General features: G+C 69.6%; 48 protein-coding genes, 1 tRNA gene and 2 pseudogenes (2 of these 51 only partly in view). 29 read left to right on the top strand and 22 right to left on the bottom strand.

Features of this window, described 5'->3' with window-relative positions; genetic code table 11:
• Positions 1-2,524 carry the 5' portion of a Fe/S-dependent 2-methylisocitrate dehydratase AcnD gene (gene acnD, locus WCE37_RS11940; RefSeq protein WP_343279560.1) on the bottom strand. Its footprint begins 92 nt before the window's first position, so the window shows 2,524 of its 2,616 coding nt (coding positions 1-2,524); its start codon is at positions 2,522-2,524; the stop codon falls past the left edge of the window.
• Positions 2,525-2,605: 81 nt separating this feature from the next.
• Positions 2,606-3,331 carry a glycosyltransferase gene (locus tag WCE37_RS11935; protein ID WP_343279559.1) on the bottom strand — a complete coding sequence of 242 codons (726 nt, stop codon included), beginning with the start codon at positions 3,329-3,331 and terminating at the stop codon, positions 2,606-2,608.
• A 189-nt stretch (positions 3,332-3,520) separates the two neighbouring features.
• Between WCE37_RS11935 and WCE37_RS11930 the strand changes: the two genes are divergently transcribed.
• The 12 genes from WCE37_RS11930 to WCE37_RS11875 all read left to right on the top strand — a co-directional run bounded on the left by WCE37_RS11930 (position 3,521) and on the right by WCE37_RS11875 (position 13,985).
• Positions 3,521-3,979 (top strand): helix-turn-helix transcriptional regulator, encoded by a 459-nt coding sequence (locus tag WCE37_RS11930; RefSeq protein ID WP_343279558.1) that lies wholly within the window; start codon positions 3,521-3,523, stop codon positions 3,977-3,979.
• Positions 3,980-4,030: 51 nt separating this feature from the next.
• Positions 4,031-4,999, top strand: a complete 969-nt coding sequence (locus WCE37_RS11925) for a bifunctional enoyl-CoA hydratase/phosphate acetyltransferase (protein WP_343279557.1) — start codon at positions 4,031-4,033, stop codon at positions 4,997-4,999.
• Positions 4,996-6,225 carry an acetate/propionate family kinase gene (locus WCE37_RS11920; protein WP_343279556.1) on the top strand — a complete coding sequence of 410 codons (1,230 nt, stop codon included), beginning with the start codon at positions 4,996-4,998 and terminating at the stop codon, positions 6,223-6,225. Before WCE37_RS11925 ends, WCE37_RS11920 begins: the two co-directional genes overlap by 4 nt.
• 43 nt (positions 6,226-6,268) lie before the next feature.
• Entirely contained in the window at positions 6,269-6,616 is a 348-nt protein-coding gene (locus tag WCE37_RS11915; RefSeq protein ID WP_343279555.1) for a BolA family protein, read from the top strand.
• A 169-nt stretch (positions 6,617-6,785) separates the two neighbouring features.
• Positions 6,786-6,911 (top strand): hypothetical protein, encoded by a 126-nt coding sequence (locus WCE37_RS11910; RefSeq protein ID WP_343255777.1) that lies wholly within the window; start codon positions 6,786-6,788, stop codon positions 6,909-6,911.
• A 10-nt stretch (positions 6,912-6,921) separates the two neighbouring features.
• Positions 6,922-7,764, top strand: a complete 843-nt coding sequence (locus WCE37_RS11905) for a c-type cytochrome (RefSeq protein ID WP_343255778.1) — start codon at positions 6,922-6,924, stop codon at positions 7,762-7,764.
• A gap of 39 nt (positions 7,765-7,803) precedes the next feature.
• Positions 7,804-9,171, top strand: coding sequence for a cbb3-type cytochrome c oxidase subunit I (locus WCE37_RS11900; protein ID WP_343255779.1), 1,368 nt, complete (start codon positions 7,804-7,806; stop codon positions 9,169-9,171).
• A 15-nt stretch (positions 9,172-9,186) separates the two neighbouring features.
• Positions 9,187-9,975 carry a CbbQ/NirQ/NorQ/GpvN family protein gene (locus WCE37_RS11895; RefSeq protein ID WP_343279554.1) on the top strand — a complete coding sequence of 263 codons (789 nt, stop codon included), beginning with the start codon at positions 9,187-9,189 and terminating at the stop codon, positions 9,973-9,975.
• 12 nt (positions 9,976-9,987) lie between these two features.
• Entirely contained in the window at positions 9,988-12,129 is a 2,142-nt protein-coding gene (locus tag WCE37_RS11890) for a hypothetical protein (RefSeq protein ID WP_343279553.1), read from the top strand.
• Positions 12,130-12,236: 107 nt separating this feature from the next.
• On the top strand, positions 12,237-12,776 hold the full coding sequence (locus WCE37_RS11885) for a PAAR domain-containing protein (protein ID WP_343279552.1): 540 nt from the start codon (positions 12,237-12,239) through the stop codon (positions 12,774-12,776).
• Entirely contained in the window at positions 12,773-13,471 is a 699-nt protein-coding gene (locus WCE37_RS11880; protein ID WP_343279551.1) for an N-acetylmuramoyl-L-alanine amidase, read from the top strand. The genes WCE37_RS11885 and WCE37_RS11880 overlap by 4 nt, the downstream gene beginning before the upstream one ends.
• A gap of 25 nt (positions 13,472-13,496) precedes the next feature.
• Positions 13,497-13,985, top strand: a complete 489-nt coding sequence (locus tag WCE37_RS11875) for a hypothetical protein (RefSeq protein ID WP_343279550.1) — start codon at positions 13,497-13,499, stop codon at positions 13,983-13,985.
• 267 nt (positions 13,986-14,252) lie between these two features.
• Here the strand turns inward: WCE37_RS11875 and WCE37_RS11870 are convergent.
• Positions 14,253-14,329, bottom strand: a tRNA-Met gene (locus WCE37_RS11870).
• Positions 14,330-14,482: 153 nt separating this feature from the next.
• Between WCE37_RS11870 and WCE37_RS11865 the strand changes: the two are divergent.
• The 3 genes and pseudogenes from WCE37_RS11865 to bfr form a co-directional block, all read left to right on the top strand.
• Positions 14,483-14,995: pseudogene (locus tag WCE37_RS11865) on the top strand (RNA pyrophosphohydrolase); the annotation flags it as partial.
• A 112-nt stretch (positions 14,996-15,107) separates the two neighbouring features.
• On the top strand, positions 15,108-15,314 hold the full coding sequence (locus WCE37_RS11860; RefSeq protein WP_343279660.1) for a (2Fe-2S)-binding protein: 207 nt from the start codon (positions 15,108-15,110) through the stop codon (positions 15,312-15,314).
• A 122-nt stretch (positions 15,315-15,436) separates the two neighbouring features.
• Positions 15,437-15,907 (top strand): bacterioferritin, encoded by a 471-nt coding sequence (gene bfr, locus WCE37_RS11855; RefSeq protein ID WP_343279549.1) that lies wholly within the window; start codon positions 15,437-15,439, stop codon positions 15,905-15,907.
• Between the two features lie 25 nt (positions 15,908-15,932).
• Here bfr and WCE37_RS11850 read toward each other — a convergent pair whose 3' ends face one another.
• The 3 genes from WCE37_RS11850 to WCE37_RS11840 all read right to left on the bottom strand — a co-directional run bounded on the left by WCE37_RS11850 (position 15,933) and on the right by WCE37_RS11840 (position 21,055).
• A complete protein-coding gene (locus WCE37_RS11850) occupies positions 15,933-18,305 on the bottom strand; it encodes an ATP-binding protein (protein ID WP_343279659.1) in 2,373 nt (790 codons plus the stop codon).
• Between the two features lie 199 nt (positions 18,306-18,504).
• Positions 18,505-20,367 (bottom strand): EAL domain-containing protein, encoded by a 1,863-nt coding sequence (locus WCE37_RS11845; protein WP_343279548.1) that lies wholly within the window; start codon positions 20,365-20,367, stop codon positions 18,505-18,507.
• A 106-nt stretch (positions 20,368-20,473) separates the two neighbouring features.
• Positions 20,474-21,055 carry a DUF4126 domain-containing protein gene (locus WCE37_RS11840; RefSeq protein WP_343279547.1) on the bottom strand — a complete coding sequence of 194 codons (582 nt, stop codon included), beginning with the start codon at positions 21,053-21,055 and terminating at the stop codon, positions 20,474-20,476.
• On the opposite strand from WCE37_RS11840, the gene WCE37_RS11835 reads away from it, so the two are divergent.
• Genes WCE37_RS11835 through WCE37_RS11820 form a run of 4 tightly spaced genes read left to right on the top strand, consistent with a single transcriptional unit; the run spans position 21,054 to position 24,155 of the window.
• On the top strand, positions 21,054-21,848 hold the full coding sequence (locus WCE37_RS11835; RefSeq protein WP_343279546.1) for a DUF6776 family protein: 795 nt from the start codon (positions 21,054-21,056) through the stop codon (positions 21,846-21,848). The two genes, WCE37_RS11840 and WCE37_RS11835, sit on opposite strands and share 2 nt — an antisense overlap.
• Before the next feature lie 32 nt (positions 21,849-21,880).
• Positions 21,881-22,255 (top strand): iron-sulfur cluster insertion protein ErpA, encoded by a 375-nt coding sequence (gene erpA, locus WCE37_RS11830; RefSeq protein ID WP_343255788.1) that lies wholly within the window; start codon positions 21,881-21,883, stop codon positions 22,253-22,255.
• Positions 22,252-23,169, top strand: a complete 918-nt coding sequence (gene nudC, locus WCE37_RS11825; RefSeq protein WP_343279545.1) for an NAD(+) diphosphatase — start codon at positions 22,252-22,254, stop codon at positions 23,167-23,169. Before erpA ends, nudC begins: the two co-directional genes overlap by 4 nt.
• 38 nt (positions 23,170-23,207) lie before the next feature.
• Positions 23,208-24,155 carry a hypothetical protein gene (locus tag WCE37_RS11820; protein ID WP_343279544.1) on the top strand — a complete coding sequence of 316 codons (948 nt, stop codon included), beginning with the start codon at positions 23,208-23,210 and terminating at the stop codon, positions 24,153-24,155.
• Positions 24,156-24,197: 42 nt separating this feature from the next.
• Here WCE37_RS11820 and WCE37_RS11815 read toward each other — a convergent pair whose 3' ends face one another.
• The 13 genes from WCE37_RS11815 to WCE37_RS11755 all read right to left on the bottom strand — a co-directional run bounded on the left by WCE37_RS11815 (position 24,198) and on the right by WCE37_RS11755 (position 40,399).
• On the bottom strand, positions 24,198-26,108 hold the full coding sequence (locus tag WCE37_RS11815) for an MFS transporter (RefSeq protein ID WP_343279543.1): 1,911 nt from the start codon (positions 26,106-26,108) through the stop codon (positions 24,198-24,200).
• A gap of 114 nt (positions 26,109-26,222) precedes the next feature.
• Positions 26,223-27,209: an LLM class flavin-dependent oxidoreductase gene (locus WCE37_RS11810; RefSeq protein WP_343279658.1), complete on the bottom strand. Its 987-nt coding sequence runs from the start codon at positions 27,207-27,209 to the stop codon at positions 26,223-26,225.
• Between the two features lie 28 nt (positions 27,210-27,237).
• A complete protein-coding gene (gene purD, locus WCE37_RS11805) occupies positions 27,238-28,539 on the bottom strand; it encodes a phosphoribosylamine--glycine ligase (protein ID WP_343279542.1) in 1,302 nt (433 codons plus the stop codon).
• Between the two features lie 2 nt (positions 28,540-28,541).
• Positions 28,542-30,125: a bifunctional phosphoribosylaminoimidazolecarboxamide formyltransferase/IMP cyclohydrolase gene (gene purH, locus WCE37_RS11800; RefSeq protein ID WP_343279541.1), complete on the bottom strand. Its 1,584-nt coding sequence runs from the start codon at positions 30,123-30,125 to the stop codon at positions 28,542-28,544.
• A gap of 69 nt (positions 30,126-30,194) precedes the next feature.
• A complete protein-coding gene (fis, locus tag WCE37_RS11795) occupies positions 30,195-30,467 on the bottom strand; it encodes a DNA-binding transcriptional regulator Fis (protein ID WP_343255794.1) in 273 nt (90 codons plus the stop codon).
• A gap of 46 nt (positions 30,468-30,513) precedes the next feature.
• Positions 30,514-31,653, bottom strand: coding sequence for a DUF3426 domain-containing protein (locus WCE37_RS11790; RefSeq protein WP_343279540.1), 1,140 nt, complete (start codon positions 31,651-31,653; stop codon positions 30,514-30,516).
• A gap of 40 nt (positions 31,654-31,693) precedes the next feature.
• Entirely contained in the window at positions 31,694-32,614 is a 921-nt protein-coding gene (gene prmA / locus WCE37_RS11785) for a 50S ribosomal protein L11 methyltransferase (protein ID WP_343279539.1), read from the bottom strand.
• A gap of 88 nt (positions 32,615-32,702) precedes the next feature.
• Positions 32,703-34,697, bottom strand: coding sequence for a hypothetical protein (locus WCE37_RS11780; RefSeq protein ID WP_343279538.1), 1,995 nt, complete (start codon positions 34,695-34,697; stop codon positions 32,703-32,705).
• 141 nt (positions 34,698-34,838) lie between these two features.
• Positions 34,839-36,209, bottom strand: coding sequence for an acetyl-CoA carboxylase biotin carboxylase subunit (accC, locus tag WCE37_RS11775; protein WP_343279537.1), 1,371 nt, complete (start codon positions 36,207-36,209; stop codon positions 34,839-34,841).
• An 11-nt stretch (positions 36,210-36,220) separates the two neighbouring features.
• Positions 36,221-36,700: an acetyl-CoA carboxylase biotin carboxyl carrier protein gene (gene accB / locus WCE37_RS11770; RefSeq protein WP_343255799.1), complete on the bottom strand. Its 480-nt coding sequence runs from the start codon at positions 36,698-36,700 to the stop codon at positions 36,221-36,223.
• Between the two features lie 64 nt (positions 36,701-36,764).
• On the bottom strand, positions 36,765-37,211 hold the full coding sequence (aroQ, locus tag WCE37_RS11765) for a type II 3-dehydroquinate dehydratase (protein ID WP_343279536.1): 447 nt from the start codon (positions 37,209-37,211) through the stop codon (positions 36,765-36,767).
• A 114-nt stretch (positions 37,212-37,325) separates the two neighbouring features.
• Entirely contained in the window at positions 37,326-37,925 is a 600-nt protein-coding gene (locus tag WCE37_RS11760) for a TlpA disulfide reductase family protein (RefSeq protein ID WP_343279535.1), read from the bottom strand.
• Positions 37,925-40,399, bottom strand: coding sequence for a protein-disulfide reductase DsbD (locus tag WCE37_RS11755; RefSeq protein WP_343279534.1), 2,475 nt, complete (start codon positions 40,397-40,399; stop codon positions 37,925-37,927). Before WCE37_RS11755 ends, WCE37_RS11760 begins: the two co-directional genes overlap by 1 nt.
• Positions 40,400-40,603: 204 nt before the next feature.
• Between WCE37_RS11755 and WCE37_RS11750 the strand changes: the two genes are divergently transcribed.
• The 3 genes from WCE37_RS11750 (at position 40,604) to WCE37_RS11740 (ending at position 42,214) form a co-directional block, all read left to right on the top strand.
• Positions 40,604-40,825, top strand: coding sequence for a hypothetical protein (locus WCE37_RS11750; protein ID WP_343279533.1), 222 nt, complete (start codon positions 40,604-40,606; stop codon positions 40,823-40,825).
• Positions 40,822-41,538, top strand: coding sequence for a hypothetical protein (locus WCE37_RS11745; protein WP_343279532.1), 717 nt, complete (start codon positions 40,822-40,824; stop codon positions 41,536-41,538). The genes WCE37_RS11750 and WCE37_RS11745 overlap by 4 nt, the downstream gene beginning before the upstream one ends.
• 175 nt (positions 41,539-41,713) lie before the next feature.
• Complete coding sequence (locus tag WCE37_RS11740) at positions 41,714-42,214, top strand: hypothetical protein (protein ID WP_343279531.1); 501 nt, start codon at positions 41,714-41,716, stop codon at positions 42,212-42,214.
• Between the two features lie 209 nt (positions 42,215-42,423).
• Here the strand turns inward: WCE37_RS11740 and WCE37_RS11735 are convergent.
• Positions 42,424-44,190, bottom strand: a pseudogene (locus WCE37_RS11735) (endonuclease); the annotation flags it as partial.
• A 151-nt stretch (positions 44,191-44,341) separates the two neighbouring features.
• Here WCE37_RS11735 and WCE37_RS11730 point away from each other — a divergent pair.
• The 3 genes from WCE37_RS11730 (at position 44,342) to groL (ending at position 47,006) form a co-directional block, all read left to right on the top strand.
• The gene (locus tag WCE37_RS11730; protein WP_343255804.1) at positions 44,342-44,842 is read left to right on the top strand and encodes an acyloxyacyl hydrolase; all 501 of its coding nucleotides are present in this window, start codon (positions 44,342-44,344) and stop codon (positions 44,840-44,842) included.
• Between the two features lie 178 nt (positions 44,843-45,020).
• Entirely contained in the window at positions 45,021-45,308 is a 288-nt protein-coding gene (gene groES, locus WCE37_RS11725) for a co-chaperone GroES (protein WP_343255805.1), read from the top strand.
• A 57-nt stretch (positions 45,309-45,365) separates the two neighbouring features.
• A complete protein-coding gene (groL, locus tag WCE37_RS11720) occupies positions 45,366-47,006 on the top strand; it encodes a chaperonin GroEL (RefSeq protein WP_343255806.1) in 1,641 nt (546 codons plus the stop codon).
• Positions 47,007-47,154: 148 nt separating this feature from the next.
• Here groL and WCE37_RS11715 read toward each other — a convergent pair whose 3' ends face one another.
• Entirely contained in the window at positions 47,155-49,776 is a 2,622-nt protein-coding gene (locus WCE37_RS11715) for a serine/threonine-protein kinase (RefSeq protein ID WP_343279530.1), read from the bottom strand.
• Positions 49,766-50,338 (bottom strand): ECF-type sigma factor, encoded by a 573-nt coding sequence (locus WCE37_RS11710; protein ID WP_343255808.1) that lies wholly within the window; start codon positions 50,336-50,338, stop codon positions 49,766-49,768. Before WCE37_RS11710 ends, WCE37_RS11715 begins: the two co-directional genes overlap by 11 nt.
• A 181-nt stretch (positions 50,339-50,519) precedes the next feature.
• Between WCE37_RS11710 and WCE37_RS11705 the strand changes: the two genes are divergently transcribed.
• The 4 genes from WCE37_RS11705 to glnE form a co-directional block, all read left to right on the top strand.
• Positions 50,520-51,434 carry a DUF808 domain-containing protein gene (locus tag WCE37_RS11705; protein ID WP_343279529.1) on the top strand — a complete coding sequence of 305 codons (915 nt, stop codon included), beginning with the start codon at positions 50,520-50,522 and terminating at the stop codon, positions 51,432-51,434.
• 9 nt (positions 51,435-51,443) lie between these two features.
• The gene (locus WCE37_RS11700) at positions 51,444-52,595 is read left to right on the top strand and encodes a UDP-N-acetylglucosamine--N-acetylmuramyl-(pentapeptide) pyrophosphoryl-undecaprenol N-acetylglucosamine transferase (protein ID WP_343279528.1); all 1,152 of its coding nucleotides are present in this window, start codon (positions 51,444-51,446) and stop codon (positions 52,593-52,595) included.
• Between the two features lie 7 nt (positions 52,596-52,602).
• Entirely contained in the window at positions 52,603-54,234 is a 1,632-nt protein-coding gene (locus WCE37_RS11695; protein WP_343279527.1) for an NAD(P)/FAD-dependent oxidoreductase, read from the top strand.
• A 347-nt stretch (positions 54,235-54,581) separates the two neighbouring features.
• On the top strand, positions 54,582-56,958 hold the 5' portion of the coding sequence (glnE, locus tag WCE37_RS11690; protein WP_343279526.1) for a bifunctional [glutamate--ammonia ligase]-adenylyl-L-tyrosine phosphorylase/[glutamate--ammonia-ligase] adenylyltransferase. Its footprint extends 416 nt past the window's final position; the window shows 2,377 of its 2,793 coding nt (coding positions 1-2,377); its start codon is at positions 54,582-54,584; its stop codon lies beyond the right edge, outside the window.

The following is a 56,958-nucleotide window of genomic DNA, read 5'->3' as shown; positions in this document are numbered from 1 at the left end:
GGCGGCAGGTCACAGGCACGCCGGTACTGCTGCCATCGGTGCGATTGATCACCAGCGTCAGCGCGGCGCCCGGCGAACGGATGCCGGTGACGTCGAAGGTCTCGGTGCCGTCGATGCCCAGGGTTTCGCGGGTGGTGCCGGCGGTGAACTCCAGCGGCAGCACACCCATGCCGATCAGGTTGGTGCGGTGGATGCGCTCGAAACCCTCCGCCGCAATCGCCTCGACGCCGGCCAGGCGCACGCCCTTGGCGGCCCAGTCGCGGCTGGAGCCCTGGCCGTAGTCGGCGCCGGCGATGATGATCAGCGGCTGCTTGCGCTCCATGTAGGTTTCAATCGCTTCCCACATGCGGGTGACCTTGCCTTCGGGCTCGATGCGCGCCAGCGATCCCTGGCGCACGCTGCCGTCGGCGTTGCGCACCATTTCGTTGAGCAGCTTCGGGTTCGCGAAAGTCGCGCGCTGCGCGGTCAGGTGGTCGCCGCGATGGGTGGCGTAGGAATTGAAGTCCTCCTCGGGCAGGCCCATCTTCGACAGGTATTCGCCGGCGGCGCTGGACGCCATGATCGCGTTGGACGGCGACAGATGGTCGGTGGTGATGTTGTCGCCGAGCACCGCAAGCGGGCGCATGCCCTTCATGCTGCGCTCGCCGGCCAGCGCGCCCTCCCAGTAGGGTGGGCGGCGGATGTAGGTCGACATCGGGCGCCAGTCGTACAGCGGCTCCACGCGCGTGCCGTCGTCCACGGCGATGCGGAACATCGGTTCGTACACGCGGCGGAACTGCTCCGGCTTGACGCTGGCCTTGACCACCGCGTCGATCTCCTCGTCGCTGGGCCAGAGGTCCTTGAGCGTGACCGGCTGGCCGTCGGCGTCGATGCCGAGCACGTCCTTCTCGATATCGAAGCGCACCGTGCCGGCGATGGCATAGGCGATCACCAGCGGCGGCGAGGCCAGGAAAGCCTGCTTGGCATAGGGATGGATGCGGCCGTCGAAGTTGCGGTTGCCCGACAGCACCGCCACCGCGTACAGGTCGCGGTCGATGACTTCCTGCTGGATCACCGGGTCGAGCGCGCCGGACATGCCGTTGCAGGTGGTGCAGGCGAAGCCGACGATGCCGAAGCCGAGCTGTTCGAGTTCGGGCAGCAGCCTGGCCTCTTCCAGGTACAGCTGCACCGCGCGCGAGCCCGGCGCCAGCGAGGTCTTCACCCAGGGCTTGCGGGTGAGCCCGCGCGCGTTGGCATTGCGCGCCAGCAGCGCGGCGGCGATCACGTTGCGCGGGTTGGATGTATTGGTGCAGCTGGTGATGGCGGCGATGATCACTGCGCCGTCGGGCAGCAGGCCTTCGGCTTCCTGCGCGCGCGCCCCGGCCAGGTCGCCGGCGACGCCGCGCTCGGCCAGGTCGCTGGTCGCCAGGCGGCGATGCGGATTGGACGGGCCGGCCATGTTGCGGACCACGCTGGACAGGTCGAAGTGCAGCGTCCGTGGGTATTGCGCGTTGGCGAGATCCGAAGCCCACAGGCCGGCGGCCTTGGCGTAGGTCTCGACCAGGGCCACCTGTTCGTCTTCGCGGCCGGTGAGGCGCAGGTAGTCGAGAGTGTTGTTGTCGATGAAGAACATCGCCGCGGTCGCGCCATATTCCGGCGCCATGTTTGAAATCGTCGCGCGGTCGCCGATGGTCAGCGCCGCGGCGCCTTCACCACGGAATTCCAGATAGGCGCCGACCACCTTCTGCTGGCGCAGGAATTCGGTCAGCGCCAGCACCACGTCGGTGGCGGTGATGCCGGGCTGCGGCTTTCCTGAAAGCTCCACGCCGATCATTTCCGGCGTGCGCATCCACGAGGCGCGGCCGAGCATCACGCTCTCGGCCTCCAGGCCGCCGACGCCGATCGCGATCACGCCCAGGGCGTCCACGTGCGGGGTATGGCTGTCGGTGCCGACGCAGGTATCCGGGAATGCGACGCCGTCGTCGACATAAACCACCGGCGACATTTTCTCCAGATTGATCTGGTGCATGATCCCGTTGCCCGGCGGAATCACGTCGACGTTGCGGAAGGCCTTTTTTGTCCAGTCGATGAAATGGAAGCGGTCGGCGTTGCGCCGGTCCTCGATTTCACGGTTGCGGGTGAATGCGTCGGGGTCGAAGCCGCCGCATTCCACCGCCAGGGAGTGGTCGACGATCAGCTGCACCGGCACCACCGGATTCACCTGCGCCGGGTCGCCGCCGGCATCGGCAATGGCGTCGCGCAGGCCGGCAAGGTCGACCAGCGCGGTCTGGCCGAGGATGTCGTGGCAGACCACGCGCGCGGGGAACCACGGGAAGTCCAGGTCGCGGCGGCGCTCGATCAGCTGGCCGAGATAATCCGCGATCAACGCGGGATCGGCGCGGCGGACGATATTCTCGGCGTGCACGCGTGCGGTATAGGGCAGGGTGTCCCAGGCGCCGGACTGCAGCGCCTCCACGGCTTCGCGGGCGTCGAACCAGTCGAGCGAGGTTCCGGGGAGGGGCTTGCGGTGCTTGCTGTTGGTCATCTGGAATGCGGGCGCTGGCGGGAGTCGGGCCATTGTATCGCTGCGCCGCTCCCCGGCCGCGGGCCGCTGCCCGGCGCCGGCTCACTCTGCCGTAGGCGTCCCGGGCTTTTGGTGCCGCCGCGGCCCGTACCAGAGGGGCAGGGCATCGCGGGTCCGCGCGATGCGCCGCGGCGACACCAGGAAGCGCAGCGTGAATCCGAGTTTTTCGGCCAGTGAATAGGTGTGCATCTTGCGCGCCGAAGTAACGACCGGCGTGCGCAGGATCACCAGCCGCCCCTGCCTGGCCAGGGCGCGCCCAAGGGCGATGTCCTCGGCAACGTACAGCCCCTCGTCGAAGCCGCCCGCGGCGTCGAAGGCCTCGCGGCTGCAGAAGATGAAGCAGCCCGGGGTGATGCGGAACAGGCGAAACAGCAGGATCGAGGCTGATTCGAACAGGCGGACGTGGAGCGGCAGCGGGCGCATGAAGCGCACGGCGGTGCCGCCACCCGCCGCGCCGGCATCGAGCGCCTGCATCGCGGCATCCAGCGCGGGGCGGTTGACCAGCGTGTCGGCATCGACAAACAGCAGGCGGTCGCCGCTCGCCGCGGCGGCGCCGGCGTTGCGCGCGCCGGCGATATGGCGCACGTCGACCTGCACCACGCGGGCGCCCTGTGCACGGGCGATCGCGGCGGTCGCATCGGTGGAGGCGTCATCGACGACGATCACCTCCACGCTCTCGCCAAGTCCGCCAGTGGCGCGCGCCACTGCCTCGAGCGTCGCGGCGATGACGGGCGCCTCGTCGTGCGCGGGGATGACGATCGAAAGCACATCGGCTCCTGTGGTTGTTTCAACGTGGCGTCGCGGGTCGGCCACCAGTCTGCACGGGGCCGTGCATGCGGGCGTGTGACGGGCTCCTGATAATCCGGTTGAAAGCAGTGATGATAATTTTTCGAAAACAAGTATTAGACGCCGGAAGCATTCAAAACTAGACTCGCCCACTATTCCCCCGATTGAAATATGGAGTCGTACCTGGTGGCCAATCTTGCAACCGTCCTGAAAGCCGAAATCGCGCGCCTTGCCCGCAAGGAAGCCAAAACCCAGCTCGAGCCCCTGCGCAAGGCGAATGCCGGTTACCGGCGCGATATCGCGGCGCTCAAGCGCGAGGTGGCGGCCCTGGCGCGGCAGGTGAAATCCGGGGCGCGGCCGTCGCGCGCGGACAAGGCGGCGGCGCCTGCGGCTGACGGCGATGCCCCGCGCGTCCGTTTCCAGGCCAAGGGCCTGAAGTCGCACCGCGAGAAGCTTGGCCTGTCCGCGGCGGAATACGGCCAGCTTGCCGGCGTGAGCGGGCAGTCGATCTACAACTGGGAAGCCGGCAAGACCGTCCCGCGCCAGGCGCAGGTGCAGGCCCTGGCCGCGCTCCGCGGCATGGGCAAGCGCGAAGCGGCGAAGCGGCTCGAAGCGGGCACGGGCGAGTAAGCCGCAGCCCTGAACCGACCTGCGGAAGTGCCACGCCAGCCAAGGACACCGATGACGACAGACCATCCGGCGCAGCCGGCGCATCGCAAGGACGCCAACGGCAACGACGGCCTGGCGCGCCTGCTCGACCACGTCGCCAACCTGCCCCCCGTGCGCGCCGCCATCGTGCATCCCTGCGATGCGCTGAGCCTGGCCGCGGCGCTGGACGTGCGCGATGCAGGCCTGGTCGAGCCTGTGCTGGTGGCGCCGCGCGCGCGGCTGGAGGCGGCGGCGGAGGAGGCGGGGCTCGACATTTCCGGCCTCCCGGTCGAGGACGTGCCGCACAGCCACGCCGCGGCCGTACGCGCGGCCGGGCTGGCCCGCGATGGCGAGGTCGAGGTCATCATCAAGGGCAGCCTGCACAGCGACGAACTGATGTCGGCCGTGGTGGCCTCGGCCTCGGGCCTGCGCACCAAGCGCCGCGTCAGCCATTGCTTCGTGATCCAGACGCCGCACTATCCGCGGCCGTTCCTGGTCACCGATGCCGCCGTCAACCTGGCGCCGGACCTGCTGCAGAAGGCGGACATCGTCCAGAACGCCATCGACCTGGCCCGGGTGCTCGGGATCGCCCTGCCCAAGGTGGCGATCCTGGCCGCGGTGGAGACCGTGAACCCGTCGATGCAGGCCACGCTCGACGCCGCGGCGCTGTGCAAGATGGCCGACCGTGGCCAGATCACCGGTGGTGTCCTCGACGGCCCCTTGGCCTTCGACAACGCGGTGTCGATGGAGGCCGCGAAGACAAAGGGCATCTCGTCGCCGGTGGCGGGGCAGGCCGACATCCTGGTGGTCCCGGACCTCGAGAGCGGCAACATGCTGGCCAAGCAGCTGATCTTCATGGGCCAGGCCGCCAGCGCCGGCATCGTGCTGGGCGCGAAGGTGCCGGTGGTGCTGACCAGCCGCGCCGATCCGCGCGAGTCGCGCATGGCCTCGTGCGCGATCGCGCTCATGCTCGCACACCACTATCGCCAGAGCCCACCATGAGTGGACATCCCGCGGCGCCGGCGGTGGAGTCCTCCGGCGCCGACCTGGTGGTGGTGCTCAACTGTGGCTCGTCGAGCATCAAGTTCGCGGTCTACGACAGCGGCGTCGATCCACTGCCGCGCAGGGCGCTGTGGAACGGCAAGGTGCAGGGCATCGGTGGCCCCGCGCCCGACTTCGGCGAGAGCGGGATCGCGCCGTTCGCGATCGGGCTCGACGCCGACGCGCCCTATCGCAGCGCGCTGGCCCTGATCCGCGACCGCATCCTCGAACGCCTCGCCGGGCGTCGCGTCGGCGCCGTCGCGCACCGGGTGGTGCACGGTGGCAGCAAGTACTTCGAACCGGTGCGCGTGGACCACGGCGTACTCGAGGACCTGCGCGGCTTCATTCCGCTGGCGCCGCTGCACCAGCCCTTCGCGCTCGAGGCGGTCTCGATCCTGCTGCGCGAGTATCCGCGGCTGCCGCAGGTGGCCTGCTTCGACACCGGCTTCCACCACACCATCCCGATGGTCGAGCAGCTCCTGCCGCTGCCCTGGGATGCCTGGGAGCGCGGCGTGCGGCGCTACGGCTTCCACGGCCTGTCGTATGCCTACATGGCCACCGCGCTGCCTGAGCGCCACGGCGAGGTCGCGCGCGGTCGCACCATCGTCGCCCACCTCGGCAGCGGCGCCAGCCTGTGCGCGATGCATGACCTGCAGAGCGTAGCGACGACAATGGGCTTCTCCGCGCTCGACGGCCTGATGATGGGCACGCGCACCGGCGCACTGGATCCCGGGGCCGTGCTGTACCTGATGGAGATCGAGAAGCTCAGCCTGGAGGAAGTCGGGCAGCTGCTGTACCACCGCTCGGGACTGCTGGGCGTGTCCGGCATCTCGCCGGAGCCGCGCGTGATCGTCAGGCACGAAGGCGACGAGGGTCTGGCCGGCGAGCGCGCGCGCGCCGCGCTGGACCTGTACGTGCGCCGGATCGTGCGTGAGATCGGCGCGATGGTCGCGGTGCTGGGCGGACTGGACCTGCTGGTGTTCACCGCCGGCGTCGGCGAGCACAACGCCTTCATCCGCGAACGCGTGTGCGCGGGCCTTGGTTTCCTGGGCCTGGTCCTGGACGACGCGGCGAACGAGGCCAACGCGGCCACGGTCTCCGCGCCGGCAAGCCGCGTGCCGGTGTGCGTGGAGCCGACCAATGAGGAATGGATCGCCGCGCGGCAGGCACTCGGGTGCCTGGCCTAGCGCCAGTCAGGCCCGCCGCTTCGATACCGGCGATAATGCCGCCATGAGCACGAAGATCGATCGCATCCAGGCCGCCCTGCAGGCACTGTCTCCCAGCCACCTCGAAGTGCTGGACGAAAGCCACATGCACAGCCGCGGGCTGGAGACCCACTACAAGGCGGTGATCGCCAGCGACGCTTTCGAAGGCAAGTCGCCGGTCCGGCGCCACCAGTCCGTGTACGCAGCGATGGGCGCACTGATGGGCGAGATCCACGCGCTCGCGCTGCACACCTACACCGCCGCGGAGTGGTCCGGCGAGGGCAGCGCGCCCGATTCGCCGCGCTGCATGGGCGGGAGCAGGCACGATGCTCCGGCCAGGAACCCTGCCATCGCGCGATCGCGCAAGGCCTGAGTTCCGCCGCGCGGGAACTGCCCGCCACGGCGGCTTGACACGCATGCTTTGTCGCTGGCCGGCGGCGCGTGCCGCTGCGCCGCACAATGCAAGACGCGGCAAGCAATGCCACAGTAGGTTCCGCGCGGGCCGGCACTGTCCTGGCACCGCCCGATCCGGGAGCAGTCGAATGAAAGCGACAAGTCTGGTGTCACCCGTCCGCTGGGTCGGAATCCTGGTGCTGCTGCTGATGGCGGTGGCCGTGGTCTACGCCGGATACACCGCGATTTCCTACTGGCCGTCGATCGCCGTCTGAGGAAGGACCTATGAACAAGCGGCAGTCACGGATCTTCGCCATCGTCGCAACAGGCCTTGCCGCCGTTGCGTTCCTCGGCCTGACTTTCTACAGCCACATGCGTTTCGGCGAGCTCACCAACGCCGACGACATCACGCCGGAGATCACCCACGGCAAGGACGTCTGGCACAAGTACAACTGCATCAACTGCCACACCCTGTTCGGCGAAGGCGCCTATTACGCGCCCGACCTGACCAAGATCGCGCAGCACCGCGGCGAGGCCTACCTCAAGGCCTATATGCGCGACCCGTCCCAGTTCTATGACGAACAGCGCCATCGCCGCCTGATGCCGACCCAGGACCTCAGCGAGGTCGAGATCGCCAACCTGGTCAAGTTCCTCGACTGGGTGTCGAAGGTCGACAACCAGGGCTGGCCGCCGCGTCCGATCCTGGTGTCCGGCGGGTCGGTCGTCGTGGCCGCGCAGGGCACGGCCGAGGGCGCGGCGGAGGCACAGGACGTCAGGCCCGTGCGCGCCGACAGCGACCCGCGCGCGATCGGCGAGAACCTGTTCGGGACCGCGGTGCCGGTCTGCACGGCCTGCCACTCGCTGCAGCCCGGCGTCCAGCTCGCGGGGCCATCGATGGCCGGCATGTCGGAGCGCGCGGCGCAGACGATCGCATCGCCGGACTACACCGGCAGCGCGACCGATGTCGAGGGCTACATCCGCGAATCCATCGTGACGCCCAGCGCGCACCTCGTGCCAGGCGCGATGTTCTCGGCCGAAGGCACGTCCTTCATGCCCAACACCTATGCGGACAGCCTGACCGAAGAGCAAGTCGACCAGCTCGTGGCCTTCCTTGGATCGATGAAATAAGACTGGCGGGCGTCCTGCGCCGGCACCGGGAGATTTTCTATGCGCTACAAGTCCCAATCAGTGGCCTACTGGTACTTCGCCGTGGCCATGGTGCTGTTCGGTCTGCAGATCGTGTTCGGACTGCTGTCGGCCGCGAAGTACCTCGGGCCGGACCCGCTGCTGTACATCCTTCCGTTCGACGTCACCAAGACGATCCACACCAACCTGCTGATCGTCTGGGTGCTGACGGGTTTCATGGGCGCCACCTACTGGATGGTGCCCGACGAATCCCGCACCGAGCTGCACAGCACGAAGCTGGCCTACTGGCAGCTGGGACTGTGGACGCTGATGGGCGTGACCGCGGTCATCGGCTACCTGTTCCGCTACGGCACCGGCAACAAGCTGCTCGAGCAGCCCTTGCCGCACAAGATCGTGATCGTGATCTGCATGCTGATGTTCCTCTACAACATCGGCATGACCATCAAGAAGTCCGGGCGGTTCACGACCACCGAGGGCGTGCTGCTGGGCGGCCTTGCGCTGTCGGCGATCCTCTACATCCCGGCGCTGCTGCACTACGAGAACTACACCGTCTCGATCTTCTACCGCTGGTGGACCATCCACCTGTGGGTCGAGGGCGTGTGGATGATGATCATGGCCGGCTTCCTCGCCTACCTGCTGATCCGCCTCTCCGGCATCGACCGCGAGGTGATGGAGAAGTGGCTGTACGTGATCGTGGGCCTGGTGTTCTTCGCCGGCATCCTCGGCACTGCGCATCACTATTACTGGGTGGGCGTGCCGCATATCTGGCTGCCGATCGGCGGCTTCTTCAGCGCGCTTGAGCCACTGGCGCTGGCTGCGATGGCGATCTACGCCTATGCGGCGATGCGCCGCGGCGGCGTGAGCCATCCCAACAGCCTGGCCCTGCACTGGACCATCGGCAGCGCCATCTTCGCCCTGTTCGGCGCCGGCCTGCTCGGCCTCGCCCACACCTGGCCCAGCGTCAACAAGTGGACCCACGGCACCCTGGTCACGGCAATGCACGCGCATTCGGCGTTCTATGGCGCCTACGCGATGATCACCATGGCGATGATCACCTACGCGCTGCCGGGCCTGACCAACCGACCCCAGAACAACTACTCGCCGCTCGGCTACTGGGCGTTCTGGCTGCAGGTGACGGGCATGTTCGGGATGACGCTGTCGTTCGGCACTGCGGGCATCGCCCAGGTCTATCTCGAGCGGATCATGGGCATGGGCTACCTCGATGCCCAGCTGAAGATCCAGGTGCATTTCCTGATGCTGATCCTGACGGCGACGATCTTCGCCACCGGCGTCGCGATGTTCATCTTCGACTTCTTCAGGTACCGCCCGCAGTTCGACGTGATCGCGGATGATGCCGACGGCGAGCTGCAACGGCGCCCGGGGCGCTGATGGGTGGATGAGCGCATGAGGCCGGCGGAGGCCGGTCCGTACTACCTGCCCACGGGCAACGAAGTCGAGATCGTCGAGCAGTGCCATGCCGGGGGGCTGGCGGTGATGCTGAAGGGCCCCACCGGCTGCGGCAAGACCCGCTTCGTCGAGCACATGGCCTGGCGGCTGGGCCGTCCGCTGATCACCGTCTCCTGCCATGACGACCTGACGGCAAGCGACCTCATCGGCCGCTTCCTGATCCGCCACGACGATACCGTCTGGCAGGACGGTCCGCTGACACGCGCCGTGCGCGAGGGCGCGATCTGTTACCTCGACGAAGTGGTGGAAGCGCGCCAGGACACCATCGTAGTGCTGCATCCGCTGACCGACTACCGGCGCATCCTGCCGATCGACCGCACCGGTGAGACGCTGGAGGCGGCGCCGGGTTTCCAGCTGGTGATCTCGTACAACCCCGGCTACCAGCGCATGCTCAAGGACCTCAAGCCGAGCACGCGGCAGCGCTTCGTGGCGATCGAGCTCGGGTTTCCCGAGCCTCCGGCCGAGGCCGCGATCGTGGTCGCCGAGAGCGGGGTGGACAGCGGCACTGCCGTTGCGCTGGTTGAGCTGGCGGGCCGCGTGCGCTCGCTCCGCGACCGCGGCCTGGCCGAGGTTCCGAGCACGCGCCTGCTGATTGCCGCCGGACGCCTGGTCGCCAGCGGCATCAGCGTAGGCGAGGCGTGCAACGCGGCGGTGGTTTCACCGCTCAGCGACGATCCGACCCTGCTTGGCGCGATGCGCGAACTCGTCGACGCGATGTTCCCCTAGGCGGCCGCCGACGTGGCCGAGGCCGAAGACGTTGTCGTCGACGTGGCGCGTCACGCCACGGTGTTCATCCGCGACACCTGGCGGCGGCACTATGCGCGCGAGCCCGACGAGCCGATTGCGCTCGCGTCGCTGGTCCGGCGCCTCGACCTGCTGGTGTCGGCCGCGTTCGGCACCAGCCTGACGTTCCGGGTGGCGCTGCCGCCGGCGCGCCCGACCGTGCTCCACCGGCTGTTCCACCGGCCGACCTATCCACGTCATCAGCGGGCGCTGCCCGCCACCAGCGGCGACGCGATCTGGCTGCCGGCCCACCTCGGGACCTGCGATGCCGTCGAAGCGTCGGAGCTCTATCGCGCGATGGCGCTGCAGCAGGCGTGCCGGGCCATGCGCGGCCACGTGCAGGCGATCGCGGGGGAGCGCAACCCGCTGCTGCGCGATATCGCGCTGGTGCTCGAGGCGCAGGCCGCCGAAGCCGAGGTCGCGCGCGGCTTTCCAGGCCTGGTGCCGGCCCTGCGGCGGCTGCGCGGCCTGGCGCTGGCCGCGCGCCCTCCGCTGGCCGGTTTCGCGGCCGCGCGGCAGCCGCTGGACCAGCTTGTCCGGGACATCCTGGAGGCTGAGTTGGAGGTAGCGTCCGACCGCAAGGCCGAAGCCGACACCAACACCAACACCAACACCAACACCAACACCAACACCAACACCAGCACCAGCACCAGCTCCGGCGACCGATCCGAATCCAGTTCCGAATCCCGATCAGACGCGAGCCGGGCTGAAGGCCCGCTCGAACGTGCTGAACGCCTGCTCCGGGACTGGGGGCTCGACGACGCAGCCGTCCGCCGCCTCGGCCCCGTGCCGCTGTACCGCGACTGGTGGACCGGCGAACTGCGCGATACCGGCCCCGCCTCGCGCCTGGTCCAAGGCACGCCATCCAACCACGACGGGGGAGATACCGGCCCGGTCCGAAGCGCGCGCATGGAGCGGCGGCCCGAAGAGCGCGAAGCCACCGAAGACGAGGACCGCCCCGGCGAACCCGGCGTGTGGATGATCCAGCAGGACGCGCCGCACGAAGTCGCCGAGGATCCCTTCGGCCTGCAGCGCCCGGTCGACCGCGACGACGAAACCAGCGCCGACGAATACGGCGACATGCTGTCGGAGCTGTCATCGACGCGGATGATCGCGGCACCCGACCCGCCGCGCGAAGTCCTGCTGTCGGACGACCCACCTGCCACCCGCGCCAGGATCGAATTCGACGATCCCGACGCCGGCGGCACCCGCTTTCGCTATCCCGAATGGGATCACGCGAGCGCGTCGTACATCGAACACGGCACCACCATCCGCATGATGCCGCCCGTGGCCGGCGATCCGCGCTGGGTCGATGCCACGCTCGCCCGCCACCGCTCGCATCTCGACGGCATCCGCCGCCAGTTCGAAGCCCTTCGCCCTGAGCGCGTCCGCCTGCGCCGCCAGAGCGACGGCGAGGACATCGACATCGATGCCTGCGTTGAAGGCCGCGCCGACCTGCGGGCCGGTGGCTTCCTTCGCGAAGGCCTGTACGAGGCGCGCCGCCCGGGCCGGCGCAGCATTGCGGTGTCGCTGCTGGTCGACAGCAGCGGCTCCACCGACGGCTTCATCGGCGGCGGCCGGCGCGTGATCGACGTCGAGCGCGAGGCCCTGCTGCTGGTCTGCATGGCCCTTGAAGGCCTGGGCGAGCCCTTCTCGGTCATGGCCTTCTCCGGGGAAGGCCCGCACGGCGTGTCGATGCGCACCTTGAAGGCCTTCGATGAGGCCTACGGGCCGGACGTCGCGCTGCGCATCGCCGGCCTGGAGCCGGAAAACTACACCCGCGCCGGCGCCGCCATCCGGCATGCCACCGCGCTGCTGATGCGGCAGCCTGCCGAGCATCGCCTGCTGCTCATGCTGTCCGACGGCAAACCCAACGACGCCGACCGGTACGACGGCCTGTTCGGCGTCGAGGACATGCGCCAATCGGTGACCGAGGCGCGGCTGCAGGGCATCTTCCCGTTCTGCCTCACGGTGGACCTGCAGGCCCCTGCATACCTCCCGAAGGTGTTCGGGCCGGACAACTATGCGGTGCTGTCGGCGCCTGAGAGGCTGCCGCTGGTGTTGCTGGACTGGACGCGGAGGTTGCTTCTGCGGTGATGGGCGTCGGCCACATGAGACAGGCTGCACCGTTTGGCGGCGTCCACGTTGAGTGCCACCCCCGGATCGGGTATCAAACAAGCTGCAAGTTCCAAAGGAACTGGGCGATGGCTCGGATATGGATCGTCGTTGGCGACGCGACCACTCATGGTGGCAGGGTGCTCGGCGGTTCGCCTTTCACCAGCATCGAAGGCAAGTCCGTCGCGCGCATGGGTGACGCAGTGGCCTGCCCGAAGTGCGGACCCACAACGATCGTCAGTGGCGATGCGACCATCGTCGTCGATGGCCAGCCCCTGGCGCGACACGGTGACTCCACCACCTGCGGCGCCACCCTGATCGCGGGTAGTCAGGTGCGGGCCTTCATTGATTCAGGCGCAGCAGCCGGGAGTGGTGCAGGCGGCACAGCGGTGGCGGCCGCATCGGCCGTGGCGGTCGCATCGGCCGTGGCCGCGATGCTGGCCTACGACGAAGCCTTCGTGCTCAGGTCGGCCGCCACGGGCAAGGCGCTGGCCAATCGGGGTTACAGGATCATCTGCGCCAGTGGCCGCACGGAGGAGGGCGTGACCGACGCCGAGGGCAGGACTGCCGTGGTCACCTCGGATGCCACCGAGGCGCTGCGGATCGAGCTGGAGGAGGAAGGGCCGTGAGCGCGACGATGAAGAAGTACCACGAGGTCGGACAGTCGACCACGTCGCAGGTCGACAACACGCAGCGCAAGGAAGTGGAGGTCGAGGTCTACATCGGTGAGAACGGCTACGTGCAGAACGCCGGCTTCACGATCAAGCCCATCGCCGCGCTGGAGAAAGGGAAGATGGACGGTCCGAAAGCCATCGTGCTGCACCGGACCGAGGGCGCCAGCGTACAAAGCGCGCTCGACTCCGCCGGTACGGGCATCGGCACCCACTTCTATGTCGACAAGGACGGCACCGTCTACCAGACCGCGAGCCTGCTCAAGCACACCTATCACGTGGGCAAGATCAAGTCCCGGTGCATGGTCGACGGCACCTGCCCTGCGGACGAAACCAGGCAGATCACCGGCTGGGGCTGGAGCCCGTCCAAGGTTCACAACCACGAAAAAGTGAAGGCATACCCTGCGCGCTATCCGATGAATACCGACAGCGTCGGCATCGAGACGGTGTCCCGCTGCGTCAAGAACTGCGGCCCCAAGGACAAGGGCGTGCCGGAGTGGGAACCGCCGACGGCCGAGCAGAAGTCATCGATCGCCACGATCGTCGGCATCCTGAAGAAGGAATACGGGCTCACCAGTGCAGACATCCATGAACACGACCTCATTTCGTACAAGACGGCAGGCGAAGGCGCGGGCTTGTACGACGATGAATGATGACGTCGTCGCCAGGCCTGCAGCGATGACTGCACGGGAAGCCCTGTCGGCTTGGCACCGGATTGTCGATGCCCGCCGCGCGCGTGCCTGCAGATGGGCCGTGGCGGCAGTGATGCTGGCGGGCGTGTCCTGCGGACACGCGCTGCCGGCGAACGAGTCACCGAAGCCACCGCGATCGCCGGAGGTAATCCAGGTCGCCGACGCCGAGTACGGGGGCACGGCCGGCGACCCGCTGGAAGCCGCGTGTGGCGACTGGCGCCTGTCCGGGCAGCAGGTGGCGGAGTTCTTCCAGCTGAGCCGGCAGTACGAGCAGCTGCCGTACTCGGAGTTCTACCAGCTGCCGTGCTCGATTTCCGGAAAGCTCCGCAGCGAAGGCGGGACATGGGATTTCGTGATCGGTGGCGGCGGAACAGCGACTTGGTCGCGTGGCGGGCAAACGCGGTACTTCGGCTGCAGCGCGGAGGCCTGCGCGCCGCTGGTGCTGCTGCACACGGATCTCATGGATCCGGAGTAGCCATCGCGAACCCGGCCTCCGGGTCCGTGCGGCCGGCGACACCGGCGCGGTTGCGGTGGGGGTGGCGTGTTCGATTGACGCGCCGATGCGACAGCCGTACGTCGGGGCGAGAGCGAGGGTTGCCGGTGCTCATCAAGCCCGGGTCGTTCCCGCCTTGCAGCGCGGGCCTGTGACACTTGAACCTGACACGGGAACCGTCACGGGCGATTCCGGTCCGCATCCAAGGCGGGCTTTCATCGTCCAACGCATTGATTTTTCGGGGGAATCTGGTGGCTATGGGTGGACTCGAACCACCGACCCCGGCATTATGAGTGCCGTGCTCTAACCAGCTGAGCTACATAGCCATTGGCCCGCACGCAGCGCGTGGCGAGCCGGCAATTGTCCACTTGGCTGGCTCCGACGTCAAATCCCCCGGCCCGGCTTGTCCGCCCCGGCGCCCCGTGGCAGAGTCGATCGCAGTGACGTCGCAGGCGTCGAAAGACTCAGGAGTCCGCATCGTGATCGATCCGGACGGCTATAGACCCAATGTCGGCATCGTTCTGATGCATCCGGATGGCCGCGTATTCTGGGCGCGCCGGGTGCGCCGTGACGGCTGGCAGTTCCCGCAGGGCGGGATGAATTCCGACGAGACTCCGCTCGAGGCCATGTATCGGGAGCTCGCGGAAGAGACCGGGCTGCAGGCCCGCCACGTCGACGTGCTGGGCGCCACGCCGGGCTGGCTGCGCTATCGGCTGCCGCCGCGCGCGATCCGCCGCAACGACCGGCTGGTGTGCATCGGCCAGAAGCAGGTCTGGTACCTGTTGCGCTTCACCGGCGCGGACGCCGACCTGCGCCTGGACCTGACCGATACGCCGGAGTTCGACCACTGGCGCTGGGTCGATTTCTGGTATCCGCTCGAACACGTGGTCAACTTCAAGCGCGGTGTCTATACGCGCGCCCTGCAACATCTGGCGCCGTTCGCGCGTCAGGTGGCTGGATCCCGGGCGGTGCCGACGATCAGTCTGGAATCCCAGCGCGGACGAGGGCGTCCGGCGCCGGTGACGAGAACGCGCCTCGTTCAGGATTGACAATCATTCTCATATGGAAGGACAATCGGTTCGTCCCATGAACCGCGAGTCCGCCGTGTACGTCTGTATCTGCAACGGGGTTACCGACCACCAGATCCGCGAAGCCGCGGCCGCAGGCTGCGGCAGCATGACCGAGCTCACCATGCGCACCGGCGCTGGTGCCTGCTGCGGCAGCTGCGTGGATACGGCGGTGGCGCTGCTGGAAGACGAGGCCGCTTCGCGCAGGGTCCTCCAGGTCCTGCCGCTGGCCAACGCGGCCTGAGGCACCCTGCATCCGCCCCGCCCGGATAAAGGTGGGATTGATCACGATTCGCGTTCCGGCACATGGGAGTCGTTGGCGCTAGAGTCGTCAGGATCATTCCCCACGCCAGCCGGAGACATGCCATGAAGGGCGACCCCAAGGTCATCGAGTTCCTCAACAAGGCGCTCTACAACGAACTCACCGCGATCAACCAGTACTTCCTGCACGCCAAGATGCTGAAAAACTGGGGCCTCGAAGATCTCGCCAAGCACGAGTACGAGGAATCGATCGACGAGATGAAGCACGCCGACCAGCTGGCCGACCGCATCCTGTTCCTCGAGGGGCTGCCGAATTTCCAGGCGCTGGGCAAGCTGCGGGTGGGCGAGTCGCCGCGCGAGATCCTTGAGTGCGACCTGGCGCTGGAGCTCGACGGACTGCCGCTGCTGCGCGAGGCGATCGAGTTTTGCGACAGCATCAAGGACTACACCAGCGGCCGCCTGTTCAAGGACATCCTTGATTCCGAGGAAGAGCACGTCGACTGGATCGAGACCCAGCTCGACCTGATCAACCGCGTCGGCGAGCAGAACTACCTGCAGTCGAAGATGGGGAGCTGATCGCAGCTATAGCTGCGCGATTCGCTCAGGCTTGTGCCGCGCTTGCGGCCTTCAGGGCCGCGCGTGCCCGGTTGAACTCGTTGGCCACCAGCGCCACCGCCACGGCGGGGCGCTCGAGCAGGCGCTCGCGGGCGCCCAGCTCGACGCGCTTGGCCGCGGCCGACAGTGACATCGCACCCAGGTTGGCGCTGGACGACTTCAGCGAATGCGCGGCGTCGCGCAGGGCGTCGTAGTCGGGGCCGGTGGCGGCCTGTTCCATGGTGCCTACCAGGCGCGGCGTGTCCGCGAGGAAGACGTCGATCAGGTGGTCGAGGTCGCCGCCGAGCATGACGCGCAGCTCATCAAGGATCTCGTGGTCGAGCACGGGTGGCAGCGTGGGTGGCGGTGCCGCGAATGCCGGCGGCGGGGCGGCCTGAGCGGCCGCAGGCGCCGGCTCGGGCGCATGCATGGGTGGCGTGGAGGGCGGCCGGACTACCGGTGCCGGTTCCGGCTGTCTGGTCCATTCCGCGCCTGTTTCAAGCGCCGGCGACGCCGGCACGTCACCGGTTTCGTCATCCGGCCGGGCCACCGGCGGCATCCCGTCGACGAACTCCACCTGGACTTCGGCGTCCCCGTTTCCGGCGCCGGCAATGTGATCGTCGTAGCCGATCATCTCGCCAGTCTCCGGATCGACTTCGTAGGCTTCGCGCTGGGCGGCGGCCGCGGCCGCTTCTGCGTTCCACCAGCGCGCCAGCGTGCGCTCCAGCTCGCTGCGGGTCACCGGCTTGGCGAGGTAGTCGTCCATGCCGGCGTCCAGGCACTTCTGGCGATCACCGGCCATGGCGTTGGCGGTCATGGCGATGATCGGCACGTGGCGGCCGTCGGCGGCGTCCTGCTCCATCTCGCGCCAGCGACGGGTGGCGGTGTAGCCGTCCATCACCGGCATCTGGCAGTCCATCAGCACGACGTCGTAGCGCGAGGCTTCCATGCGCAGCAGAGCGGCTTCGCCGTTGCTGGCGGTGTCGCAGGTGATGCCGAGCACCGACAGCAGGCGCTGCCCGACCATCAGGTTCACGGGGTTGTCTTCGACCAGCAGCACGCGCGCGGCGCGGATCGGGGCCGAGGGCAATGAGGATGCGATGGCGTTTGCCATGGAGGTTGGTTCCCTGACGGAGTCCGGTGCCTGTGTGGCGTTCCCGCCCAGCAGGGCGGCACGGAGGTCGGCGTCGGGGGACTGCCGGCTGAGGAGGGTGACGCTGCGTTGCAGTTCTTCGGGGACCGGGTCGTCCCCGTACAGGCAGACCAGCTTGAGGTCGCCGTAGACGGCCTGGCGGCCAAGGTTGCGGTGCAGGGCCACCGCGGTGCTGCGCATGCCGGCAAGATCCGCCAGCACGAGGGAGTAGGCCCAGGGCGCGCCCTGGTTGGAGGCCGCGCGCAGGCGGTCGAGGGCTTCCTGGGTGTTCTCGACCGCGCTCACGCGCAGGCCCCAGTTGGGCAGCAGCATCGACAGCCGCAGGCGCAGGCGCGGGTCGGCGCTGAGCAGCAGCAGGCGGCCGCGCGCGGTGTGGTCGTCAAGGTTGTTGGGCATGTCGCCGGCGGCCTTGAGCAGCGGGATCTCGAACCAGAAGGTAGCGCCATGGCCCGCTTCGGACTCCACGCCGATGCGGCCGCCCATCAGGTCGACGATGCGCTTGGAGATCGCCAGGCCCAGGCCGGTGCCGCCGTACAGGCGGGTGGTGGAGGCGTCGGCCTGGCTGAAGGCCTGGAACAGGCGCGATTGCGAGCTGGCCGGGATCCCGATGCCGGTGTCGCGCACTTCGAAACGCAGCTGGTGCTGGGCGGCGGTCTCGCCGTTGCGGCGCACCGTCATCGACACCGAGCCGCGTTCGGTGAACTTCACTGCGTTCGACACCAGGTTGCCCAGCACCTGGCGCAGGCGCACCGGGTCGCCGCGCACGGCCAGGCGCACGGCCGGGTCGATGTTCAGGCTCATGCGCAGGCCCTTGCCCTGGGCCGGGCGATCCATCAGCTGCATCACGCCTTCAAGCAATTCGCGCAGGTTGAAGCCGGTGCTTTCGAGTTCGAGCTTGTCGGCCTCGAGCTTGGAGTAGTCGAGGATGTCGTCGACGATGCGCAGCATCTGCTGCGACGAGGTGTACGCGGTGCGCACCAGCTCGGCGTGGTCGGGCGCCAGCCGGGCGTGCATCAGCAGGTCCAGCATCGGCACGATGCCGTTGAGCGGAGTGCGGATCTCGTGGCTCATGGTGGCCAGGAACTCGCCCTTGGCCATCACCGCCGACTCCGCCGCCTGCTTGGCCTGGCGCATCTGGGTTTCGAGCTGGGCGTGCTGCTCGACCTGCGCCTGCAGCTGCTCCATCACCGCTTCATCGCGGCGCGCGCGTTCGTCGGCTTCGTCCATTTCCTGGTCGCGGCGACGCACGCTGACGTGGATGGCGATGACCGCGAACAGCACCAGCAGCACCAGCACCAGGGTCGCGTGCTGCCAGGGCCCTATGAAGCCGAGGGCTTCGAGCACCAGGGAGAGCGCCGCGCCCGCAGCCGCGCCCAGCGCGAGCCAGCGGAACATGATTGCCGGGGGTCGTCCGCGTGTCAGCATCTCAGAGCACCGAGTGGTGGAAGTCGAAGTCCATTTCTCCCGCGGCCTGCTGCACCAGGTTGCCCTGGATGAAGTCGACCCCGCTCATCCAGAGCGTGGCCGCGGCCTGCGGATCCTCCACCTGCTGGCCGATGACGCACAGGCCCAGGCGGTGCGCGCGCTCGATGGCCTGGCGCATTTCATCGCGCACCGCCGGATCGTCGAGCTTCTGCGCGTAGCGCGAACTCAGCCGCACGTAGCCCAGCGGCAGCTGCGCGAGCAGGGCGTCGGATTCGCGGCCGGACTGGTACTGGCCGAGGCACAACTGCACCCCGGCGGGCACCATGGCGTCGCAGAATTCGCGCAGCGCCAGGGCGTGGATCAGGGCCTCGTCCTGGCGCACGTCGATCACGATCCGCGCACCCTCGATGCCGTAGGCGGCCAGCATCCCCAGCACGTGGTCTGCGTGGCCGTCGCGGGCCAGGCTGCGCGCCGACTGCGAAACGAACAGGCGCACCGGCCGGCCTTCGGCGGCGCGCTGGTGCAGCACGGTCACCGCCAGTTCGAGCACGCGCGCATCGATGTCGTGCATCAGGTCGGCGGCGTCGGCGGCGGGCAGGAAGTTGGCCGCGGCCAGCAGCGTGCCGTCGGTGCTGCGCATCCGCAGCAGGGTCTGGAACTGCGCGTCTTCGCCACCGGCCACCGCCACCACCGGCTGGAACGCCAGTTCGAACCGGTTGTCGGCCAGCGCCTGGCGCACTGATTCGGCCATGGCCTGGTCGTGGTCGCGCTGGCGCGGGGGCTGGTAGCCGGCGACGGCGGTGGGCTGGGCGCGGGCCTCGCGCAGCGCGCGCTCGGCGGCGGCCAGCGCGCTGCTGGCGTCGCCATAGGCGTGGGCCAGGGTGGTGTAGCCGACGAAGGCGCGCAGGCGCACCGGCTCGTCGTTCGCGCTGAAGCCTTCGCGGCCGAGCGCATCCCGCAGCGCGCGGGCGCTCTCGGGCAGCTGCGCGGGTTCGAGGCTGGCGGCGTGGATCAGGTAGATGCTGTCGCTCAGGCGCGACACGGCGTGGCCGGAGGCGGCTTCGCCGATCCGGGCGGCGGCGTCGGTGAGCAGCTGCTCCAGCCCCGAATAGCCGTAGCGGTCGCGCAGTACCCCGATGCCCGCGACCTCGACCATGAACAGCGCACCCTTGCCGTCGCCGGGAATCATCGAGTTCAGGCGCTGCAGCATGTGCGAACGGGTGAACAGGCCGGTGACCGGGTGGCGGCCGCCGCCGCTGCGCTCGCGCTGCAGCATGCGCGCACGGCGCACGCGGCTCTGCACGGCGGCGATCAGGTGCCGTGGCCGCACCGGCTTGGTGAGGAAGTCGTCGGCGCCGACCTCGAGCACTTCCAGCTGGCGCTCCGGGTCGAGGTCGCCGGTCAGGAAGACAATCGGCACGTGGCCGTAGGCCGGATCCTCGCGGATGAGGTTGGTCAGCTCGACGCCGTCCATGCCCGGCATGTGCAGGTCCATCAGCACCAGGTCGGGACGGAAGGTGCCGAGCGAGGCCATGACTTCGCTGGCCACCGACACCACCGCGGCCTGCATGCCGGCGCCGCTGAGCACGCTTTCGGCGAACAGCGCCTGGCTGAGGTCGTCCTCGACCACCAGCACGCGGTAGGGCGCCTCGGTGCTGCCGTCAGCGGCGACCGGTGGCGTGACCGCGGGAGGCGGTGGTTCGGCCGCGGGTGCATCGACGCGAACGGTGACCGGCGGCGCGGCGTCTTCGCACCAGCGGCGCCAGTAGCCGGCGGGCGGGAACTCGGCGCGGACTGCCGCACCGGGCAGGGGCGCTGCCTGGTCCGTGTCGGCCGCGGTCCGGGTGCCGGTTGCTGCGCTCACTGCGGGAGACCTCCGTAAGCAGGCGGAGGCGTGGCGCACCTTGCGCTCCCCCGAATCGTCAAGCCTACAACGAACCGGCGCCGTGGTCCTGCGATGCCGGTCGCGCTCAGCCCGGCCCGGTCGCGGGCCGGCGCCGGAACACTCGCCGCCAGAGCCACCACAGGCCCAGGGCGAGCAGCAGGCTCAGTGCCAGCGCGATCCCCAGGGCCAGCAGCGGGTTGGCCAGGGCAAGGGCCAGCAGGCCGATCGCGGCGACGTCTTCGGTGGCCGAGGCCCCCCAGTTGCTGAGCGGTTCGGGGGACGCATTGATGAGCACCCGGCTGCCCGCTTTCAGTGCATGGCTGCCGAGGGCGACGCCAGCCCCGGTGGCGAGCATGCCGGCCGACAGGTCGCCGTCCGGCGAGAGCGCAGCCGCGGCCAGGAAGGCGCCGGCCGGCACCCGCGCAAGCGTCTGCAGCAGGTCCCAGCCGGAGTCGACGCCCGGGATCTTGTCGGCGAAGAACTCGACCAGCGCCAGCACGCCGGAGATGCCCAGCACCCATGGCGATGCCGTGACTTCGAGTGCGGACGGCAACTCCAGCCAGCCCAGGGCGCCGGCCACGCCAACGCCGAACACCGTGAGGTAGACGCGGATGCCGGCCAGCCAGGCAAGCAGGACGCCGGCGGCGAACAGTTGGGCTTCGGACATGGCCGTGCTCCATCGGGCTGCGATCGACTGCGGTGGCGCGAAGTATATGCACCACCCCGTTCGCCCGACGCTCAGGCGCGCGCGTTACCATGCGGGAATGCCGGACACGCCACCGCCCGAACATCCGCATCCGCGCGCGCACCTCGTTCTGATGGCCGTGCTCGCGGCCTGCCTGCTGCTCGGCGCCTGGGGCGCCTGGACGGTGTTCAACGGCACCGGCCGCAGCGACGATGCCGCGCTGCGCGCTGAAATCGACGGCCTGCGCCAGGAAGTCGCGACGCTCGCGCGCTCCGACCAGGTCAGCCGCGAGGCCAACGGCGACCTGCAGGTCGCGCTGGCCGAACGCGACGAGGAGATCTCCGCCCTGCGCGCGGACGTGGCCTTCTACGAGCGCCTGGTCGGCAGCACCAGCCAGCGCCGCGGCCTGAGCGTGCACGGCCTGCGCCTGCAGTCGCAGGGCGAGGGTGCCTGGCACTTCACCGCTACCCTCACCCAGACACTGAACCGGGCGGCGGTGAGCAGCGGGCACCTGACCATCCAAGTGGAAGGCTCGCGCAACGACAGCCTGGAGCGCCTGGACTGGACCGCCCTGCGCCAGGCCGACGACGCGCCGGGCGTGGAGTATTCGTTCAAGTATTTCCAGCAGGTCGACGGCGACCTGATGATTCCGGAAGGATTCAAGCCGCTCCGCGTGATCGTGCGCCTGGCGCCACCGCGCGGCCAGGCGGTCGAGGAGTCCTTCACCTGGGCCGAGGCCACTGCGGCGACGCCCCGTTCCGCGCCGGACGCTTGAAGCCCGCGGCCCCACCCCCCATGCTTGATGGCATGAGCACCACCATCGATCTTTCCGCCCCCGGGTACCAGTCGCTTGACCGCCCGCTGGAGTTCACCCCCTCGGCCGCGGCCAAGGTCCGCGAGCTGATCGCCGAAGAGGGCAACGATGCCCTCAAGCTGCGCGTCTACATCCAGGGCGGCGGCTGCTCGGGCTTCCAGTACGGCTTCGAGTTCGACGAAGAGCAGGGCGATGACGACCTCGCGGTGGCAACCGATGGCGTGACCCTGCTGGTCGACCCGCTGAGCCTGCAGTACCTGATGGGCGCGGCGGTCGATTATGTCGAGAGCCTGCACGGCGCGCAGTTCACCATCCGCAACCCGAACGCGAAGTCGACCTGCGGCTGCGGCAGCAGCTTCACCGCATGAGCCCGCGGCGCGCGGCGCCGTTCGCCTTCGTCGAGGCGCCGCTGGATCGCGCCGAGAACATCCGTGACGACAGCGCCGCCCTGGCCCGGCTGTGGGCGGCCGGGCGTGCGCTCGTGCTCGATGCCGAGGGCCGGGCGTGGGCGGCGGCCGATGGCTCGCTGCTCGCACCGCCCGCGGTCGATCTTGCCGACGGGCCCGGCGCGGCCCTGTTCCTGGGACTGCGCGGCGATGAGGGCTGGTTCGCGGTGCGCGCGGAAGACGCCCGTGGCCCGTCTGCGCGCGGAGCCGTGGATCCGGCGCCGCCGTCCTGCGTCGACCTGCGCAGCGCGGCCGCGCAGTGGCCGGATTTCGAAGCCACCGCCTTCGCCCAGGCGCGCGCGGTGCTGCACTGGCGCGCGCGGCACCGGTATTGCGGGGCATGCGGCGGGGCGCTCGAGTACCGGCGCGCGGGCTGGCTTGGCTACTGCGCCGGCTGCGGGCTCGAACACTATCCGCGCACCGATCCGGCGGTGATCGTCTCGGTGAGCGACGGCGAGCGCCTGCTGCTCGGGCGCGGCCCGGGCTGGGCACCGCGGCGCTATTCGGTGCTGGCCGGCTTCGTCGAACCGGGCGAATCGCTGGAGCAAACGGTTGTGCGCGAGGTGTTCGAGGAATCGGCGGTGCGCGTGCTCGGCTGCCGCTACCTGGCCTCGCAGCCGTGGCCGTTCCCGTCGTCGCTGATGCTGGGCTTCGAGGCTGAAGCCGCACCGGACGTGCCGCAGTGCCTGAGCGACGAGCTCGAGGACGCGCGCTGGTTCAGCCGTGACGAGGTCGGCGCCGCCCTGCGCGGCGAGTCCGACCCCGACGGGCTGCTGCTTTCACCGACCATTTCGATCTCGCGCTGGCTGATCGAACGCTGGCACGGCCGCGGGTGAGGGCGGTCGCCGCCGCCTGCTGGCGCTAGAATCAGGCCATGTTCCCCACCCTGTTCGCGGTAGTGGTTGCCCTGGTGCTCGGGCACCTGGCGCCCTGGTTTGCCGCCGCCGTCCGCGATGACGGCTGGTATCGCGCCCTGCTGCGCTGGCTCGACGGTCGCTTCCACGAGGACGCGTTCTGGCGCGGGCGCTGGGGCCTGCTGCTGGCGCTGGTCCCGGTGGTGCTCGCGGTCGGTTTCCTGCAGTGGCTGCTGCACGGCGTGGCCTTCGGGCTGCCGTCGCTGGTGTTCGGCGTGGTCGTGGTGTTCTACGCCTGGGGCCCGCGGGATCTCGATGTCGACGTGGCCGCGGTGGTCGATGCGGACGATTCCGCCGAGCGCCGCGAAGCGCTTGCACGCCTGCGGCCGCCGGCCGCGGCCGGAGCGGCCGACGCCGGCGACGAGGTCGGCCGCGTCTTCATCGCGGCGCTGAGGCGCTGGTTCGGCGTGCTGTTGTGGTTCGTGCTGCTGGGCGCCGTCGGCGCGCTGCTGTACCGGCTGGTCGCGATTGCCGCCGAGGACGAGCCGGCGCTGTACCTGCCCGCCGGCACGGTGGAGGGCGCACGCCGGCTGCTGCTGCTGCTGGATTGGCCGGTGGCGCAGCTGATGGCGCTGTCGCTGGCGCTGGTGGGCAACTTCGACGTGGTGGTGTCGGCCTGGAAGGCCGCCGGCGGCACCGGCCTGGCGGAGGGGGTCGACGTGCTGGCCGCGGCCGGACGCGCGAGCGTGCGTCGTGAGCTCGACGACGCGATCCGGGAGGTCGGCTCGGTGGGGGCCGGGGCCGAACCCGGCGACGCCGGCGTGCCGCCGATGGCGGTGCCCATGGCCACGGCGCTCGAGGCCCCGCTGGACCAGGCGATGCGCGACGCCATGTCCCTGGTCTGGCGCGTCCTCCTTGCCTGGCTCGCCGTGCTGGCCCTGTTCGTCGTCGCCGGCTGGGTCAACTGACCTGGCTTTTATGGGCGCGGCTCCGCTGTGCGGTACCGCAGATCAGGGGTTGTCGCCCCGCAGGGAACGCACCCTTGCCTCCAGCATCGGGGCGTCGGCGACGGCGCCGGGAATCGGCGCGTCCGCCATCACCGCGACGTGCGCGCGGAAGCGGCGCGGCACGCGCATCAGGCCCAGGCGTCCGCTTGCGGCCGACGCGCTGCGCCGGCTCCACATGCTGCTCCACATCCCGCGCAGCGCCATCGGCACCACCGGCACCGGGCGGCGTTCAAGGATGCGTTCGACGCCCGACTTGAAGGGTGCAATCCCGCCGTCAGACGTCAGCCGGCCTTCCGGGAAGATCAGCACCAGTTCGCCCCCGGCCAGCGCCGCGTCGATGCTGTCGAACGCGCGCTGCATCATCGCCGCGTCCTCCTTCGGGCTCGCGATCGGGATCGCGCCCGCGGCACGGAAGATCCATCGCATCACCGGGATCTGGAAGATCCGGTAGTACATGACAAAGCGCACCGGCCGCGGGATGCTGGCCGCCAGGATCAGCGCGTCCATGTAGCTGACGTGGTTGCAGACCAGCAGCGCCGGGCCTTCGTCGGGCACGTGGCGCTCGATGCCGTGCAGCTCCAGCCGGTACAGCGTGCGCACCAGCAGCCAGCTGACGAAGCGCATCGCGAACTCGGGCACGATGGTGAAGATCCACGTCGCCACCAGCAGGTTGGCGATCGCCACCGCCAGGAACACCTGCGGGATGCTCCAGCCCAGCACCTGCTGCAGCACGAGCCCCGTGACCGCCGCGGTGACGATGAAGGCGGAGTTCTGGATGTTGAGCCCGGCGAATACGCGTGCCATCTCGTGCTTCGGCGTACGGCTCTGGATCAGCGCGAACAGCGGCACGATGAACAGGCCGCTGGAGAAGCCGATGCCGGTGAGGTCGATCGCGATGCGCCATCCGTTGTCGCCGGCAAGGAAGCCGGCGATGTCGAGCCCGGCCTGCGGCGCCAGCCCGCTGCGGGCGAAGTAGAGATCCAGCATGAAGGCGCTGATGCCGAGCGCGCCCAGCGGCACCAGGCCGATCTCGACGGTGCGCGCCGAGAGCTTTTCGCACAGCAGCGAGCCCACGCCCACGCCGATCGAGAACAGCGCCAGCCCGAAGATGTACAGGCTGGTCGAACGCTCCGCCGCGCCCAGGTGGAGTTCGGCATAGTTGGGCAGCTGCGCGGTCAGCACCGTGCCCACGAACCAGAACCAGGACACGCCGAGGATGGCGTTGCGCACCGCCGGCGTGCGCCGGGTGAGCTTCCAGATGCGGATCGATTCCGGTATCGGGTTCCAGTTGAGCTTGAGCCCGGGCGCACCGGCATCCACCCGTGGGATCAGCCGCGCGACCAGGTTGCCGATGACCGCCAGCGCGACCACCGAAGCCGCGGCCGCTTCCGCGCCCCAGGTTCCAGCAACCTGGAAAACGAGTCCGCCGTAGATCATGCCGGCGAGGATCGACAGCGACGTGCCCATCTCCACCAGGCCGTTGCCGCCGGTGAGCTCCTCGGGCTTGAGCACCGCCGGCAGGATCGAATACTTCACCGGACCGAACAGCGTCGACTGCATGCCGGTCGCGAACAGCGCCACCAGCAGCAGCGGCATGTTGCCGAGCAGGAAGCCGACGCCGGCCAGCGTCATGATCCCGATCTCCATCGCCGTGGTGATCACGATCAGGCGCTGCTTCTCCAGTTTTTCGGCGAACTGCCCCGCGATGGCCGAGAACAGGAAGTAGGGTGCGATGAACAGCGCCGGCGCCAGGTTGGTGTAGAGCGTGCGCTGTTCGCTGTCCACGCCCATGTAGAACAGCAGGCCGATGATGGCCTGCCGGTAGACGTTGTCGTTGAACGCGCCCAGCGCCTGCACGGCGAAGTAGGGCAGGAAGCGCCGCTGGCGCAGCAGCTCGAACTGGGAGTAGGCCATGCGGACCCCGGATGGTGTGCGGCGAGCCTAGCGCAAGCCCGCGAAACCGGCCATCTCCGGCACCGGCTTTGCAGGAGCAGCTATAGCGGCTCCTGCAGGAGCTTCGTGGGGGGCTTACAGGGTCGAGGCGATTTCGGAGACCGCCCGGAACGAGCGCAGGCGGTGGTCGAAGTCGAACACGTCGGAGACCACCATCAGCTCATCGGCCCGGGTGCGCTCCATCAGCGCCTTGAGCCCTTCGCGCACGGTGTCGGGGCCGCCGTAGATGCTGTGCGCGAGCATGTGCGAGGCCTGGGCCTTTTCCTGCGGCGTCCAGTACTGTTCGATGTCGTCGATCGGCGGCTTGGTGAGGTCGCGGGCGCCGCGGAAGATGCCGGCGAACGACATCTGCTGCGAGGTGGCGAGGAACTTCGCTTCCTCGTCGCTCGGCGCCGCGATCACGTTGACGCCCACCAGCGCATACGGCTTGTCGAGCTGCGCGGAAGGCTGGAAGCGGCTGCGGTAGATCGACAGCGCCTGGTCGAGCATCTGCGGCGCGAAGTGCGAGGCGAAGCCGAAGGGCAGGCCGAGCTCGGCCGCGAGCTGGGCACCGAACAGGCTGGAGCCGAGGATCCACAGCGGCACTTCGGTTCCCGAACCGGGAACGGCCTCTACGCGCTGGCCGGGGCGCGTCGGCGACAGCCAGGCCTGCAGCTCCTGCACGTCCTGCGGAAAACGATCGCTGCTGGCGGGGTCGCGGCGCAGCGCGCGCACGGTGACCTGGTCGGTGCCCGGCGCGCGACCCAGGCCAAGGTCGATGCGGCCCGGAAACAGCGTGGCCAGCGTCCCGAACTGCTCGGCGATCACGTACGGCGCGTGGTTGGGCAGCATGATGCCACCGGCGCCGACGCGGATTTTCGTGCTGCCGCCGGCAACGTGGGCGATCACCAGCGACGTCGCCGCCGTGCTCACCGCCGGCATGTTGTGGTGCTCGGCGATCCAGAAGCGTTCGTAGCCCCAGCCTTCGGCCTGGCGGGCAAGCTCGCGGGCTTCGTCGAGCGCGGTGCGGATGTCGCCCCCCTCGCGCACGCGGCCGAGTTCGAGGATCGAGAGGCGGGGCATGGTCATGGGGGGCTCCTGTCGTGGCCGGTCAGGCCGGGGGGATATGTCCGCACTCGCGCGCGATTGCGCGCCAACCGATGTCGTTGCGATGGAATTCGCCGGGCCAGGAAATTCCGGCGACGGCGGCATGGGCGCGCTGCTGTGCATCGGCCACGCTGTCGCCCAGCGCGCAGACGCAGAGTACGCGGCCACCCGCGGTCACCGCGTGTTCGCCTTCGATGCGGCTGCCGGCGTGGAACACCTTGGTGTCATGCATGTCCGGCACGTCCCAGGTGTTGATCGGATCGCCGGTGCGTGGCGCGGCCGGATAGCCTTCGGCCGCCATCACGATGCCCAGCGCGGGGCGTGGATCCCAGTCGACTTCGACGCCTTCGAGCGCGCCGTCGATGCCGGCCTCGACCAGCGTGGCGAAGTCCGAGCGCAGGCGCATCATGATCGGCTGCGTTTCCGGGTCGCCGAAGCGCACGTTGAACTCGATGACCTTCGGCGCGCCGTCGGCGTCGATCATCAGCCCGGCATAGAGGAATCCGGTGAACGGCACGCCGTCGGCGGCCATGCCGGCAACGGTCGGCCCGATCACCTCGCGCATGACCCGTGCGTGGACCTCGGGCGTGACCACCGGTGCCGGCGAATACGCGCCCATGCCGCCGGTGTTGGGGCCGGTATCGCCGTCGCCGACGCGCTTGTGGTCCTGGCTGGTGGCCATCGGCAGTGCAAAGCCGCCGTCGACCATGGCGATGAAGCTGGCTTCTTCGCCATCGAGGAATTCTTCGATCACCACGCGCGCGCCGGCTTCGCCAAAGGCATTGCCGCCGAGCATGTCGCGCACCGCGGCCTCGGCTTCATCCAGCGTCATCGCCACGATCACGCCCTTGCCCGCGGCCAGGCCGTCGGCCTTCACCACGATCGGCGCGCCGGTGTCGCGCAGGTGCGCCAGCGCGGGTTCGAGTCCGGTGAACACCGCGTAGTGCGCGGTCGGGATGCCGTGGCGGGCAAGGAAATCCTTGGCGAAGGCCTTGCTGCCCTCGAGCTGCGCCGCCGCCGCGCCGGGCCCGAAGATGCGCAGGCCGGCGGCCTGGAAACGATCGACGATGCCGGCCACCAGCGGCACTTCGGGGCCGACCACGGTGAAGGCCACGCCCTCGTCGCGGGCCAGCGCCAGCAGCGCTTCGATGTCGGTGGCCTTGATGTCGACGTTGCGGCAGCGCGCTTCTGTCGCGGTGCCGGCGTTGCCGGGCGCGACCAGCACTTCGGCCACTCGCGGCGACTGCGCCAGCTTCCACGCCAGTGCGTGTTCGCGGCCGCCGGAACCGATGACGAGGATTTTCATGGTCAATGCCTGAAGTGCCTGACGCCGGTGAACACCATCGCGATGTCATGCTCATCGGCCGCTGCGATCACTTCGGCGTCGCGCATCGAACCACCCGGCTGGATCACCGCGCGGATGCCCGCCTCGCCGGCGGCGTCCAGGCCGTCGCGGAACGGGAAGAACGCGTCCGAAGCCATCACGGAACCCGGCACAACCAGCCCCGCGTCCGCGGCCTTGATGCCGGCGATGCGCGCGGAGTACACGCGGCTCATCTGCCCGGCACCGACGCCGACGGTGGCGCTGTCCTTTGCGTACACGATGGCGTTGGACTTCACGTATTTGGCCACGCGCCAGGCGAACAGCAGGTCGCGCAGCTCGGCGTCGGTCGGCGCGCGCTTTGTCACCTGCTTCAGTTCACCCGCCGTCATGCCGCGGGTGTCGGCCGACTGCAGCAGCAGGCCGGAGCCGATGCGCTTGCTGTCGTAACTGTTCATGCCCTCGCCGAGCGCGATGCGCAGCACGCGGACGTTGGCCTTCTTCGCGCAGTACTCAAGCGCCGCGGGCTCGTAGTCCGGCGCGATCAGCACCTCCACGAACTGGCGGTCCAGGATCGCCTTCGCCGTGGCCGCGTCGAGGGTGGTGTTGAAGGCGAGGATGCCGCCGAAGGCCGAGGTCGGGTCGGTGGCATATGCGCGCTCGTAGGCCTCTCCACAGCCGGCGGCGGTAGCGACGCCGCAGGGATTGGCGTGCTTGACGATCACGCAGGCGGGCGCGTCGAACTGGCGTACGCACTCCCAGGCCGAATCGGCATCGGCGAGGTTGTTGTAGCTCAGCTCCTTGCCCTGCAGCTGGGTGAATGTCGCAAGCGTCCCCGGCACCGGATGCAGGTCGCGATAGAAGGCGCCCGACTGGTGCGGGTTCTCGCCGTAGCGCAGGTCCATCACCTTCACCACGCTGGCGTTCATCTGCGCGGGGAATTCGCTGCGCACCGGCACGCCGTCGGCGGCCTCTGCGATCGCCGACAGGTAGTTGCCGATCGCCGCGTCGTACTGCGCGACGCGGTTGAACGCCGCCACCGACAGCGCGAAACGGGTCGCGGCCGACAGTGCACCGTCGTTCGCGTCAAGCTCTTCGGCGATGCCTGCGTACTGCGCCGGGTCGGTGGCGACCGCCACGCGCGCGAAGTTCTTCGCCGCCGAGCGCAGCATCGCCGGGCCGCCGATGTCGATGTTCTCGACGGCGTCGGCCAGCGTGCAGTCGGCGTTCGCGGTGACCGATTCGAAGGGATACAGGTTCAGCACCAGCAGGTCGATGGCGCCGATGCCGTGTTCGGCCATCACCGCTTCGTCAACGCCCGCGCGCCCCAGCAGGCCGCCGTGCACCACCGGATGCAGGGTCTTGACCCGGCCATCCATCATTTCCGGAAAGCCGGTGGCGTCCGCGACGTCGCGCACCGCCAGGCCGGCCTCGCGCAGGGTGCGGGCGGTGCCGCCGGTGGAGAGCAGCTCGACGCCGCGCGCGGCGAGCGTTCGGGCGAGTTCAACCAGGCCGGTCTTGTCGGATACGGACAGCAGGGCCCGGCGCAGGGGCAGGCGATCGACGGTCATTGCACGTGGGGGCAGCGGGGATCCCCCGATTATACGGCGCGGGCGCGACGGGTCCCGGCGCCGCGCGGATCAGAGAATCCCGTAGTCGCGCAGCTTGCGGCGCAGGGTCGCGCGGTGGATGCCGAGCATGGCCGCGGCGCGGCTCTGGTTGCCCTCGCAGTGGTTGAGCACTTCGACGAACAGCGGGATCTCGAGCTCGCGCAAGGCGATGTCGTACAGGTTTTCCGCATCGCAGCCGTCGAGGTCGCGGATGTAGCGGCGCACGGAGTTCGCCACGTGCTCGCGCAGCGGCGCCCGTTGCGTGCCGCGTGCCTGCGGCTCGTTGCTGTCGGCGGCGTTCAATCGGACCCCTGGACCATGTCGCGCAAGCGCGCGATCGGAAACGAGTTTAGCGTGCGCCGGGCGCGGCTGCCATCGGCCCGGCGCCATCGTGGAAATCGAATGCGAAGCCCACCGCACCCGGGCCCGGCTCGAGCACGTCCATGCGGATCATTGCGCCCTGGCCGCTGCCGAGCAGCTCCGAGGGCGGCTCGCCGCCGAGGTACTCCGCGGCGGTGAATGCGCGCGTGCCGAGCGGGCGGCCGTCGATGTCCGACAGCGTCAGCACGATCCCGGGCCAGGGCTGCGGCCAGGCGGCGTCGTTGCGGAAGCTGGCGGCGATGCGCAACGCATTGGCGGCCTGTGGATGCGGACGCACGTCGCGCTCAAGCAGCACGAACGCCGCAGGCTCGCGCCACGGTGGCAGGCCGCAGCGCAGCAGCGCGCAGGCGCGCGCGACCACGGGCCGCCAGGCCGGGTCGGCGGCCAGGCGCGCGCGGTCGGCGAGCAGCCACTGCAGCAAAAGCAGCAGCGCCAGGGCAACGATGGCGGCGGGCAGCGCCCAGGCGCGGCCCGGGCGTGCCTCCGGGATGGCGGTGCGCCGGGTGCGCGCGAAGCTCGGGGCGGCGCGGCCGGTGGCGCGCCGCGGCGCGGCCGCAGGGGCGGTTTGCCCCGGGCCCGACGCGGCGGCTGCTGCAGCTTCGGCTTCAGCTTTGGCTTCCGGTGTCGGTGCGGGCGCGGGTTGCAGGCCTGGCCCACTGGTGTCCGCTGGCTCCCGGGCTTCCGCCGGCGCCGTGCTCGCCAGCGGTGTCTCGTCCCCCTCTTCATTCGCTGCCCCGGATCCATCTCCCGGCATGTGCACCGCCGCATCTTCAGCAGAGCCGTCCGGCGCTGCTTCAGACGGTCCGTCATGCGCCACGGCGGGCGGGTGCGGCATGGGCGTGGTCACCGGCACCTGCAGCAGCGTGGCGAGCGATATCGCGGGCTGTGCAACGCCATCGTCCGCCGGGTTCCCGGCGCTGGTCGCCGGCCCGTCGAACGCTTCCGAGATCGCCGCCGCCACGCCGCTGCGGGCATCGCCCACCGGGGCCACCGCGCCGCCGGGAAGACCGCGCAGCGGTGCCGCGCAGCGCGGACAGCGTTCCGGAGGAAGGTCGCTGGCCGGGTCGGTGGCGACCAGGCCGCGGCAGGAGGGACAGTTGACGAACATGCGCTCTATTCAAGCACGCGCGCTGCGCGGCGGGCAGCCGTCAGCGGCGCCGGATGCCGTCAATGCGAACCCAGTCACCTTCGATCGCGACCGAGAGCCCGTCGAACCATTCGCCATAGCGCGCGAGCAGTGCTTCCTGCTGGCCGTCGAGGATGCCAGACAGCGCCAGCCGGCCTTCGGGTGCGACGCGCGCGGCAAGGGTGTCCGCCAGCGCATCCAGCGCCGAAGCGAGGATGTTGGCGACCACGATCGGCCATGTGCCCTCGGGTGCCTCCGCCGGGGCGTATACCGACAGGCGCTCGCCCACGGCGTTGCGCGCGGCGTTGTCGGCGGTGGCGAGCAGCGCCTGCGGATCGTTGTCGATGCCGGTGGCGTGGGCGGCGCCGAGCTTGAGCGCGGCCAGCGCGAGGATGCCGCTGCCGCAGCCGAAGTCGAGCACGCGGACGCCGTCCAGCTGGCCGTCGGCGGCCAGGCCGTCCAGCCAGCGCAGGCACAGCGCAGTGGTGGGGTGGGTCCCGGAACCGAAGGCCAGTCCCGGGTCCAGGCGCACGATGGCAGCGTCGTCGCTCCCGGCGCCATCGGGCAGTTCGTGGTTCCAGGGCACGATCCAGGTGCGTTCGCCGAAGCGCAACGGCACGTACTGGTCCATCCATGCGCGCTCCCAGTCCTGGTCCTCGACGTTGCGGAACGACACCCGGCTCCAGTCCAGGCCGGCGTCGAAGCTTTCCAGCGCAGCAAGCAACAGCAGGGGGTCCGAGTCGTGCGGGAACAGCGCGCTCAGCGAAATCGCCCCCCACAGCGGCGTCTCGCCGACGCCGGGCTCCAGGATGGCGCGCTCGTTGCCGGTATCCGCGTCCGCATCGAGCATGGTCACCGCCAGTGCGCCAACGTCGTCGAAGGCGTGCTCGTAGCGGGGCTGTTCCGATTCGCGGCAGTGCAGGGTCAGTTCGAGGAAGGGCATTGCGCGGGGCCGGGCCAGGGGAGCGCCATGGTACCGGCCGGCGCGTCGGGTTTGCCGGCCCGGGAGTGTCCCGGGCCGGCAACGGGGCTCAGGGGCCCGGCACCAGGGTGTCGACCTGGTAAGTGGTGCCGCGGCCGGTGCCGTCGGCGCGCAGCGTGGCGGTCCCGTTCACCGGGGGCCTGGTGGACAGCACGGTGAACGAGTACAGCTCGCCCCAGGCCAGCGACCGGCCGCCGGAGCCCGCGCTCCATTCGATGCTGTCGGTGCCGGCCTCGAAGGCCCAGTCGTTCGCCGCGTCGAGGTCGCCATCGCGGACCGTGGTGGCGGTGACGGCGTCAGCCGATGCGGTGGCCAGCGCGAAGGCGTCGAAGCCCTGGGTGGAGGTGATGCGCAGGTTGGGCGAGCTGCCCTCGGTTTCCGCGAACGCGAAGTCGAAGTTCATCAGCGCGTAGTGGTACTGCCAGACGCCACCCGCCAGCCGCTTGGCCTTGACCGCCAGCTTGGCGTGCGAGTCTCCGGACACGAGCTCACTGATGAGCTTGCGCTCCTTGCTCGGGTTCATGTGCGGGTTGCGCGGATTCATCGGAACAGTGCTGCCGAACCAGCGGTCGATGGCCGAGCCCAGGCGCTCCGCGCTGGTGCCGATGTTCCAGATGCTGCCGGTCCACGACGGGTTGGTCACCTTGGTGGACATCGAGTTGTAGATGTCGATGTCCTTGCGGGCCACGTACCAGGATTCGAACATCCAGGTGGCGCCCGGGTTGGCGGCCGGCGACACCTGCGACTCGTTGACCAGCAGGCGGTGGACGTAGTTGTCGCCCGGCGCGGTGTTCTGGACGCCGTTGCAGTCCGGATCGAACACCGAGCCGCAGCGCCCCCAGAGGCCCGAGGAGGGCAGGATCTCGTCGCGCGAGGTCATGCCCTGGGTGTAGTCGTTGTTGCCAACGGAGTAGGTGTCGGTGCAGCCGCGGCCGAGCGCGTGGCCGTGGTGGTCGTTGCTGTCCAGGCAGCCGCCGTTGGTGGTCAGGTAGGCGTGCTTCACGCCCGAGCGGCCGACCTGCTCGAAGCTGCCGTCGGCGTTGGTCCGGTACATGTTCCAGATCAGGTATGGATGCTGGTCGTTGTTGTACGGGGCCGAATTGCCGGAGAACTTCTGGTGCCAGGGAATGGTGGCCGTCCACATCGCGCTGCTGGTGCCCAGCGGGTCGCCGGGCACGGTGGCGTTGATGCTGCCTTCGTTGACGTTGTTCTTAAGCGTCGCCGACGGCGCGATGGCCATGGTGCCGCTGCCCGAGGTTCCGCTGCAGCCCTGGCAGCGCAGGTACTGCGCGAAGGTGCTGAGCATGAAGATGTCGTTCTGGTAGGTGCCGCCATCGGGCGCCGGATCGCCGTCCCAGGTGATGTGGTTGGCCTGCGGCTGCAGGTCACCGCTGCCGCGCAGCTGCACCGGCACGTCGAGCTGCAGTTCGGCGATCGCCATGCCGGCGGCATACGGGGCGCCCAGGCGCTTGGCCAGGCGTTCGCTGATGCGGATGTCGGAGGAGCCGATGGTGAACGACGCCGGATCGTCCAGCAGTTCGTGCATCACATGGTCGACGTGGAACCAGGCCACGCCCTTGGCGTCGACCAGGTCGAACTCGGGCTCGGCGCCGCGCTTGACCGCGCGTGGCACGAGGCGGAAGCCGTCCAGGTCGATGCTGCCGCCCTTCAGCTGCACCACGTAGCCGCCGCGGGCCTGGAGGGCACCGCCGGCCATTTCACGGGCGTAGCCGTTGTCGACCATGAAGCGCATCTGCCGGGCGTCCTGCAGCGCGAAGCGCTCGGAGCCGTCCGAGGTGGACTGGCCATGGATGGAGGCGGGCACGATGCGCATGCCGAGGTCGCCGGCAAGGTCATGGTTCCAGCGGATGCCGATGTCGCCCCCGCCGACGCTCCAGGGCCTCTCGGTCGTCGTGTTCCCAGTGGTAGCGCCCTTGGGCGCGGGTGCAGCGGTGCGTGGCTGTGCGAATACGATCCCGGCGGTGGCTGTGGCCAGAAGGCCGCCCAGCACGACGGTGGCGACCCTGCTCTTGCGAACGCGCATCGATCCTCTCTCCCTTGTCGTTGGTACCGGCCCCCGTGCCCGGTGAACGACCGAGCATAGGCGAGGTGGCCGGAGCCACCAAGGTGCGGTGCGACATGGTGCCGGCCGGCGAAAGCCGCTGCCGCCCGGCAGGACCGGCGCTCAGAGGATCGAGAGCGAGTTGTCCTTGCGCTCGGTCAGGCGCTTTTCGAGATAGTGGATGTTGCGCCCGCCTTCCTCGAAGCCGCTGTCGGCCAGGATCCGCTGCTGCAGCGGGATATTGGTGCGGATGCCGTCGACCACCATCTCGCTGAGCGCCACGCGCATGCGGCAGATCGCCTGGTCGCGGTCGGCGCCGTGCACGATCAGCTTGCCGATCATCGAGTCGTAGTTGGCCGGCACCCGGTAACCCTCGTAGACGTGGCTGTCCACGCGCACGCCCGGTCCGCCGGGCGCGTGGAAGTGCTGGATCAGCCCGGGCGAGGGCAGGAAGCTGTCCGGGTCCTCGGCGTTGATCCGGCACTCGATCGCATGGCCGCGGATCACCACGTCCTCCTGGCGGATCGACAGCGGCCGCCCGGCGGCGATCATCAGCTGCTCGCGGATCAGGTCGATGCCGGTGACCATCTCGGTGACCGGATGCTCCACCTGGATGCGGGTATTCATTTCGATGAAGTAGAACCGGCCGTCCTCGAACAGGAATTCAAAGGTGCCGGCGCCGCGGTAGCCGATGCGGATGCAGGCGTCCACGCAGACCTGGCCGATCTCGGTGCGCATCGCGTCGGTGATGCCGGGTGCGGGTGCTTCCTCGACGACCTTCTGGTGGCGGCGCTGCATCGAGCAGTCGCGCTCGCCCAGATGGATGGCCTTGCCCTGGCCGTCGGCCAGCACCTGGATCTCGATGTGGCGCGGGTTCTCGAGGAACTTCTCCATGTAGACCATGTCGTTGCCGAAGGCCGCCTTGGCCTCCTGCTTGGTGGTCGCCACGGCGCCGGGCAGCGCGGCCTCGGTATGCACCACGCGCATGCCGCGGCCGCCGCCGCCGCCGGCCGCCTTCACGATCACCGGGTAGCCGATGCCGCGCGCCAGGCGGATGTTCTCCGCGGCGTCGTCGCCCAGCGGGCCGTCGCTGCCGGGCACGCAGGGCACGCCGGCGGTCTTCATGGCCTTGATCGCCTCCACCTTGTCGCCCATCAGGCGGATGGTGTCGGCCTTGGGGCCGATGAAGACGAAGCCCGACTGCTCCACGCGCTCGGCGAAGTCGGCGTTCTCGGCCAGGAAGCCGTAGCCGGGGTGGATGGCCTGGGCGTCGGTGACCTCGGCGGCGGCGATGATGCTGGCCATGTCGAGGTAGCTCTGCGGCGAGGGCGCCGGGCCGATGCACACCGATTCGTCGGCCATGCCGACGTGCTTCAAGTTGCGGTCGACGGTGGAATGCACCGCGACCGTGCGGATGCCCAGCGCGTGGCAGGCGCGCAGGATGCGCAGCGCGATCTCGCCGCGGTTGGCGATGACGACCTTGTCGAGGGGCATGTCGTCGGGCCTCAGCCGATCACGAACAGCGGCTGGTCGAATTCGACCGGCTGTCCGCTCTCGCCCACGATCGCCAGCACCGTGCCGGCAACGTCGGCCTCGATCGGGTTGAACATCTTCATGGCTTCGATGATGCCCAGCGTGTCGCCGGCGCCGACCGTCTGGCCCACGGTGACGAAGGCCGGCTTGTCCGGCGCGGGCGATGAATAGAAGGTGCCGACCATCGGCGAACGCACCACGTGGCCGTCGGGAAGCGCGGGGCCGGTGGGTTCGGACGGACGACCGCCGGTGGCGGCCTGGACCGGTGATTGCATCGGCATCACCGGGTCCGGCTGCGGGCCGGCCTGCACGAACTGCGGCTGCGGCTGCGACGCGTAGCCGCGCGGCGTACGTGCAAGGCGCACGGACTCCTCGCCTTCCTTGATCTCGATCTCGGCGAGGTTGGAGTCCTCGAGCAGGTCGATCAGCTTCTTGATTTTTCTCAGGTCCATGCGGGCCTCTCAGGTGGTGCCGGCAGTGGCGCCGGCAGTGGCAATCGGGAAGTGCGGGCCGGACTCAGCCTGCCGGCGCCAGGCGGGGCAGGGCCGCATCCAGGGCAAGCCTGTAGCTGGCGGCACCAAAGCCTGCGACCACGCCCAGGGCCAGGTCGCTGAAGAAGCTCTGGCGGCGGAAGGGTTCGCGGGCGTGCGGGTTGGACAGGTGAACCTCGATGAAGGGGATCGCGACCGCGGCCAGCGCGTCGCGCAGCGCCACCGAGGTGTGGGTGAAGGCGGCCGGATTGATCAGGATGAAGCGGGTGCCGTCGCCGGCGGCGGCCTGCACCCGGTCCACCAGCACGTGTTCGGCGTTGGACTGCAGGCTCTCGAACGCCAGCCCCGCCGACTCCACGCGCGCGCGCAGCCCGGCGTCGATCGCGGCCAGCGTGTCGCGGCCATAGATCTCCGGCTCGCGGCTGCCGAGCAGGTTGAGGTTGGGGCCGTGGAGGACAAGAAGCCTGTCCATTTCCGATGCCGATCCGCCTTCGCGAAAAACGGCGGTCAGTCTGCGGCAAGCGGCGGATCGTGTCCAGATCGCCGAAGTTTTGCGAATTAGCGCAGTTTTAAACGCTCGTTTGATTCAGTCGCGACTGCGCGCCCAGTCGTCCAGCTCGCCATGCACGAAGGGACCGATGCGCTGCTTGAGCAACTGGCCGTCGGCCGAGACCAGCACGGTATACGGCAGGACCCCGCGCTGATTGCCGAGCTGGACGCCGGAATCGCGCGGACCCGCGGCGTCGATCAGGATCGGATAGCGCACCGGGATGCGCTCCAGGAATTCTTCCACCGCCGCCTGGTCGTCGAGCGCGATGCCGATCACCTGCACGCCGTCGTCACCCTGTCCGGCGGTGAAGCGGTCGAGCTCGGGCATCTCCTCGATGCAGGGACCGCACCAGCTGGCCCAGAAATTGACCAGCAGCGGGCGGCCCGCGAACTCCGCGGGCAGGGTGCGCGGACGGCCGGACAGGTCGGGCAGGGTGATGGTCGGCACCGGGCCGCCGCGGGTCGCGATCGCGAGGTCCGCGGGTGGCACCGGGGCCACGGCATCCATCGCGTGCTGCACCGCGCGCTGCCCGAGTTCGGTGCGCAGCAGCGGGCCGGGGCCGTTCACCGCCAGGCCGGCCACCACGCCAAGGACGCCCGCGGCCAGCGCAACCAGCAGGATGCTGCGCGTGCGCATCAGCGGACCGCCTCTTCAAGCGCCGCGACGGCCGTGTCGGGGTCGAGCACGGCCGGCAGTACCCGGCCTTCGCCGCCGTTGCCGGGATAGACCACGTACAGCGGTACGCCGACCGCGCGGTGCTGCTCGAGGAAGGCGCTGATCTCCGGATCGACATTGGTCCAGTCGCCGACCATGTAGGCGGCGCCGGTGCGTGCCAGGGCGTCCCTGAAGGCATCGCCGGACAGCGTGCTGCGTTCGTTGGCCTTGCAGGTCACGCACCAGTCGGCCGTCATGTTGACAAACACCGGGGTGCCGGCGTTGCGCAGGGCGCGCAGGCGCTCGGCGGAGTAGGCGACGCTGCCGCCTTCGGCCCCGGCCACCGCCGCCACCGGCGGCGGCATGCGGCCAACCAGCCACGCGGACGACAGCGCCACCAGCAGCAGCGCGATCGCCGGCAGCCGCCGCAGCCAGCCGCCGCGCATGCGCGCGCGCTCCAGCCACCACAGTGCCAGCGCCATCATCGCCACGCCCGCGGCCACCACGGCCATGGCATCGACGCCGCGCTGGCGGCCCAGCACCCAGGCCAGCCAGATCGCGGTGAGGTACATCGGGAAGGCCAGCACCTGCTTGAGCGTGTCCATCCACGCGCCTGGCCTTGGCAGGCGGTCGGCCAGCGCCGGCACCAGGCCGACCAGCAGGAACGGCAGCGCCAGGCCCAGGCCCAGGGCCAGGAACACCAGCAGCGCCGCGGCCGGCGAGGCGGAGAAGGCATAGGCCAGCGCGCCGCCCATGAACGGCGCGATGCACGGACTGGCGACCACGCAGGCGAGCACGCCGGTGAAGAAGTCGCCGGCCGGGCCGCTGCGCGCAGCCAGGCCCCGGCCGAGATTGGCGCTGCCGCCGATGCTGAACACGCCCGACAGGCTCAATCCGACCGCCGCCATCAGCAGCACCAGTGCGGCCACGAAGCCCGGCTGCTGCAGCTGGAAGCCCCAGCCCAGGGCCTGGCCGGCGGCGCGCAGCGCAAGCACCGCCAGGCCGACCACCGCGAACGCGACCAGCACCCCGGCGGTGTACCAGAGCGCCTGGCGGCGGGCGTGGGCGCGGCTGGCGCCGCCCTCGGCCAGGCCCAGGACCTTGAGCGAAAGGATCGGCAGCACGCAGGGCATGAGGTTGAGCAGGATGCCGCCGGCCAGCGCCAGCAACAGGGCCAGGCCAAGGCCGCCGCCGCCCGCGGTGGCCGGCGGGCTGCTGCGCGCGGCGTTGTCGGCGGTCGCGTCGGCCGTGGCGCCGGGTGTGCCGTCGAGGGGCGCCGAAGCGTCCGCGGCCGCGGCGTCCGGCGCATCGGGATTGCCGGCGGCTGCGGCCCGCGCGTTGGCGGCAGCTGCGCCGTCGATCGTCGCGGGTCCGTTGGCGGCGCCGGTGGTGGTCGGGTCGCTGGCCACCGTCGTTGCGCCCGCAGTGGCTCCCGTATCCGCGGTGCTTGCCGCCGTCGCCGTGGTGCCTGCCGGCAGCGACACGCGCACGCTGCGGGTCATCGGCGGATAGCAGATGCCGCCATCCTGGCAGCCCTGGAAGGTGGCGGTGAGCGTGGCTTCGCGCGGCTCGCCGTGGCTGCGGCGCAGCGGCAAGGGCACGTTGATCTGGTCGAAATAGACCACCACCTCGCCGAAGTACTCGTCGTGGTGGGCGACCCCGCGGGGCCAGCGCGGCGTGCCCGCCTGGATGCCGTCGGCCTTTAGCGTGAAGCTGCTGCGGTCGCGGTAGAGGTAGTAGCCCGGCGCCGGGGTGAAGCGCATCAGCAGGGTGTCTCCCCCGTCGGCGATGGCTTCGAAGGCGAAGGCCTGTGCTTCCGGCAGCGGCAGCGCGCCGGTCACACCGGCGCTGGCCAGGGTTGCACTGCCGCCCGTAGCGCCTGTGCCCAGCGCCTGGCCCAGCGCGGCGAAGCCGGAATCGGCCTGCCTCGGTGCCGCGGCTGCGGCGGCCGGCAGTGTGACCGCCACCGTGCGCGTCTGCGGCGGATAGCAGATGCCGACGTCGGCGCAGCCCTGGTAGCGGATTTTCAGTTCAGTGCGTGCGGCCGTCGCGGTCCCCGCGAGCAGGCCCGCCACGCGGCCGCGATAGGTTTCGACGTCGCCGAAGAACTCATCGGTATACGGCGTGCCGGGGGGTAGCTGCAGCCCGGCCGGGTCGGCGCGGAAACCATCGTCCAAGGGCTCGGCGCCCATGCGGTGGCGATAGAGGTAGTAGCCCTCGGCGATCGTCCACTCGAGCTTGATGCCGCCCGTCGCGCCTGCATCGACCCGCAGCACGAAGGCCTCGTCCACCGGCAGCAGGTCGTCCATGCCGATCGCGGCCAGGACCGTCGCCGGCGCCAGCAGCGTCGCCAGCGCGAGGAAGGCCGCGCACATCCATCGCCAGGGCGGCGGCGTGGCGATCGACCTCCCGGTGCGGACGTCGGGGCGGTTGCAGCGGTGCGGGAGGGCGGTCATCGGCACGGACAGGCGGCGGGCGGCAGGAGCCGGACAGGGTAGCCGACCCGGGCCGGCCGGATCCCTGCGGTCGCGGAACGCAGCAGCCCGGACGCGCCCCGGTGAATGTCCGGAAGACCGGCCGGGCGTCGTCAGTAGGGGGGGCTTCGACAACGCAAAACGGGGGGGGATATGAACCACAGGGACAGGTCTGCGGGAAGGCTGTTGCCAGCAGCGCTGGCGCTGCTTCTTGGCGGCTGCGGGATCTCCCAGGGCGACGGCGTGCCCGCGGTCGATGTGCCGGACCCGGCTGGTGGCGCGCTGCCGCCTGCTGAAGCGGAACTGGTGGACGCGCTTGGAGGAATCCCCGTGGACAGCGGGAAGGTCAGCCGCGACGAACTCCGGCGCCGGGTCATGGGCCGGCCTGGCGAGGAGGCGCAGCCGTGATCGCGCTCCGGCTTGCATTGGCGATGCTGCTCGCCGGCATCGGCACGGTGCTGCCATCGCCGGCGCATGCGGCGAAGAAGGTCATTGGCGCAGACTGCGACGTCGGCGGCTGCCAATGCATGCTGTCCAGCCTCACCGTCCAGGACGTGGAGGTGCTGACCGGCGAACAGGCACCCGCGGGCGCCGGGGACATGACGCTGGTGATGGCCTTCGGTGAAATGACCTGGGTGGCGAAAACCCCCGGGGAGATCCACCGGAATTTTGGCGGGTCGGGCGACTGTCCGATCGATCCGTTTCCGGGTCCGGGCGCCGACAGCGGTCCGCGGGATGGCGTCTGGGAGATCACGACCGACGTGGTGGACCTGTCGCAGTGCCCGATGGCGGCCATGTTCGGCGTCGATCCGCCGGTCACGCAGCGGATGACCATCATCTGGGACGGCCGCTTCGATCCCAACAAGTACATGCCCACCAATACGCACTTCATCCAGTGGTCCCGCATCGACGACGCCAACTGGCGCGGCACCCTGGGGCCGGTCGGTGGCCTGATAGCCACCACCATGCGGGCGCAGCTGGTCGACCGGGAAACCATCCGCGGCTGGGGCGACGTCGAGACCTCGGGCTTGGCGAGGGAGGCGACGAAGTGCATGTCCCTGCAGTCGGGCTACACCGCGCGCTGGGTGTCGGACATCGCCGTGGATGGAGCGCAGCCATGATCCACCATCGTTGCTGCAAACAGGTGGTGCACGCGCAAGACGCCGGCTTTGACGCCGCAGCGCTGGAAGGCGGTAAAAAGCGGGTCCGCCATCACGCTTGGCCCACGCGACGTTCTTCTATGGTGGCGTGGCGGCGCCCGCAAGGCGCCGCACCCATATATGAGGAGAGACCCATATGTACCGATCGATCTGCCTCGTTGCAGCCGGCGTCCTGCTTCTGGGCGCAACCCAGCATGCGCAGGCATTGGACCTGCTCACTACGACCGGCTCGGGCCCTGTCGGCAACTGCCAGGCGGCGCTGCCCGTTTTTGAAGGACTGATCCGCAAGCGCCCGCTCGCCGTCGTCAATGAAAGCGATGCGCCGGCCTTCGTGACCTGTGCGCTTGCCAACGAAGAAGTCTCCCTGAACGTGCAGAGCTTCAGTACGCGCGTCAGCAATTCGTCGACAGCTCCGGTCACGGTGACCTGTACGGCGGTGGTTGGCGATGAGCTTGCAACTGCCAGCTACATCCCGAAATCGATCACGTTGGCCGGCGGTACGGCCGGGAACCTGACATGGTCAGGCGCCGATGCCGGCGGTCTGTTGACGTCGAAGTCGATCGCGCTGAGCTGCAGGCTGCCGCCGATGGCCGCCCTCAACCGGAATCGCATCACCACGCTGCTGTCGCTCATTTGATCGTGCAAAACGCAGAAGGGCGCCGGATATTCCGGCGCCCTTCTGTTTGAGCCACTTCCCTGCTTGAACGGGAAGCCGGGCGCGTGCCGTCAGCGCATCGCCTTCAGCTTGCGGCCGGTGGATGCGGCAGCTGCCGGCGCCGGAGCCACGGTTCCCCGCGCGCGCGGGTCACGCAGTCGCGGGTTGCGGGGCTCGCTTGCCGGAGGCGTGGCGAGTTCGCAGGCCGCGGGCGTGCTCGAGGTGAACAGCGCCTGGGTGCCCCATTCCGGATGGTCGATGAAGGGGTTGCGGTTGCCCTGATGGGCGGCGACCACTTCGTTGCGGGCGCGCTCGGCATCGTCCGGCGGGTCGGCAAGGTGCCATTCGACCAGGGTCGACAGCAGGCCCATGTAAGCCGGTGACGAAGAGGTGCCGACGATCATGCTGCGGTCGTCGGTAAGTTCCAGGTCGGGCTCGGACTGGTTGGTGGTCGGGTGCGTGCCGCCCTCGTAGCGGATCGCCATGTACATCACCGCACGCGCCATGTCGCCCTTGCGCGCGCCCCAGGGTTCGAAGGAGCCCTGGTTGCCGTTCGGACCCTTGACCCAGTTCGAATTGCCTGGATAGACGCCGGTGCCGCCGCCGCGGCCGTTGTTGAACTCCGTCGGCCGCTCGCCGCAGTTCGACGACTGCGCGCAATCGGCGAAGGGCATGTTGCCGCGGTTGGAGTTGTAGACCTCGTCGCTCAGGTAGAGCATGTGCGCGTCGGTATACGGCGAGTGCGGATAGCCCATATCGCCCACCCGCTCCGGGAAGCCGAGCGAATTCGGCCAGGTGTGTTCACGGTTGTACTTGTTGCTGCCGCCGCTGCCGGCACGGTCGGTGCCCTTGACGTAGCTGCGGTTGCGATAGACGTCGAGGATCTTGCCGGCGTCGTTGGGGTCCTCGTCGGCGACTTCGAGGATCGTCCAGGTGGTGATGCCGCTGCCGCTGTAGGGATAGGCGACGTGGCCGCGGATGGTCTCGTGCAGCGAGCAGCGCAGCTGGTCGGGGCTGGAGTCGTTGACCAGGCCGTAGTAATCGCCACCGCCACCGCCACCGCCGCCCGAACGCTTCACGTTGAAGTCGATGACGGTGTCGGCCTCGGGCGCAGCGTCGTCGAGATCGAGGATGAAGCCGGCGTCGACCCGCAGCGAGCAGGCCTGGCCGGGCACCAGCGGAGTCGAAGGCGTCAGGGTGAAGCTGGTCGCCTGCGCGACGTGATCGAGCCCGGGTGCGCGATGGCGGGCCGCGCCTTCGCAGGCCAGGGTGAACGCGCCGGGTTGGGCGACCACCGGCTCGCTGAAGGTGACCTTGAGCTCGGCCGCGTACGGGAAGCTGCTGGAGCCCTGCGTCGGAAAGGTCTCGACCACCCGCGGTGCGGCGTTGCCGGGCTCGCCGAAGGACTGGTCGTTGTTGCATGCGTCGAAGGTCTCGCTGGCGGCCTCCGCCCAGGCGAAGTCGGCGTAGACATTGCCGGTGCCGGCGAGCTGCAGCGAATGGCCGGTCGGCGTGCTGCTGGGCTGCATGACGCCGATGTCGACGCTGCTCATGCCGGCGGCGGGGCCGTTGCTGGCCGTCATCACGCCTTCGTAGCTCAGGAACTGCACCACGGCGCCCTGCGGATCGACCAGGGCGATGCCGTCGGGCGCGCCGTTCTGCACGCCGTTCTCGGGGTAATTCACCGTGGCGAAGCGGACCTTGCCGCCGCAGGCCGAGAGCGTGCCCTCGGGCAAGGTGTCGGTGTCGTAGGAAGCGCCGTTGCTGCCGTTGTAGAGCACCAGCTGGTAGCCGGCGAGGCTCTCTCCGGCGCTGCCGACGACCTCGATCGCCTCGCCGACGTCGGTGTCGATGTTGTCGTAGTGGATTTCGTTGATGAAGACTTCGGCCTGGGCCGGCAGCGTGGCGGCAACCGCCAGCGCGATCGCGCAGCAAAGCCGGGAACTGACAAGACGCATTGGGTAACTCCCCTTTGTGGACCACGCAATCTAACCATCAAATATGACGACGGCCAGACAGGGACACATCATCCCGTCGGTCTGCACGCCAGCGCGACGCGGGAATCGTATTCTTGTGCGGCCAGTCCTCCCCATTCATCCAGGTCGTCCCATGCCCGCTCCGATCCGCCCCGCCATCCTCCGCGCCGGACTGGCCGCAGTCCTGTTCGCGCTCGCGCTGCCTGCCGCGGCCGCGACCGGCATCGAGGTCGCCGCCGGCGGCTCCAAGACCACCGAGCGCGAGTTCACCAAGGTGGCCTCGGTCGCCTGGCTGCCGGAACTGCGGCAGCTGGACAACGCGGTACTCCGCGGCGAGGTCGGCGCCATCCACGTAGACGGCCGCGGCCACGTGCGTGGCCGGGACCTGTCCGACAGCGTCGTGGTCGGCTTCGTCGGCCTGCGCTACGAGCGCACCGACAACGGCCTTACGCTTGGTGCCGGGGTCGGCGCCCAGTGGGGCGAGACGGACGCCCTGTCCGGCGATCCGCAGTTCGTCACCACCGCCGGCTGGCGCTGGGACCGCTTCTCGCTGCTGCTGCGCCATGTCTCGAACGCGAGCCTGCACGCCCCCAACAACGGTGAAACCATGGTTGTCGGCGCCTGGCGCTTCTGAGCCGCGTCTTTATTTCCCGCGGGGCCCTTGAACCCCGCCAACGCCCCCCCATCTTGCGGACATCCCGGCGCTGCCGGGTTTTCGCGGCGCGCGTTTTGGCACTCGGCAGGTCCGACTGCTAAACTCCGCGACCGATTCGTCTATTGTCAAGTAAAATCAATCACTTGTGAGGATTGTCATGAACCTGAAGCCGCTTTACGACCGCGTAGTGGTCAAGCCGATCGAAGCCGACGAAATCTCCGCCGGCGGCATCGTCATCCCCGACAATGCCAAGGAAAAGCCCACCAAGGGCGAAGTGATCGCCATCGGCGAAGGCAAGGCCCTGGACAACGGCAGCCTGCGCGCGCCCAAGGTCAAGGTCGGCGACAAGGTCATCTACGGCCAGTACTCGGGCTCGGCTTACAAGCACGAAGGCACCGAATACAAGATCGTGCGCGAGGACGACATCCTCGCCATCGTCGGCTGAGCGCGCGTCAAGCGCCTCGCAACCCCCATTCCCTGATCCAGCTCCGAGGAAACAACAATGTCTGCGAAGGAAATCCGCTTCGGCGAAGACGCGCGCGCCAAGATGGTGCGTGGCGTCAACGTGCTTGCCAACGCCGTCAAGGCAACGCTTGGCCCCAAGGGCCGCAACGTCGTGCTCGACAAGAGCTTCGGCGCGCCCACGATCACCAAGGACGGCGTGTCCGTCGCCAAGGAGATCGAACTGGCCGACAAGTTCGAGAACATGGGCGCGCAGATGGTGAAGGAAGTCGCCTCGCGCACGTCCGATGACGCCGGCGACGGCACCACCACCGCGACCGTGCTGGCCCAGGCCTTCATCCGCGAGGGCATGAAGGCGGTCGCCGCCGGCATGAACCCGATGGACCTCAAGCGCGGCATCGACCAGGCCGTCAAGGCCGCGGTGGAAGAGCTGAAGAGCATCAGCAAGCCGTCGTCGACCTCGAAGGAAATCGCCCAGGTCGGCACCATCTCCGCCAACTCCGACGCCAACATCGGCGACCTGATCGCCCAGGCGATGGACAAGGTCGGCAAGGAAGGCGTGATCACGGTCGAGGAAGGTTCGGGCCTCGAGAACGAGCTCGACGTGGTCGAGGGCATGCAGTTCGACCGCGGCTACCTGTCGCCGTACTTCATCAACAACCAGCAGTCGATGTCGGCCGAGCTGGATGATCCCTTCATCCTGCTGCACGACAAGAAGATCTCCAACGTGCGCGACCTGCTGCCCGTCCTCGAGGGCGTGGCCAAGGCCGGCAAGCCGCTGCTGATCGTCGCCGAGGAAGTCGAGGGCGAAGCCCTGGCGACCCTGGTGGTGAACACCATCCGCGGCATCGTCAAGGTCGTGGCCGTCAAGGCCCCGGGCTTCGGCGACCGTCGCAAGGCGATGCTGGAAGACATGGCCATCCTCACCGGTGGCACCGTGATCAGCGAGGAAGTCGGCCTGTCGCTCGAGAAGGCGACCATCAACGACCTCGGCCGCGCGAAGAAGATCCAGGTCACCAAGGAAAACACCACGATCATCGACGGCGCGGGCGAAGGCTCGGGCATCGAAGGCCGCATCAAGCAGATCAAGGCGCAGATCGAAGAGACCTCTTCGGACTACGACCGCGAGAAGCTGCAGGAGCGCGTGGCCAAGCTGGCCGGCGGCGTGGCGGTGATCAAGGTCGGTGCCTCGACCGAGATCGAGATGAAGGAAAAGAAGGCCCGCGTCGAAGACGCCCTGCACGCCACGCGTGCGGCGGTGGAAGAGGGCGTGGTCCCGGGTGGCGGCGTCGCGCTGCTGCGCGCCAAGACCGCGGTCGAGGCCCTGAAGGGTGCCAACGAAGACCAGAACCACGGCATCCAGATCGCCCTGCGGGCGATGGAAGCCCCGCTGCGCGAGATCGTGACCAACGCCGGCGAAGAGCCGTCGGTCATCGTCAACAAGGTCAAGGACGGTTCGGGCAACTTCGGCTACAACGCAGCCAACGGCGAGTTCGGCGACATGATCGAGTTCGGCATCCTGGACCCGACCAAGGTCACCCGCACCGCGCTGCAGAACGCGGCGTCGATCGCCGGCCTGATGATCACCACCGAAGCCATGGTGGCGGAGCTTCCGAAGAAGGAAGAGCCGGCCATGGGCGGCGGCGGCGACATGGGCGGCATGGGCGGCATGGGCTTCTGATCCAGCGCCACCCTGCTTCATGCAACATGGACAACCCCGCCGCGAGGCGGGGTTTTTCTTTTTTGGCCGGCTGCAGCGCGTGGCGTCGGGAGCCGATGACGATGATGCCGCGCCTGGCCTTGCTCGCCGGGGTGCCGGTACAGCCCGCTCAAGGCAGGGCGAGGCAGTGTGCTTTGCTGGGCTGGGCGAGGCAGTGAGAAAGCGGCGGCGTGGCGGCGTGCTGGCCGAGCTCGGCGCTCAGCGCCGCCACTGCATCGCGTTCGCCGCGTTGATGGGCAAGCAAGACAGAGAGCATCCAGGGCCGCATCCAGTAGCGATCATCGGCCTCGGGCGGCCGGGTCTTGCGCACCTCCGTCGCCAGGGCCGCTGCGTCGTCGAATCGACCCAGGGCCAGGTACAACTCCGCCCGCGCCTGGGCGTGCTGCAGCTGCAGCGCGTCGCCTTCGCCGGCCGGGCACGCGGCAAGGGTGGATTCCGCACCGGGGATGTCACCAAGCCGCAGCTGGATCGCTGCCTGCGTGCCACAGCTGGCGTACCCCATCGGTGAACCGCGGTAATCGTGGTGCCCGAGGATTTCCCAGCTGCGTTCCACGTCCGCAAGCGCGCCCCGGAAGTCGCCGGTCACGGCCCGCGAATACCCCCCGAACAGGAAGCAGGCCTGCACGTGCAGGTTGCTCAGCTCGAGCTGCCTGGCGATGTCGTTGGCGATCGTGAAATGCTGCACGGCTTCGGCATGGCGCCCCCTCCATGTCAGGTGAGCGGCCAGCTGGCAGTGCACGGCCGCCTTCTGCGAATGCGGCTTTGTGAAGGCGCGGTCCGCGATGGCGACCGCCTCGAACGCGACCTGCTCCGCGCGCGCGGGCTTGCCCGCCCTGCCCAGGTCGGGAACCATGTCAGACAGCGTGCTGGCGTAGTGGCCACTCTCGGGACCGTCAAGCAACGCGGACAGGCGGATCTGCTCCTCGACGTTTTGCAGCTGGCGCTGCGTATCTTCCGGATCAGTGACGCCAAGCGCGGCACCCAGGCCATCAAGGGCGGTCATGTGCAGCACCGTTTCCTGCAAGCCGTGCGCGGGCAGGGCGACAAGAACCTCCTCGAACGCGGCCTTGGCGGCCTGGGGATCGCCGGCGAACAGGCTCATGCCGTGGCCGACCCGGGCCGCGAGCATCGGTTCGGGATCGCCGTGTTCGCTCATGGCCAGTTCGCCCAGCTCCATCGCCGCGCGGGAATGGAGCAGCGCGCGCTCGACCTCGCCGCGTTCGCGCGCCAGCTGCGCGAGTTCAGTCTCGATCCGGGACCGCTCCCGATAGGCTTGCGGGTCGTTTGCGGCAAAAAGTCCGCGCGCCTGTTCCAGGTCCGCACGTGCATCGTCGTACTGGCTCAACGCCAGGCGTGCCTGGCCGGTCAGCATCAGGATGTCGGCGGCCGCCAGCGGGTCGGTCTCCAGCACGTCCGAGCGCGCGCGTCGCGCGCCCTCGTCGAGCAACTCCAGCGCGTCCGGCACGCCGCCCGTCGCCGGCTGGGTGGACTCGAATATGTGCTGCAGGAAGTCCCGCACCATGGTCGCGCGCTGCGCGTGGATCCTGGCGTTTTCGGCCTCCCTGCGCGTTTGCTGCGCCTGCCAGAGCGTTGCGCCGATGCCGCCAGCCAGGCTGGCCGCGAGCAGCACCGTTGCGGCGACGCCCGCCTTGTTGCGCAGGATGAATTTGCGCACGCGGTAGCCAGGTCCCGGTTTCTGCGCCATCACCGGGCGTCCGTCGAGCCAGCGCCGCAGGTCGTCGGCCAGGGCCTCGGCAGTGGCGTAGCGCTGTTCCGGCACTTCCGCCAGGGCCTTGAGCAGTACGCGGTCGAGGTCGTTTTTAAGCGGCACGTAGTGACGGTGGTAGGCGTCGTTCGACGAACGCACCAGGAGCGAGGGCCTTGTCGTATCGGTGCCTCCGGTAGCACCTTGCGGCGTGCGCCCGGTCAACAGCCGGTGCAGCAACGCGCCCAGGCCGTAGATGTCGATAGCCGTGCTGGGCGGGTCGCCGCGCAGCTGTTCCGGCGCGGCATAGCCGGGCGTCAGCGCGCGCCACATCGTCCGGGTGCGCTCGCCGGGCGCGTCGCTGAACTGGCCGATGCCGAAGTCGAGCAGCCGCACCTGGCCGTCACCGTCGACCAGCACGTTCGAGGGCTTGAGGTCGCGATGGATCACCAGGTTGCGGTGTGCATAGGCCACGGCGCCGCAGACCTGCAGGTACAGGCGGACCGTCGCGTGTGCATCGAGCGCATTCGAATCGCACCACTGGTCGATGCGTTCGCCGTCGACCAGCGGCATCGCCAGCCAGAGGGTGCCGTCGTCGGCCACGCCGGAATCGATCAGCGCGGTGACGTTCGGATGGTTCAGGCGCGCCAGGATCTCGGCCTCGCGCCGGAAGCGCTCGCGGCCGGTGGCGCCGAGTGCACCCAGGGTCAGGATCTTGACCGCGGCCTGCTGGCGCGCCACGCCGTGTTCGCGCCAGGCGCGGTAGACCACGGCCATGCCGCCGCGACCGAGTTCGGCATCCAGCGTCCAAGCGCCCAGACGGCAGCCGGCCAGATTGCCGCCGTCCGGAGCCAGGGTCGCGCGCGGGCTTTCGTGTGCGGCGATCAGCTGCTCGAGCCGCCGCCGTACGGGCTCGCGGAGGTCCTGCGCGTCCAGCCACGTGCCGCGGCCGGACTCGGGCACGTCAAGCCACCGGTCGAACGCAGCGTCGGCCGCCTGCCAGTGGCCGATCTGTTCACGGTCCATCGCGGCCCTCGTCGAGCATCGCCAGCAGGAAAGCCCGCGCGCGCTCCCACTCGCGTTGCGCGGTGCGCTCCGAGATCTCGAGCAGTTCGGCAATTTCCTTGAACTCGAGGCCGGCGAAATAGCGCAGTTCCACCACCTGGCGCCGCTGCGGGCTGATCTCGCCCAGCGCATCCAGGCCCTCGTTCAGGGCGAGTACGCCCGTGTCCGCGGCGCCTGCGGGCGCAGCGGCGGAGAAGTCCTCGTCGAGTTCGATGTGCACCGCGTCGCCGCCGCGCTTCTGCGACAGGTTCCGCCGCGCCTCTTCGACCATGATCCAGCGCAGCGCCTGCGCCGCGGTTGCGAAGAAATGGCGGCGGTCAACCAGGCTCAGGTTGTCCGACGCGGTTACGCGCAGGAACAGCTCGTGCACCAGTACCGTGGGCGTCATGGTCGCATTGCGTCCCCGCAGCCGCGAACGCGCCATGCGCATGAGTTCCGGGTACAGGGCCTGGAACACCTCCCCGAGGCGTTCGGGCTCGCCGTTCCTGGCACGCACCAGAAGCTGTGTGATTTCCGCATCCATCACGCGGCTCCCTCCCGGATCCGTGTGGAGCGCGGAAGGTAGCAGCGCAGCAGGGTCCCGGCAATCGTCCGGGGAACCGATACCGGCGCGGAGCCGGGACGCGCGGCCGTGACGGACGCGTATCGCGAGCCGGCCGGTCGCGGTGCGACAATCCGCCCTCTGCAGCCCCGACGGAACTCCGATGGCCGGCGCCACCCTGCTCACCCTGCTCGACGACATCGCGACCCTGCTCGACGACGTCTCCATCCTGACCAAGGCCGCGGCCAAGAAGACCGCCGGCGTGATCGGGGACGACCTCGCGCTCAATGCCCAGCAGGTCGCCGGCGTGAAGGCCAACCGCGAGCTGCCGGTGGTCTGGGGCGTGTTCAAGGGCTCGCTGGTCAACAAGCTGATCCTGGTGCCTGCGGCGCTGCTGATCAGCTGGCTTGCGCCCGTGCTGGTGATCCCACTGATGATGGTCGGTGGCGCCTACCTCTGCTACGAGGGCTTCGAAAAGGTGCTGGAGAAGTTGTTCCACTCCCACGCCAAGCCCGACCCGGAGGCGCGCGCGAAGGCCGTGCTCGCCTCGGGCGAGACTCCGCTGGAACTCGAGAAGAAGAAGATCAAGGGCGCGGTGCGCACCGACTTCATCCTTTCAGCCGAAATCATCGTGCTGTCGCTGGCGGTGGTCGCCGACGAGTCGTTGCTGACGCGCACGATCGCGCTTTCGGTGATCGCGCTCGCGGTGACGGTCTTCATCTACGGGCTGGTCGCGGCGATCGTGAAGGTGGACGACGCCGGGCTGTGGATGGACAAGCGCCCGGGCGTACTGGTGCCGGCGCTGGGGCGCGGGCTGGTGTATGTGACGCCGTGGATGATGAAGGCGCTGGGCATCATCGGCACCATCGCCATGTTCCTGGTGGGCGGCGGCATCTTCGTGCACAACATCGATGCCCTGCACCATCTGGTCGAAGTCATGGAGGGCTGGGGCCTGCCTGCCTTCGTCGCCGACACCGGCGCCAGCCTGGTGGTCGGCATGCTGGTCGGCGCGCTGGTGGTGGGCGCGGTCGGCCTGTTCAATCGCGTGCGCGGCAAGGCGCCTGCGGAAGCACACTGAGGAGTCCGCATGCACGGTGACATCCGGGGCGCGGCGCGCGCAACGATCGGCCTTGCCGCGGGCGGCACCGGCGGCCACCTGTTCCCCGCCGAAGCGCTGGCGCGCGAGCTGCAGGCGCGCGGGCACGGCGTGGTGGTCTACACCGAGGCACGCGGCGCGCGCTTCACGCAGGCGCTCGAAGGGCTGCCGCACCTGGTGCTGCCGGCGCGCAGCCTGGCTGGGGGCGTTGTTGGCAAGCTGGCGGCGGCCGCGGTGATCCTGCGCGCCACGGCCACGGCACGCGCGGACATGAAGCGGCGCGGCGTGCGCCTGCTGGCGGGCTTCGGTGGCTACCCGAGCTTCGCGCCGGCGCTGGCCGCGCGCAGCCTCGGCCTGCCGCTGCTGCTGCACGAACAGGGCTCGCGGCTGAGCCTGGCCAACCGCAGGCTGCTGGGCTTCGCCGATCGCGTGGCGACTTCGTTCGGTGACATCGGCGGGGTCGACGCCGGCGCGCACGGCAAGCTGGTCGAGACCGGCAACCCGGTGCGCGCGGGCATCCTCGAGGCGGCGAACGCCCCCTATCCCGGGCTGGCGGACGACGCGCCGCTGCGCTTGCTGGTGGTGGGCGGCAGCCAGGGTGCGGCGGTCTTCGGCCGCGTCGTGCCGCCGGCGCTGCTGGCATTGCCCGATGCGCTGCGCAGGCGCCTGCGGCTGTCGCTGCAGTACCGCGGCGACGATGCCGGCGCGGTGGCTGCAAGGCTGCGCGATGCCGGTATCGACGTCGACCTGCGACCCTTCTTCGACGACATGGCCGCGCGGCTGCGCGACGCCCACTTGGTGCTGACGCGTGCCGGTGCGACCACCATCGCCGACCTGCTGGTGGTGGGGCGCCCGGCGATCCTGGTGCCGATCCCGCAGGGCGGCTCGCGCGACGAGCAACGCGGCAACGCCGAAGCGCTCGAACGCCTGGGTGCGGGCTGGTGCGTGCGCGAGGACGACGGTGGCTTCACCGCCCAAGCGCTGGCCGCGCGTTTGCAGGCACTGTTCGCCGCGCCCGCGGCCCTCGCCGATGCCGCCGCCGCGGCGGCAAACCTGGGTCGGCCCGACGCCGCCGCTCGCTTGGCCGACGAGGTGGAAGCGCTGCTGGCCGAACGCAGCCCGACCGCGGGCGCGAAGGCCTGAGATGGCCATGACCGTGACCGACGACGTCCTGATCATCGGTGGCGGCCACAACGGCCTGGTCTGCGCCGCCTACCTCGCCGGTGCCGGGTTGAAGGTGCGGGTGCTGGAGCGCCGCGGCATCGTCGGCGGTGCCGCGGTGACCGAGGAATTCCACCCGGGCTTCCGCAACTCGGTCGCCAGCTACACGGTCAGCCTGCTCAACCCGCGCGTGATCGCCGACCTGCGCCTGGCCGAGCACGGCCTGCGCGTGGTCGAGCGGCCGTTCTCGAATTTCCTGCCGCTGCCCGATGGCCGCGCCTTCCGCTTAGGCGGCGAACACGGCGCGGCGGAGGTGGCGAAGTGGTCGGCGCGCGACGCCGAGCGCCTGCCGCAGTACTTCGCGATGCTGGAGCGCGTGGTCGCAGTGCTGCGCGAGCTGATGCTGCTGACGCCGCCGAACGTATCCGACGGCTTCGTGCTTGCCGACTGGCTGGGGTCGTTCGCCGTGGCGCGCCGCCTGCGCCACCTCGACATGCGCGGCCGCCGGGATCTTCTGGACCTGTTCACCAAGTCCGCCGGCGAACTGCTCGACCTCTGGTTCGAGTCCGGGCCGCTGAAGGCGGCGCTGGGCTGGGACTCGGTGGTCGGCAACTTCGCCAGCCCCTACACGCCCGGCAGCGCCTACGTGCTCCTGCACCACGTGTTTGGCGAGGTCAACGGCAAGCAGGGCGCGTGGGGGCACGCCATCGGCGGCATGGGCGCGATCACGCAGGCGATGGCGGCGGAGTGCGCGGCGCGGGGCGTGACCATCGAGACCGACGCCGAGGTGGCACAGGTGCTGGTGGAAGGCGGCCGCGCCGTGGGCGTGGCCCTGGCCGACGGTCGCGAGCTGCGCGCCAGGGCGGTCGCCAGCAATCTCAACCCGAAGCTGCTGTATACGAAGCTTGTGCCGCGCCAGCACCTGGATGACGACACCGCGCAGCGCATCGAGCGCTACCGCTGCGGCTCGGGCACCTTCCGCATGAACGTGGCGCTGTCGGAGCTGCCGGATTTCAGCGCGTTGCCCGGCACGCAGCTGCAGCCGCACCACCAGAGCGGCATCCTGGTCGGGCCTTCGCTGCGCTACTTCGAGCAGGCGTATTTCGATGCGAAATCGAAGGAGCACAACGCCGGCTGGTCGCGCGCGCCGATCGTGGAGCTGGTCATCTCCTCGACCCTCGACGACAGCCTGGCGCCGGCCGGCCAGCACGTCGCCAGCCTGTTCTGCCAGCACGTGAACCCCGACGTCGACGGCGGCTGGGACATGCATCGCGACACCGTGGCCCGGCTGATGATCGACACCGTGGACAAGGTCGCGCCCAACTTCAGCCGCAGCGTGCTCGGCTACGAGGCGCTGTCTCCGCTGGACCTGGAGCGCCGCTTCGGGCTGGTCGGCGGCGACATCTTCCACGGCTCGCTGGGCCTGGACCAGCTGTTCTCCGCGCGCCCGCTGCTGGGGCAGGGAAACTACCGCGGCGCACTCGCGGGACTGTACCTGTGCGGCTCGGGAACGCATCCGGGCGGCGGCGTCACCGGCCTGCCGGGGCGCAACGCGGCGCGCGAGATGCTGCGCGACTTCGGACGCCGGCCGTTGCCAGCCGGATCCCGAAATAGTTCATGAACTGGCGAGTCTTGTTTTGCGCTGCAGCGTGCAAGTTGCATAACGTTTCCTTCACGATCGACCTGCACCCGACGTGGGGGAGGGAGCAAAGCCCGGAACGGTCCGCCGTTTCGGGCTTTTTTTCGGCTCTGCTCCCGACGGAGGGGAGGCGCATGGCCGACCCGGCGTTGTGGCTGGTTCTTCTCGAGGCTCCGGGGTGTTGCTGACGTGACAGCTGGAGCACGTTGTTGCGCGGGAGCTGCTCCGTTCTGGCAACCGGAAGCCTCCCTCAACCGCAACCGGGAGAAGAACCTTTTTCGTCTCGACCCCTGCGTGGCGCCATGTCGAGGCGATGCGACAATCGGCGGATGGACCCGGTGACCCCCGAAGGCGAAGACGGCGCGCTACGCGCCCACGTTGACCGCTTACTGGCGCGCCTGCAGCCCGGCCTGGCCGAGCGCGGCGGCGAGCCGCTGCGGCGGGTCGTGTCCGCGAGCGACTTCGCCGCCGAGGTCTTCGCGCGCCAGCCGCAGGCGCTGGAAGCGCTGCTGGATGATCCGTCCGCGCCCATCGCGCCGCCGCGGCTTGATCCCGAAGCGCCCGACGCATGGCCGGGCCAGCTGCGCGCTTACCGCCGCGCAGCCTCCGCGCGCCTGGTCTGGCGAGACCTGAACGGGCTGGATGAAGTGGCCGACACCCTGGCCGGGAGCACCCGCCTGGCCGAGACCTGCCTGCAGCTCGGGCTGGCCGCGCTGGAAGCCGGGCTTGTCGCGCGCCACGGCGTGGTCCGCGATGGCGGCGGCGCGCCGGTGGGGCTGGTGGTGTTCGCGCTGGGCAAGCTCGGCGGCGGCGAACTGAACTTCAGCTCCGATGTCGATCTTGTCTATGCCTATCCCGAAGCCGGCGAAAGCGACGGCCCGCGCCCGCTCGCCGCAGACGACTACTTCGCCCGCCTGGGCCGCGCGCTGGCGAAACTGCTCGACGAACAGACCGCCGACGGCTTCTGCCACCGCGTCGACCTGCGGCTGCGTCCCTTCGGCAACGCCGGCCGGGTGGCGCTGAGCTTCGCGGCGATGGAGCAGTACTTCCAGCGCGAGGGCCGCGACTGGGAGCGCTACGCCTGGCAGAAGGCGCGCCCGGTGGCCGGCGATATCGACGCCGGGGAGCGCTTCCTGGTGGCGCTGCGCCCCTTCGTCTATCGCCGCTACCTGGACTACGGTGCCCTGTCCGGGCTGCGCGAGATGAAGGCCGCGATCTCGGCCGAGGTCGCGCGCAAGGACCTGGCCGACGACATCAAGCGCGGGCCCGGCGGCATCCGCGAGATCGAGTTCCTGGTGCAGGCGCTGCAGCTGATCCGCGGCGGCCGCGAGGCGGCGCTGCGCGGCCGCAGCCTGCTGCCCATGCTCGACGCACTGCGTGCAGCGCGCCAGATCGAGCCGGAGGCGGCGGGCGATCTTGCCGAGGCCTATCTGTTCCTGCGCCGGGTCGAGAACCGGCTGCAGATGCTGCGCGATGCCCAGACCCACGTGCTGCCGACCGATCCGCTCGACCGCCTGCGCATCGCCCGCGGCCTGGGCCATGCCGACTGGGAGGCGCTGCTGGCCGCGCTGGAGCCGCGACGCGAACGCGTGGCCGCCGAGTTCGGCGCCCTGCTCGCGCATCGCGACGAATCGCGCGCGGCCGTCAGCGGCGACCTGGCCGGCTACTGGCGCGCGCTGCCCGACGGCGGCGACGCCGGCGTGCTGGCCGCGGCCGGCTTCGGCGACCAGGGCGAGGTCGACGCCGCGCTGCGCGATTTCGTGCGCTCGCCCAGCGTGCGCGACCTGTCCGACGCCGCGCGCGCGCGCCTGGACCGGGTGATGCCGGTGATGCTGCAGGCCAGCGCGCCGGCCGACCGCCCGCTGCAGGCCATGCGCCGGCTGCTGGCCCTGCTGCACAACATCCTGCGTCGCGCCAGCTACCTCGCCCTGCTCGACGAACAGCCCGCGGCGCTGGCGCGGCTGATCGACCTGGTGACCCGCAGCGCCTTCCTCGCCGAACGCGTCGCCGCCCACCCGCTGCTGCTCGACGAACTGCTGGACGCGCGCGTGGACGGGCCGATGCCCGGACGCGGGCAGATCGATGTCGCCTGCGCGGCCGCGCTGCAGCGCGACGACATCGAGGGCGCGCTGTTCACGCTCAACGAAACCCGCCAGGCGCTGAGCTTCCGCATCGCGCTGGCCACGCTGGACGGACGCATGGCGGCTGTCGACAGCGCACACCAGCTGGCGCTCCTGGCCGATGGCGTGCTTGCCACCGTGGTCGCGCTCGCGGAGCGCGAGATGCGCGCCGCGCACGGCGTCGTGGTCGATGCGCCCTTCGCCGCCATCGGCTACGGCAGCCTGGGCGGGGCGGAACTCGGCGTCGGTTCCGACCTCGACCTGGTGTTCCTGTACGACGCGCCCGCCGATGCCCTGTCCGATGGCCCGCGTCCGCTGGAGGCGCAGCGCTGGTTCGCGCGCTTCGCGCAGAAGATCGTGCTGCTGCTGGGCACCAATACCGGCGCAGGACGCCTGTATGAAGTCGACGTGCGCCTGCGCCCGGACGGCGGCAGCGGCCTGCTGGTGTCAACGCTGGCGGCCTATGGCGACTACCAGCGCGAGCGCGCCTGGACCTGGGAACACCAGGCGCTGGTGCGCGCGCGCTGTGCAACCGGCGACGCAGGCCTGTGCGCGGCGTTCGAGCGCGTGCGTGCCGCCGCCCTGG

The organism is Luteimonas sp. MJ250 (genome assembly GCF_039548455.1).
Classification (GTDB): domain Bacteria; phylum Pseudomonadota; class Gammaproteobacteria; order Xanthomonadales; family Xanthomonadaceae; genus Luteimonas.
The sequence above is the reverse complement of the archived record's forward strand: the minus strand, read 5'-3'. Positions and strand labels throughout refer to the sequence as shown.

What these genes read in the sequence shown, in the direction of transcription:
- WCE37_RS11715 (WP_343279530.1), bottom strand. Translation starts at nt 49,776, where the DNA reads ATGGACCGTGAACAGATCGGCCACTGGCAGGCGGCCGACGCTGCGTTC.
- WCE37_RS11700 (WP_343279528.1), top strand. Translation starts at nt 51,444, where the DNA reads ATGCACGGTGACATCCGGGGCGCGGCGCGCGCAACGATCGGCCTTGCC.
- WCE37_RS11730 (WP_343255804.1), top strand. Translation starts at nt 44,342, where the DNA reads ATGCCCGCTCCGATCCGCCCCGCCATCCTCCGCGCCGGACTGGCCGCA.
- WCE37_RS11780 (WP_343279538.1), bottom strand. Translation starts at nt 34,697, where the DNA reads ATGCGCGTTCGCAAGAGCAGGGTCGCCACCGTCGTGCTGGGCGGCCTT.
- WCE37_RS11810 (WP_343279658.1), bottom strand. Translation starts at nt 27,209, where the DNA reads ATGCCCCGCCTCTCGATCCTCGAACTCGGCCGCGTGCGCGAGGGGGGC.
- WCE37_RS11705 (WP_343279529.1), top strand. Translation starts at nt 50,520, where the DNA reads ATGGCCGGCGCCACCCTGCTCACCCTGCTCGACGACATCGCGACCCTG.
- WCE37_RS11710 (WP_343255808.1), bottom strand. Translation starts at nt 50,338, where the DNA reads ATGGATGCGGAAATCACACAGCTTCTGGTGCGTGCCAGGAACGGCGAG.
- prmA (WP_343279539.1), bottom strand. Translation starts at nt 32,614, where the DNA reads ATGCCCTTCCTCGAACTGACCCTGCACTGCCGCGAATCGGAACAGCCC.
- accC (WP_343279537.1), bottom strand. Translation starts at nt 36,209, where the DNA reads ATGCCCCTCGACAAGGTCGTCATCGCCAACCGCGGCGAGATCGCGCTG.
- WCE37_RS11760 (WP_343279535.1), bottom strand. Translation starts at nt 37,925, where the DNA reads ATGCGCACGCGCAGCATCCTGCTGGTTGCGCTGGCCGCGGGCGTCCTT.
- WCE37_RS11815 (WP_343279543.1), bottom strand. Translation starts at nt 26,108, where the DNA reads ATGGCCTACTCCCAGTTCGAGCTGCTGCGCCAGCGGCGCTTCCTGCCC.
- WCE37_RS11755 (WP_343279534.1), bottom strand. Translation starts at nt 40,399, where the DNA reads ATGACCGCCCTCCCGCACCGCTGCAACCGCCCCGACGTCCGCACCGGG.
- erpA (WP_343255788.1), top strand. Translation starts at nt 21,881, where the DNA reads ATGAGCACCACCATCGATCTTTCCGCCCCCGGGTACCAGTCGCTTGAC.
- WCE37_RS11920 (WP_343279556.1), top strand. Translation starts at nt 4,996, where the DNA reads ATGAGTGGACATCCCGCGGCGCCGGCGGTGGAGTCCTCCGGCGCCGAC.
- groES (WP_343255805.1), top strand. Translation starts at nt 45,021, where the DNA reads ATGAACCTGAAGCCGCTTTACGACCGCGTAGTGGTCAAGCCGATCGAA.
- WCE37_RS11740 (WP_343279531.1), top strand. Translation starts at nt 41,714, where the DNA reads ATGTACCGATCGATCTGCCTCGTTGCAGCCGGCGTCCTGCTTCTGGGC.
- WCE37_RS11820 (WP_343279544.1), top strand. Translation starts at nt 23,208, where the DNA reads ATGTTCCCCACCCTGTTCGCGGTAGTGGTTGCCCTGGTGCTCGGGCAC.
- accB (WP_343255799.1), bottom strand. Translation starts at nt 36,700, where the DNA reads ATGGACCTGAGAAAAATCAAGAAGCTGATCGACCTGCTCGAGGACTCC.
- WCE37_RS11835 (WP_343279546.1), top strand. Translation starts at nt 21,054, where the DNA reads ATGGCCGTGCTCCATCGGGCTGCGATCGACTGCGGTGGCGCGAAGTAT.
- purH (WP_343279541.1), bottom strand. Translation starts at nt 30,125, where the DNA reads ATGACCGTCGATCGCCTGCCCCTGCGCCGGGCCCTGCTGTCCGTATCC.
- nudC (WP_343279545.1), top strand. Translation starts at nt 22,252, where the DNA reads ATGAGCCCGCGGCGCGCGGCGCCGTTCGCCTTCGTCGAGGCGCCGCTG.
- WCE37_RS11850 (WP_343279659.1), bottom strand. Translation starts at nt 18,305, where the DNA reads ATGGACGAAGCCGACGAACGCGCGCGCCGCGATGAAGCGGTGATGGAG.
- WCE37_RS11900 (WP_343255779.1), top strand. Translation starts at nt 7,804, where the DNA reads ATGCGCTACAAGTCCCAATCAGTGGCCTACTGGTACTTCGCCGTGGCC.
- WCE37_RS11895 (WP_343279554.1), top strand. Translation starts at nt 9,187, where the DNA reads ATGAGGCCGGCGGAGGCCGGTCCGTACTACCTGCCCACGGGCAACGAA.
- WCE37_RS11905 (WP_343255778.1), top strand. Translation starts at nt 6,922, where the DNA reads ATGAACAAGCGGCAGTCACGGATCTTCGCCATCGTCGCAACAGGCCTT.
- WCE37_RS11875 (WP_343279550.1), top strand. Translation starts at nt 13,497, where the DNA reads ATGACTGCACGGGAAGCCCTGTCGGCTTGGCACCGGATTGTCGATGCC.
- groL (WP_343255806.1), top strand. Translation starts at nt 45,366, where the DNA reads ATGTCTGCGAAGGAAATCCGCTTCGGCGAAGACGCGCGCGCCAAGATG.
- aroQ (WP_343279536.1), bottom strand. Translation starts at nt 37,211, where the DNA reads ATGGACAGGCTTCTTGTCCTCCACGGCCCCAACCTCAACCTGCTCGGC.
- WCE37_RS11790 (WP_343279540.1), bottom strand. Translation starts at nt 31,653, where the DNA reads ATGTTCGTCAACTGTCCCTCCTGCCGCGGCCTGGTCGCCACCGACCCG.
- WCE37_RS11930 (WP_343279558.1), top strand. Translation starts at nt 3,521, where the DNA reads ATGGAGTCGTACCTGGTGGCCAATCTTGCAACCGTCCTGAAAGCCGAA.
- WCE37_RS11925 (WP_343279557.1), top strand. Translation starts at nt 4,031, where the DNA reads ATGACGACAGACCATCCGGCGCAGCCGGCGCATCGCAAGGACGCCAAC.
- WCE37_RS11915 (WP_343279555.1), top strand. Translation starts at nt 6,269, where the DNA reads ATGAGCACGAAGATCGATCGCATCCAGGCCGCCCTGCAGGCACTGTCT.
- WCE37_RS11695 (WP_343279527.1), top strand. Translation starts at nt 52,603, where the DNA reads ATGACCGTGACCGACGACGTCCTGATCATCGGTGGCGGCCACAACGGC.
- WCE37_RS11840 (WP_343279547.1), bottom strand. Translation starts at nt 21,055, where the DNA reads ATGTCCGAAGCCCAACTGTTCGCCGCCGGCGTCCTGCTTGCCTGGCTG.
- bfr (WP_343279549.1), top strand. Translation starts at nt 15,437, where the DNA reads ATGAAGGGCGACCCCAAGGTCATCGAGTTCCTCAACAAGGCGCTCTAC.
- WCE37_RS11910 (WP_343255777.1), top strand. Translation starts at nt 6,786, where the DNA reads ATGAAAGCGACAAGTCTGGTGTCACCCGTCCGCTGGGTCGGAATCCTG.
- WCE37_RS11885 (WP_343279552.1), top strand. Translation starts at nt 12,237, where the DNA reads ATGGCTCGGATATGGATCGTCGTTGGCGACGCGACCACTCATGGTGGC.
- purD (WP_343279542.1), bottom strand. Translation starts at nt 28,539, where the DNA reads ATGAAAATCCTCGTCATCGGTTCCGGCGGCCGCGAACACGCACTGGCG.